58 protein-coding genes and 1 tRNA gene (2 of these 59 running past the window's edge) are annotated in these 55,500 nt (G+C 70.3%); 34 read left to right on the forward strand and 25 right to left on the reverse strand.

Going from position 1 to position 55,500, the window contains the following annotated elements; genetic code table 11:
- Positions 1-484, reverse strand: partial view of a class I SAM-dependent methyltransferase gene (locus tag BOSE127_RS14575; RefSeq protein ID WP_159557765.1) — the 5' portion only. 128 nt of this gene lie to the left of the window's left edge; only the first 484 of its 612 coding nucleotides appear in the window; it begins with the start codon at positions 482-484; the stop codon falls past the left edge of the window.
- 61 nt (positions 485-545) lie between these two features.
- Here BOSE127_RS14575 and hflX point away from each other — a divergent pair, with 61 nt between their 5' ends.
- Positions 546-2,087: a GTPase HflX gene (gene hflX, locus BOSE127_RS14580; protein WP_056071260.1), complete on the forward strand. Its 1,542-nt coding sequence runs from the start codon at positions 546-548 to the stop codon at positions 2,085-2,087.
- Positions 2,088-2,296: 209 nt separating this feature from the next.
- On the opposite strand, the gene lexA is transcribed toward hflX, so the two are convergent.
- Complete coding sequence (gene lexA, locus BOSE127_RS14585; RefSeq protein ID WP_017885907.1) at positions 2,297-2,941, reverse strand: transcriptional repressor LexA; 645 nt, start codon at positions 2,939-2,941, stop codon at positions 2,297-2,299.
- A gap of 236 nt (positions 2,942-3,177) precedes the next feature.
- On the opposite strand from lexA, the gene BOSE127_RS14590 reads away from it, so the two are divergent.
- The 16 genes from BOSE127_RS14590 (at position 3,178) to BOSE127_RS14665 (ending at position 17,655) form a co-directional block, all read left to right on the forward strand.
- Entirely contained in the window at positions 3,178-3,555 is a 378-nt protein-coding gene (locus BOSE127_RS14590; RefSeq protein WP_056071257.1) for a LysM peptidoglycan-binding domain-containing protein, read from the forward strand.
- Positions 3,556-3,619: 64 nt separating this feature from the next.
- Complete coding sequence (locus tag BOSE127_RS14595; RefSeq protein ID WP_159557767.1) at positions 3,620-4,726, forward strand: histidinol-phosphate transaminase; 1,107 nt, start codon at positions 3,620-3,622, stop codon at positions 4,724-4,726.
- Entirely contained in the window at positions 4,723-5,325 is a 603-nt protein-coding gene (gene hisB / locus BOSE127_RS14600; RefSeq protein WP_159557769.1) for an imidazoleglycerol-phosphate dehydratase HisB, read from the forward strand. Before BOSE127_RS14595 ends, hisB begins: the two co-directional genes overlap by 4 nt.
- Complete coding sequence (hisH, locus tag BOSE127_RS14605) at positions 5,322-5,960, forward strand: imidazole glycerol phosphate synthase subunit HisH (protein ID WP_042538434.1); 639 nt, start codon at positions 5,322-5,324, stop codon at positions 5,958-5,960. Before hisB ends, hisH begins: the two co-directional genes overlap by 4 nt.
- Before the next feature lie 97 nt (positions 5,961-6,057).
- Positions 6,058-6,804, forward strand: a complete 747-nt coding sequence (gene priA / locus BOSE127_RS14610) for a bifunctional 1-(5-phosphoribosyl)-5-((5-phosphoribosylamino)methylideneamino)imidazole-4-carboxamide isomerase/phosphoribosylanthranilate isomerase PriA (protein WP_159557771.1) — start codon at positions 6,058-6,060, stop codon at positions 6,802-6,804.
- A gap of 4 nt (positions 6,805-6,808) precedes the next feature.
- Positions 6,809-7,624 carry an SseB family protein gene (locus tag BOSE127_RS14615; protein ID WP_236559563.1) on the forward strand — a complete coding sequence of 272 codons (816 nt, stop codon included), beginning with the start codon at positions 6,809-6,811 and terminating at the stop codon, positions 7,622-7,624.
- Between the two features lie 59 nt (positions 7,625-7,683).
- Positions 7,684-8,559: a ParA family protein gene (locus BOSE127_RS14620; protein ID WP_017885900.1), complete on the forward strand. Its 876-nt coding sequence runs from the start codon at positions 7,684-7,686 to the stop codon at positions 8,557-8,559.
- The gene (locus BOSE127_RS14625; RefSeq protein ID WP_017885899.1) at positions 8,543-9,346 is read left to right on the forward strand and encodes a segregation and condensation protein A; all 804 of its coding nucleotides are present in this window, start codon (positions 8,543-8,545) and stop codon (positions 9,344-9,346) included. Before BOSE127_RS14620 ends, BOSE127_RS14625 begins: the two co-directional genes overlap by 17 nt.
- Positions 9,336-10,004, forward strand: a complete 669-nt coding sequence (gene scpB, locus BOSE127_RS14630; RefSeq protein WP_017885898.1) for an SMC-Scp complex subunit ScpB — start codon at positions 9,336-9,338, stop codon at positions 10,002-10,004. The genes BOSE127_RS14625 and scpB overlap by 11 nt, the downstream gene beginning before the upstream one ends.
- Positions 10,005-11,322: 1,318 nt before the next feature.
- The gene (locus BOSE127_RS17390; RefSeq protein WP_228501111.1) at positions 11,323-12,111 is read left to right on the forward strand and encodes a pseudouridine synthase; all 789 of its coding nucleotides are present in this window, start codon (positions 11,323-11,325) and stop codon (positions 12,109-12,111) included.
- 58 nt (positions 12,112-12,169) lie between these two features.
- Positions 12,170-13,282 carry a prephenate dehydrogenase gene (locus BOSE127_RS14640; protein WP_071252367.1) on the forward strand — a complete coding sequence of 371 codons (1,113 nt, stop codon included), beginning with the start codon at positions 12,170-12,172 and terminating at the stop codon, positions 13,280-13,282.
- Between the two features lie 194 nt (positions 13,283-13,476).
- Positions 13,477-14,172, forward strand: a complete 696-nt coding sequence (gene cmk, locus BOSE127_RS14645) for a (d)CMP kinase (RefSeq protein ID WP_442873465.1) — start codon at positions 13,477-13,479, stop codon at positions 14,170-14,172.
- Between the two features lie 144 nt (positions 14,173-14,316).
- Entirely contained in the window at positions 14,317-15,837 is a 1,521-nt protein-coding gene (der, locus tag BOSE127_RS14650) for a ribosome biogenesis GTPase Der (protein WP_017885894.1), read from the forward strand.
- A gap of 127 nt (positions 15,838-15,964) precedes the next feature.
- Complete coding sequence (locus BOSE127_RS14655) at positions 15,965-16,591, forward strand: hypothetical protein (RefSeq protein WP_159557777.1); 627 nt, start codon at positions 15,965-15,967, stop codon at positions 16,589-16,591.
- A gap of 172 nt (positions 16,592-16,763) precedes the next feature.
- Positions 16,764-17,285 carry a hypothetical protein gene (locus BOSE127_RS14660; RefSeq protein ID WP_017885892.1) on the forward strand — a complete coding sequence of 174 codons (522 nt, stop codon included), beginning with the start codon at positions 16,764-16,766 and terminating at the stop codon, positions 17,283-17,285.
- A gap of 46 nt (positions 17,286-17,331) precedes the next feature.
- The gene (locus BOSE127_RS14665) at positions 17,332-17,655 is read left to right on the forward strand and encodes a hypothetical protein (RefSeq protein ID WP_159557779.1); all 324 of its coding nucleotides are present in this window, start codon (positions 17,332-17,334) and stop codon (positions 17,653-17,655) included.
- Positions 17,656-17,754: 99 nt separating this feature from the next.
- Here BOSE127_RS14665 and BOSE127_RS14670 read toward each other — a convergent pair whose 3' ends face one another.
- A complete protein-coding gene (locus tag BOSE127_RS14670) occupies positions 17,755-19,911 on the reverse strand; it encodes a RecQ family ATP-dependent DNA helicase (RefSeq protein ID WP_236559564.1) in 2,157 nt (718 codons plus the stop codon).
- Between the two features lie 75 nt (positions 19,912-19,986).
- Positions 19,987-21,462 (reverse strand): hypothetical protein, encoded by a 1,476-nt coding sequence (locus BOSE127_RS14675; RefSeq protein ID WP_159557781.1) that lies wholly within the window; start codon positions 21,460-21,462, stop codon positions 19,987-19,989.
- A gap of 70 nt (positions 21,463-21,532) precedes the next feature.
- On the opposite strand from BOSE127_RS14675, the gene BOSE127_RS14680 reads away from it, so the two are divergent.
- The 7 genes from BOSE127_RS14680 to BOSE127_RS14710 all read left to right on the forward strand — a co-directional run bounded on the left by BOSE127_RS14680 (position 21,533) and on the right by BOSE127_RS14710 (position 27,300).
- Positions 21,533-22,363, forward strand: coding sequence for an endonuclease/exonuclease/phosphatase family protein (locus BOSE127_RS14680; protein WP_017885888.1), 831 nt, complete (start codon positions 21,533-21,535; stop codon positions 22,361-22,363).
- A complete protein-coding gene (locus BOSE127_RS14685) occupies positions 22,360-22,941 on the forward strand; it encodes a hypothetical protein (RefSeq protein WP_152427147.1) in 582 nt (193 codons plus the stop codon). The genes BOSE127_RS14680 and BOSE127_RS14685 overlap by 4 nt, the downstream gene beginning before the upstream one ends.
- A gap of 137 nt (positions 22,942-23,078) precedes the next feature.
- Positions 23,079-23,152, forward strand: a tRNA-Pro gene (locus tag BOSE127_RS14690).
- 366 nt (positions 23,153-23,518) lie between these two features.
- The gene (locus tag BOSE127_RS14695; RefSeq protein WP_159557783.1) at positions 23,519-24,625 is read left to right on the forward strand and encodes a FecCD family ABC transporter permease; all 1,107 of its coding nucleotides are present in this window, start codon (positions 23,519-23,521) and stop codon (positions 24,623-24,625) included.
- Positions 24,626-24,668: 43 nt separating this feature from the next.
- Positions 24,669-25,694, forward strand: coding sequence for an ABC transporter substrate-binding protein (locus tag BOSE127_RS14700; RefSeq protein ID WP_017885885.1), 1,026 nt, complete (start codon positions 24,669-24,671; stop codon positions 25,692-25,694).
- Positions 25,691-26,494, forward strand: a complete 804-nt coding sequence (locus BOSE127_RS14705) for an ABC transporter ATP-binding protein (protein ID WP_159557785.1) — start codon at positions 25,691-25,693, stop codon at positions 26,492-26,494. Before BOSE127_RS14700 ends, BOSE127_RS14705 begins: the two co-directional genes overlap by 4 nt.
- Complete coding sequence (locus BOSE127_RS14710; RefSeq protein ID WP_083389440.1) at positions 26,491-27,300, forward strand: class I SAM-dependent methyltransferase; 810 nt, start codon at positions 26,491-26,493, stop codon at positions 27,298-27,300. The genes BOSE127_RS14705 and BOSE127_RS14710 overlap by 4 nt, the downstream gene beginning before the upstream one ends.
- A 241-nt stretch (positions 27,301-27,541) precedes the next feature.
- Here the strand turns inward: BOSE127_RS14710 and BOSE127_RS14715 are convergent, their stop codons facing one another.
- Positions 27,542-27,958, reverse strand: a complete 417-nt coding sequence (locus BOSE127_RS14715) for a hypothetical protein (protein WP_156463854.1) — start codon at positions 27,956-27,958, stop codon at positions 27,542-27,544.
- A 269-nt stretch (positions 27,959-28,227) separates the two neighbouring features.
- Between BOSE127_RS14715 and BOSE127_RS14720 the strand changes: the two genes are divergently transcribed.
- Complete coding sequence (locus BOSE127_RS14720; protein ID WP_042538409.1) at positions 28,228-28,407, forward strand: hypothetical protein; 180 nt, start codon at positions 28,228-28,230, stop codon at positions 28,405-28,407.
- Positions 28,408-28,545: 138 nt separating this feature from the next.
- Here BOSE127_RS14720 and BOSE127_RS14725 read toward each other — a convergent pair whose 3' ends face one another.
- Positions 28,546-29,400 (reverse strand): DUF2510 domain-containing protein, encoded by an 855-nt coding sequence (locus tag BOSE127_RS14725; RefSeq protein ID WP_140449247.1) that lies wholly within the window; start codon positions 29,398-29,400, stop codon positions 28,546-28,548.
- Positions 29,401-30,092: 692 nt separating this feature from the next.
- On the opposite strand from BOSE127_RS14725, the gene BOSE127_RS14730 reads away from it, so the two are divergent.
- Positions 30,093-30,608, forward strand: a complete 516-nt coding sequence (locus tag BOSE127_RS14730; RefSeq protein WP_236559565.1) for a GNAT family N-acetyltransferase — start codon at positions 30,093-30,095, stop codon at positions 30,606-30,608.
- A gap of 363 nt (positions 30,609-30,971) precedes the next feature.
- Here the strand turns inward: BOSE127_RS14730 and BOSE127_RS14735 are convergent, their stop codons facing one another.
- The 4 genes from BOSE127_RS14735 to BOSE127_RS14750 form a co-directional block, all read right to left on the reverse strand.
- The gene (locus BOSE127_RS14735) at positions 30,972-31,634 is read right to left on the reverse strand and encodes an ABC transporter ATP-binding protein (protein WP_159557787.1); all 663 of its coding nucleotides are present in this window, start codon (positions 31,632-31,634) and stop codon (positions 30,972-30,974) included.
- Positions 31,631-32,923 carry a hypothetical protein gene (locus BOSE127_RS14740; RefSeq protein ID WP_159557789.1) on the reverse strand — a complete coding sequence of 431 codons (1,293 nt, stop codon included), beginning with the start codon at positions 32,921-32,923 and terminating at the stop codon, positions 31,631-31,633. The genes BOSE127_RS14735 and BOSE127_RS14740 overlap by 4 nt, the downstream gene beginning before the upstream one ends.
- A complete protein-coding gene (locus BOSE127_RS14745; RefSeq protein WP_140449250.1) occupies positions 32,911-33,768 on the reverse strand; it encodes a hypothetical protein in 858 nt (285 codons plus the stop codon). The genes BOSE127_RS14740 and BOSE127_RS14745 overlap by 13 nt, the downstream gene beginning before the upstream one ends.
- A 105-nt stretch (positions 33,769-33,873) precedes the next feature.
- A complete protein-coding gene (locus BOSE127_RS14750) occupies positions 33,874-34,317 on the reverse strand; it encodes a hypothetical protein (RefSeq protein ID WP_139179885.1) in 444 nt (147 codons plus the stop codon).
- A 448-nt stretch (positions 34,318-34,765) separates the two neighbouring features.
- Here BOSE127_RS14750 and BOSE127_RS14755 point away from each other — a divergent pair, with 448 nt between their 5' ends.
- The gene (locus tag BOSE127_RS14755) at positions 34,766-35,632 is read left to right on the forward strand and encodes a hypothetical protein (RefSeq protein WP_140449251.1); all 867 of its coding nucleotides are present in this window, start codon (positions 34,766-34,768) and stop codon (positions 35,630-35,632) included.
- Positions 35,633-35,694: 62 nt separating this feature from the next.
- Here BOSE127_RS14755 and BOSE127_RS14760 read toward each other — a convergent pair whose 3' ends face one another.
- From BOSE127_RS14760 to BOSE127_RS14795, 8 genes are all read right to left on the reverse strand, one after another.
- Entirely contained in the window at positions 35,695-36,327 is a 633-nt protein-coding gene (locus BOSE127_RS14760) for a response regulator transcription factor (protein WP_159557791.1), read from the reverse strand.
- Complete coding sequence (locus BOSE127_RS14765; protein ID WP_159557793.1) at positions 36,324-37,541, reverse strand: sensor histidine kinase; 1,218 nt, start codon at positions 37,539-37,541, stop codon at positions 36,324-36,326. The genes BOSE127_RS14760 and BOSE127_RS14765 overlap by 4 nt, the downstream gene beginning before the upstream one ends.
- A 23-nt stretch (positions 37,542-37,564) precedes the next feature.
- Positions 37,565-38,335 carry an ABC transporter permease gene (locus BOSE127_RS14770; RefSeq protein WP_017885871.1) on the reverse strand — a complete coding sequence of 257 codons (771 nt, stop codon included), beginning with the start codon at positions 38,333-38,335 and terminating at the stop codon, positions 37,565-37,567.
- The gene (locus BOSE127_RS14775; RefSeq protein ID WP_159557795.1) at positions 38,332-39,261 is read right to left on the reverse strand and encodes an ABC transporter ATP-binding protein; all 930 of its coding nucleotides are present in this window, start codon (positions 39,259-39,261) and stop codon (positions 38,332-38,334) included. The genes BOSE127_RS14770 and BOSE127_RS14775 overlap by 4 nt, the downstream gene beginning before the upstream one ends.
- A gap of 177 nt (positions 39,262-39,438) precedes the next feature.
- Complete coding sequence (locus tag BOSE127_RS14780) at positions 39,439-41,259, reverse strand: histidine-type phosphatase (protein ID WP_159557797.1); 1,821 nt, start codon at positions 41,257-41,259, stop codon at positions 39,439-39,441.
- A 232-nt stretch (positions 41,260-41,491) separates the two neighbouring features.
- Positions 41,492-41,677 (reverse strand): hypothetical protein, encoded by a 186-nt coding sequence (locus tag BOSE127_RS14785; RefSeq protein WP_159557799.1) that lies wholly within the window; start codon positions 41,675-41,677, stop codon positions 41,492-41,494.
- Between the two features lie 90 nt (positions 41,678-41,767).
- Entirely contained in the window at positions 41,768-42,748 is a 981-nt protein-coding gene (locus tag BOSE127_RS14790; protein ID WP_236559566.1) for a zinc-binding alcohol dehydrogenase family protein, read from the reverse strand.
- Entirely contained in the window at positions 42,748-43,242 is a 495-nt protein-coding gene (locus tag BOSE127_RS14795) for a MarR family transcriptional regulator (protein WP_042536897.1), read from the reverse strand. Before BOSE127_RS14795 ends, BOSE127_RS14790 begins: the two co-directional genes overlap by 1 nt.
- 44 nt (positions 43,243-43,286) lie before the next feature.
- On the opposite strand from BOSE127_RS14795, the gene BOSE127_RS14800 reads away from it, so the two are divergent.
- Entirely contained in the window at positions 43,287-43,709 is a 423-nt protein-coding gene (locus BOSE127_RS14800; protein WP_056071192.1) for an ester cyclase, read from the forward strand.
- A gap of 88 nt (positions 43,710-43,797) precedes the next feature.
- Here the strand turns inward: BOSE127_RS14800 and BOSE127_RS14805 are convergent, their stop codons facing one another.
- Positions 43,798-44,361: a TetR/AcrR family transcriptional regulator gene (locus BOSE127_RS14805; RefSeq protein WP_052481587.1), complete on the reverse strand. Its 564-nt coding sequence runs from the start codon at positions 44,359-44,361 to the stop codon at positions 43,798-43,800.
- 117 nt (positions 44,362-44,478) lie between these two features.
- Here BOSE127_RS14805 and BOSE127_RS14810 point away from each other — a divergent pair, with 117 nt between their 5' ends.
- Positions 44,479-45,144 (forward strand): SDR family NAD(P)-dependent oxidoreductase, encoded by a 666-nt coding sequence (locus BOSE127_RS14810; RefSeq protein ID WP_159557803.1) that lies wholly within the window; start codon positions 44,479-44,481, stop codon positions 45,142-45,144.
- Positions 45,145-45,215: 71 nt separating this feature from the next.
- Here BOSE127_RS14810 and BOSE127_RS14815 read toward each other — a convergent pair whose 3' ends face one another.
- Entirely contained in the window at positions 45,216-45,833 is a 618-nt protein-coding gene (locus BOSE127_RS14815; protein WP_159557805.1) for a TetR/AcrR family transcriptional regulator, read from the reverse strand.
- 78 nt (positions 45,834-45,911) lie between these two features.
- Between BOSE127_RS14815 and BOSE127_RS14820 the strand changes: the two genes are divergently transcribed.
- Both BOSE127_RS14820 and BOSE127_RS14825 read left to right on the forward strand, forming a co-directional pair.
- Positions 45,912-47,102: a hypothetical protein gene (locus tag BOSE127_RS14820; RefSeq protein WP_159557807.1), complete on the forward strand. Its 1,191-nt coding sequence runs from the start codon at positions 45,912-45,914 to the stop codon at positions 47,100-47,102.
- 99 nt (positions 47,103-47,201) lie between these two features.
- Complete coding sequence (locus BOSE127_RS14825) at positions 47,202-48,266, forward strand: amidohydrolase family protein (RefSeq protein WP_159557809.1); 1,065 nt, start codon at positions 47,202-47,204, stop codon at positions 48,264-48,266.
- Between the two features lie 150 nt (positions 48,267-48,416).
- On the opposite strand, the gene BOSE127_RS14830 is transcribed toward BOSE127_RS14825, so the two are convergent.
- The gene (locus BOSE127_RS14830; protein ID WP_017885859.1) at positions 48,417-49,664 is read right to left on the reverse strand and encodes an MFS transporter; all 1,248 of its coding nucleotides are present in this window, start codon (positions 49,662-49,664) and stop codon (positions 48,417-48,419) included.
- 118 nt (positions 49,665-49,782) lie between these two features.
- Complete coding sequence (locus tag BOSE127_RS14835) at positions 49,783-50,265, reverse strand: MarR family winged helix-turn-helix transcriptional regulator (protein WP_159557811.1); 483 nt, start codon at positions 50,263-50,265, stop codon at positions 49,783-49,785.
- 55 nt (positions 50,266-50,320) lie between these two features.
- Here BOSE127_RS14835 and BOSE127_RS14840 point away from each other — a divergent pair, with 55 nt between their 5' ends.
- Positions 50,321-51,517, forward strand: coding sequence for an FAD-dependent monooxygenase (locus BOSE127_RS14840; RefSeq protein WP_031259164.1), 1,197 nt, complete (start codon positions 50,321-50,323; stop codon positions 51,515-51,517).
- A 101-nt stretch (positions 51,518-51,618) separates the two neighbouring features.
- Here the strand turns inward: BOSE127_RS14840 and BOSE127_RS14845 are convergent, their stop codons facing one another.
- The gene (locus tag BOSE127_RS14845) at positions 51,619-51,999 is read right to left on the reverse strand and encodes a VOC family protein (protein ID WP_159557813.1); all 381 of its coding nucleotides are present in this window, start codon (positions 51,997-51,999) and stop codon (positions 51,619-51,621) included.
- A 112-nt stretch (positions 52,000-52,111) separates the two neighbouring features.
- The gene (locus BOSE127_RS14850) at positions 52,112-52,807 is read right to left on the reverse strand and encodes a helix-turn-helix transcriptional regulator (RefSeq protein ID WP_159557815.1); all 696 of its coding nucleotides are present in this window, start codon (positions 52,805-52,807) and stop codon (positions 52,112-52,114) included.
- 111 nt (positions 52,808-52,918) lie between these two features.
- On the opposite strand from BOSE127_RS14850, the gene BOSE127_RS14855 reads away from it, so the two are divergent.
- Positions 52,919-53,470, forward strand: coding sequence for a hypothetical protein (locus tag BOSE127_RS14855; protein WP_159557817.1), 552 nt, complete (start codon positions 52,919-52,921; stop codon positions 53,468-53,470).
- Positions 53,471-53,709: 239 nt separating this feature from the next.
- On the forward strand, positions 53,710-54,780 hold the full coding sequence (locus tag BOSE127_RS14860; protein WP_159557819.1) for a magnesium and cobalt transport protein CorA: 1,071 nt from the start codon (positions 53,710-53,712) through the stop codon (positions 54,778-54,780).
- 61 nt (positions 54,781-54,841) lie between these two features.
- Here the strand turns inward: BOSE127_RS14860 and BOSE127_RS14865 are convergent, their stop codons facing one another.
- Positions 54,842-55,500, reverse strand: partial view of a hypothetical protein gene (locus tag BOSE127_RS14865; RefSeq protein ID WP_159557821.1) — the 3' portion only. Its footprint extends 121 nt past the window's final position; 659 of the gene's 780 nt are visible here — the last part of the coding sequence; its start codon lies beyond the right edge, outside the window — the gene reads right to left on this strand; its stop codon occupies positions 54,842-54,844.

A 55,500-nucleotide genomic window follows, 5' to 3' on the forward strand; every position in this document is an offset into this window, starting at 1 on the left:
CGACGAGCCAGGCATCGCCCCCGACCTCGAGCCGGGGCAGCCACGTCAGCAGGATCTGGTGCAGCTCGTCCTTGCCGACCCGGATCGGCGGGTTCGACCAGATCGTCCGGAAGCGCAGGTCTGCCGGCACGTCGTCGGGCAGCGCGATCGTGACGTTCGCAGCTCCGGCCGTCGCTGCGTTGGCCCGGGCGAGTCCCAGCACCCGCTCGTTGACGTCGACGCCCCAGACGTGGGCGTCGGGGGACTGCAGCGCCATGGTGATCGCGATCGGCCCCCAGCCGCAGCCGATGTCGAGCAGCGCTCCGTCAGCAGCGGGTGCCGGCACCGAACCGAGCAGGACCTTCGTGCCGCGGTCGACGCCGTCGGGACTGAAGACCCCCGCCGCGGTCGACAGGGTGAGGGGCTGACCGGCGAGCGTGACGTCCACCTGGCGGGGCCGGACGTCGCTCTCGGGGTTGGCCGAGAAGTAGTGGTCGTTCGCCATGGATGAACCGTACCGGCAACCGAGTGTGTCGACGGGCCTGCGGAGGTAGCCTGTGCACAGGATGACGGATACCCATCAGCAGAACCACCAGACCAACGACGACAGCGCAGACGGTGTCGTCGAGAGGGTGTTGCGCAACGCAGACCACCGCGCAGCATCGTCCATCTTCGCGCCCGCCCAGGCGATCCAGACGCGGTCGACCGACGATCGCAGCTGGACGGGCGACGGCGACCAGTACGACCGTGAGGACCGTGCGGCGCTGCGCCGTGTCGCCGGCCTCTCCACCGAGCTCGAGGACGTCACCGAGGTCGAGTACCGCCAGCTGCGGCTCGAGCAGGTCGTCCTGATCGGCGTGTACCCCCAGGGCGACGCGCAGGACGCCGAGAACTCCCTCCGCGAGCTCGCGGCACTCGCCGAGACCGCGGGTGCCGTGGTGCTCGACGGGCTCCTCCAGCGCCGGCCGAACCCGGACCCGGCCACCTACCTGGGCAAGGGCAAAGCCCAGGAGCTCGCGATGGTCGTCAAGGCCACCGGTGCCGACACCGTCATCGCCGACACCGAACTGGCACCCTCGCAGCGTCGTGCGCTCGAGGACGTCGTGAAGGTGAAGGTCATCGACCGCACGGCCGTGATCCTCGACATCTTCAGCCAGCACGCGAAGACCCGCGAGGGGAAGGCGCAGGTCGAACTCGCCCAGCTGCAGTACCTGCTGCCTCGACTGCGCGGTTGGGGTGACTCGATGTCCCGGCAGGCCGGTGGCCAGGTCTCCGGAGGCGCTGGCATGGGCTCTCGTGGCCCCGGTGAGACGAAGATGGAGCTCGACCGCCGCAAGATCCACACGCGGATGGCGAAGCTCCGCCGGCAGATCGCCGGGTTCACCCCGGCCCGTGAGGCCAAGCGTGCTGAGCGCAACCGCAACGAGGTGCCGAGCGTCGCGATCGCGGGCTACACCAACGCCGGCAAGTCGTCACTGCTCAACCGACTGACGAGCGCGGGTGTGCTCGTGCAGAACCAGCTGTTCGCGACGCTGGACGCGACGGTCCGCAGGACCGAGAGCACCAAGGGCCGCGAGTACACGTTCGCCGACACCGTCGGCTTCGTGCGCAACCTGCCGCACCAGCTGGTCGAGGCCTTCCGCTCCACCCTCGAAGAGGTCGGCGACGCCGACGTCATCGTGCACGTGGTCGACGGCTCGCACCCCGACCCCGGGGCGCAGCTGTCCACCGTTCGCGAGGTCATCGGTGACGTCGGTGCGGGCGACATCCCGGAGGTCGTCGTGTTCAACAAGGCCGACCTGATCGACGACGCGCAGCGCCTCGTGCTCATCGGGCTCGTGCCGGACGCGGTGTTCGTTTCGGCGCGCACCGGTGAGGGCATCCCGGAGCTCCTCAGCGTCATCGAGGACCGCCTGCCCGAGCCCGACGTGGACCTGACGATCGTGGTGCCGTACGACCGCGGTGACCTGGTGTCGTCGCTGCACGACACCGGCTCGGTCGAGTCCGTCGACTACGTCGAGGACGGCACGCGCCTGCGGGTGCGCGTCTTCCAACGGCAGGTCACCGAGCTCGAGCCCTACGTGGTCACGCCCGTCCCGACCGTCTGACCCTCGGCTCCGACTGGCGCTGGCAACTGGCTGGCGCTGGTGAGCGCTGCCGCGCGGCCTGGAGGCCCGTCACAGGTCCGTCAGACGCCGTCGTGTCACCGAGACACCCCGGAACACACGAAACGCCGCCAAATCCGGCGGCGTTTCGTCGTGCAGGGGGCGTCGTACGGTGACGACGGCGTCCCGCGCCGGTGCGGCGCGAGCAGTAATCAGAGGGAGCGGAGGACCGCGACGACCTTGCCGAGCACCGAGGCCGCGTCGCCGAGGATCGGCTCGAAGGCGGAGTTCCGAGGCAGCAGCCACGTGTGGCCGTCGCGCTGGCGGAAGACCTTGACGGTCGCCTCTTCGTCGAGCATGGCCGCGACGATGTCCCCGTTCTCGGCGGTCTGCTGCGACCGGACGACGACCCAGTCGCCGTCGCAGATCGCGGCGTCGATCATCGACTCACCGACGACCTTGAGCATGAAGAGCTCGCCGGTGCCGACGAGCTGGCGGGGGAGCGGGATGATCTCGTCGACGTGCTGCTCGGCGGTGATCGGGACACCGGCGGCGATCCGGCCGACGAGCGGCACGAGCGTCGTGGCGTCGATGTCCGGGCCGCCGACGTCGGAGGTCGGCTCGTCAACCAGGACCTCGAGCGCACGCGGGCGGTTCGGGTCGCGGCGGATCCAGCCACCGAGCTCGAGCTGGCCGAGCTGGTGGGAGACGCTGGAGAGCGAGGAGAGCCCGGCGGCGTCGCCGATCTCGCGCATGCTCGGCGGGTAGCCCCGCGAGGCGATCGACGCACGGATCGCGTCGAAGATCGCCTGCTGCTTCGGCGTCAGCGGCTTCTGGCCCCGCAGTTCGTCCACCACGTCGTCTCGCTTTCGTCGGTGCCGGTCCGGCCGCGGCGGGAATGTCGGTGGTCCCCGTCAGGCTTGTCCCAGTCGATCGAAACAGTATCCGACCAGCCAGGGCCGGACAAACACCTGTTCGAGCGTGTCGCAAGAAAACCCCGCAGAAATCCTCTCCCAGGACTTGTGCGTCATCTGATTCGAAACTATGTTCGGTACAGGACTTCGGTTCCACCGAACGGGAAGGCAAGAACGACATGAGCACCATCGCCATCGCTGACATCCAGCGCACCGCGGCGCCCGCCGTGCGTACCCGCCTGCGTCTGACGCGTCGCGGCCGCATCGTCTTCACGACGCTCGCCGCGATCCCGCTCCTCGTCGTCGTCGCCCTCGGCGTGCTGAACGGTGGACAGGCCTCGGCCGGTGACGCCACCGCCGGCGGCGCCCGCACCCACTTCGAGACCGTGACGATCCAGCCGGGCGAGACGCTCTGGCAGCTCGCCGAGCAGACCGCCCCCGACTCCGACCCGCGCGACTTCGTGCAGGACGTCGTCAGCCTCAACGCGCTCGACGGTTCGGCGCTGCAGGCCGGCGAAGAGCTCTCCATCCCCACCAAGTACACCGACGGCGAGTAGTCACTCGGGCAGCCCCGTCCAGACGGCTGGTCGTCGCACGGTGACAGCGGCCTACGATGGATCGGTGGCATTCACGCTCGAAGACCTCCCGATCCGAGACGACCTGCGCGGGCAGAGCCCCTACGGCGCCCCGCAGAAGCACGTCCGCGTGCAGCTGAACGTCAACGAGAACACGCATCCCGTTCCGGACGACGTCGCCGCCGACATCGTCGAGTCGATCCGGCAGGCCCTGCTGACGGTCAACCGGTACCCGGATCGCGAGTTCACCGAGCTCCGCCAGTCCCTGGCGGACTACCTCGGGCACGACCTGAGCGCCGAGCAGCTCTGGGCGGCGAACGGGTCGAACGAGGTGTTGCAGCAGCTCCTGCAGGCGTTCGGCGGGCCCGGTCGCTCGGTCCTCGGGTTCCCGCCCACCTACCCGATGCACTCGATCCTCGCGTCGGGTACCGGCACCACGTGGATCCCGGCCCAGCGGGACGACGAGTTCCGCATCTCGCCCGAGACCGTCGTCGCAGCCATCCGCGACCACAAGCCCGACATCGTGTTCCTGTGCGGGCCGAACAACCCGACGGGCACCCCGCTCGACATCGAGACGATCGCGGCCGCCTACGACGCGACCGACGGCATCGTGATGGTGGACGAGGCCTACGCCGAGTTCATGCCGTCCGACGCTCCGAGCGCGCTCACGCTGCTGCCCGGACGTGAGCGCCTGGTGGTGTCCCGCACGATGAGCAAGGCGTTCGCGTTCGCCGGTGCCCGAGTCGGGTACATGGCCGCGCACCCCGCCGTCGTCGACGCCGTCCGGTTGGTCCGGCTGCCGTACCACCTGTCCGCGCTGACGCAGGCGGCAGCGATCGCGGCACTCCGGCACGCCCCCGAGATGCTGGCGATGGTCGACGACATCAAGGCGCAGCGCGACCGCATGGTCACCGAGCTGCGGGCCATGGGATACCGGACCTACGAGACCTGGTCGAACTTCGTCCTGTTCGGCGGAGTCGCCGACCCGAACGCTGCGTTCGAGGCGCTGCTCGAGCGCGACGTCATCGTGCGCGACCTCGGGATCCCGAACCACCTGCGGGTGAGTGCGGGGACCGAAGCCGAGACGACCGCGTTCCTCGACGCCATGCGGCAGGTCGCCGCCGAGCAGCCGCCGGTTAGGGTTGACGCATGACCGCCCGCACCGCCTCGATCAGCCGTTCGACGAGCGAATCGAGTGTCGAACTCGAGCTCGACCTGGACGGCACCGGGACCTCGTCGATCTCGACCTCCGTCCCGTTCTTCGACCACTTGCTGACCGCGTTCAGCAAGCACTCCCTGATCGACCTGCGCGTGCGCTCCACGGGTGACACCGACATCGACGTGCACCACACGGTCGAGGACACCGGCATCGTGCTCGGACAGGCGATCAAGCAGGCCCTCGGCGACCGGTCCGGCATCGGCCGGTACGGCGATGCCCTGGTCCCGTTGGACGAAGCGCTGGCCCAGGCCGTCGTCGACGTCTCCGGGCGTCCGTTCCTGGTGCACTCCGGCGAGCCCGCGGGCTTCGAGTTCCACCGCATCGGCGGGCACTTCACCGGCTCGATGGTCCGCCACGTGTTCGAGGCGATCACGTTCAACGCCGGGATCACCGTCCACGTCCGCGTGCTCGAGGGCCGCGACCCCCACCACATCGCCGAAGCCGAGTTCAAGGCGTTCGCCCGGGCCATGCGCAAGGCGGTCGAGCTGGACCCGCGCGTCGACGGCATCCCGTCCACGAAGGGCGCCCTGTGACCGCCACCAAGCCGAACGTCGTCGTCCTCGACTACGGGTCGGGCAACGTCCACTCCGCCGCCAAGGCGCTCGAGCGCGCCGGGGCTGACGTCACCCTGACCTCGGACAAGCAGGCGGCGCTCAAGGCTGACGGCCTGCTCGTCCCCGGTGTCGGGGCGTTCGCGGCTGTCATCGACCAGCTCGAGGGCGTGCAGGGCGGCGAGATCGTCGACCACCGCCTGGCAGGCGGGCGCCCGGTGCTCGGCATCTGCGTCGGCATGCAGGTCCTGTTCTCGCGGGGCATCGAGCGTGGTGCCGACGTCGAAGGGCTCGGCCAGTGGCCCGGCACCGTGCAGGAGATCCAGGCCGAGGTGCTCCCGCACATGGGCTGGAACACCGTGCAGGCGCCCGAGGACTCCGTGCTGTTCGACGGCCTGCACGACGAGCGCTTCTACTTCGTGCACTCCTACGGCGTGACCGACTTCCCGCTCGAGGCGTACGGGCCGTTCCGTGCGCCCCGCCTGACCTGGGCCGAGCACGGGCAGCCGTTCATCGCCGCGGTCGAGAACGGGCCGCTCACCGCCACGCAGTTCCACCCCGAGAAGTCCGGCGAGCCGGGCATCCGCCTGCTCTCCAACTGGGTCCGCTCGCTCTGAACCCGGCGCGCACCGGGCGCGACGGCCGTGCCGGACGCGCCCCGGGCCTCCCGGCTGTCCGCAGCCCCTTCTCCACCGCAACGAAACCGACAGGACCATGACCGACCTCACCGACACCCCGCCCCTCGTCCTGCTGCCGGCCGTCGACGTCGTCGACGGACAGGCCGTGCGACTCACCCAGGGCGAGGCGGGCAGCGAGACCGGCTACGGCGACCCCGTCGCCGCTGCCCGCACCTGGCGTGACCAGGGCGCGGAGTGGATCCACCTCGTCGACCTCGACGCCGCCTTCGGCCGTGGCGACAACCGCCGGGTGATCGCGCACGCGATCCGCGAGGTCGAGGGGGTCTCCGTCGAACTCTCCGGCGGCATCCGCGACGACGCCTCGCTCGAAGCGGCCCTGGCGACCGGTGCGGCGCGCGTGAACCTCGGCACCGCAGCGCTCGAGTACCCCGACTGGGCCGCGCGGGTGATCGGCGAGTACGGCGAGCAGATCGCCGTCGGGCTGGACGTCCGCGGCACCACGCTGTCGAGCCGCGGCTGGACCGAGGATGCCGGTGACCTGTGGGAGGTGCTCGACCGCCTCGAAGCCGCCGGGTGTGCCCGCTACGTGGTGACCGACGTCACGAAGGACGGCACGCTGCAGGGCCCGAACGTCGAACTGCTCCGCCAGGTGTGCGACCGGACCGACCAGCCCGTGGTGGCCTCGGGCGGGATCTCCACCCTCGATGACCTCCGTGCGCTCCGCGAACTCGTGCCGTACGGGCTCGAAGGCGCGATCATCGGCAAGGCGCTGTACTCCGGGGCGTTCACGCTGCCGGCCGCTCTCGACATCGCCTCGGAGTAACGCCGTGGCGGGCATCTCGAACGGTCGTGGCACCGGGCCGGAGACCGACGACGCGCACACCCCGGGTGGGGCGGCGGACTCGGCGGGGTTCTCGTGGGAAGGCCGCACGTTCGACCACCACGACACCGCGTTCGCGGACGACGACGGACTCGCCGACCCCGCGGTGGTCGCGGCCATCGGCTCACTCGCCGACGGTGCGTCCCAGGCCGCGATCGTCGATGCGCTCCGCTCCGCCCGCCTGCTCATCCCGCTCATCGCCGAGGCCGGCGACGTGGGGGAGACCGACGCGGGCAAGCTCGTCGACAAGACCCAGGAACTCTCGATCGTGACGGTCGCCGGCCCCGACGGTCGCAGCGTGATGCCCGCGTTCACCTCGGTCGACGCCGTGCACGCGTGGGACCCGGACGCGCGCCCCGTGCCGGTGGAGTCCCGCCGCGTGGCGATGGCCGCGGCGAGCGAGGACACCCAGCTCGTCGTGCTCGACCCGAAGTCGCCGACCGAGTTCGTGCTGCGTCGTCCGGCGGTGTGGGCACTCGGGCAGGACCTGCCGTGGACCCCGTGCTTCGAGGACCCCGAGGTGGCCCGTGCCTTCGCGGCCTCGGTCGAAGGGGAGCCCAGCGTGTCCCGTGTCGAACTCGCGCCGGGCGACCCGGTCGGCCGGTTCGCCGGACCGGAGCTGACGGTGGGCCTGGCGCTGCACCCGGGGCTCGACCGCGAGCAGGTCGGCGAGCTCGTCGGCCGGCTGCAGCAGCGGTGGTCGGCCGACCCCGTGATCGCGGAGCGGGTCGACAGCATGCGCGTCGCCCTGCGCGCTGCCTGACGAGCAGCAGTGCGGCGGTGCGACCCGGCCCACCCCGACGTCGCCGGTACGATGACGGGGTGAGCCCGAACCCGACGACCAACCCCACCGGCGCGACCACCCACGGTCCGACGGGGCGTCCCGTCCGGGACTTCCCCGTGCCCGAGGAGCTCGACAGCACCGGACCCGCCCGCATCATCGCGCTCTGCAACCAGAAGGGCGGCGTCGGCAAGACCACGACCGCCATCAACCTGGGTGCCGCGCTCGCGGAGTACGGCCGCAAGGTGCTCGCCGTGGACTTCGACCCGCAGGGTGCGCTGTCTGCCGGCCTCGGTGTCCGCACCCACGACATCCACACCGTCTACGACCTGCTGATGGGTGCCGTGAAGGACCCGAACCAGGTCATCCAGCCGACGAACACCCCCGGCCTCGACGTCATCCCGGCGAACATCGACCTGTCCGCGGCCGAGGTGCACCTGGTCAACGAGGTCGCCCGCGAGCAGATCCTGGCGAGCGTGCTGCGCAAGGTCGCGAACGACTACGACGTGATCCTGGTCGACTGCCAGCCGTCGCTCGGCCTGCTCACCGTGAACGCCCTGACCGCTGCACACGGCGTGCTCATCCCGCTCGAGTGCGAGTTCTTCGCGCTGCGCGGTGTCGCGCTGCTCATCGAGACGATCGACAAGGTGCGCGACCGCCTGAACCCGGCGCTCAAGCTCGACGGCATCCTGGCGACCATGTACGACTCGCGCACGCTGCACTCGCGCGAAGTCATGGAGCGGGTCGTCGACACCTTCGACGACCGCGTGCTCGACACCGTCATCGGCCGCACCGTGAAGTTCCCGGACGCCACGGTGTCCGCACGACCGATCACGCAGACCGCGCCGGACCACCCTGCCGCCCACGCCTACCGGCAGCTCGCACGAGAGCTCGTCCAGCGTGGCGCCGTCGCCTGAGCCGGGGTTCCGGGTCCGGCTCACCAACTTCGACGGACCGTTCGACCTCCTGCTGTCGCTCATCACGAAGCACGAGCTCGACATCACCGAGGTCTCGCTCGGTGCCGTGACGGGGGAGTTCATCCAGTACGTCCGGCAGGCCGAGTCCGCCGACGAGCTCGACGAGGCCAGCGAGTTCCTGGTCGTCGCGGCGACCCTGCTCGACCTGAAGATCGTCGGGCTGCTGCCGCAGGGTGAGCTCGTGGACGCCGAGGACGTCGCCCTGCTCGAAGCCCGCGACCTGCTGTTCGCCCGACTGCTGCAGTACCGGGCGTTCAAGCAGGCCGCCGACTGGTTCGGGGAGCGGTGGGGCATCGAGTCGCGCCGGCACGTCCGCAGCGTCCGGCTCGAGGAGCGGTTCCGCGCGCGGACGCCGGAGCTCGTCTGGACCCTGTCCGTGCAGGACTTCGCCGCCCTCGCCACGCTCGCCTTCGCCCCGCGGGAGATCCCGACCGTCGGCCTGGACCACCTGCACGCGCCGCTCATCAGCATCCGAGAGCAGGCCGCGATCGTCGTCTCGATCCTCCGCACCCGTGATGGTGAGGGTGTCTCGTTTCGCGAACTGGTCGCGGGCGTCGACCAGACCGGTATCGTGGTGGCTCGCTTCCTCGCGATCCTCGAGCTGTACCGGAACGCGTCGATCTCGTTCGAGCAGCTCGAGCCGCTCGGGGAGCTGACACTGCGGTGGACCGCCGAGGACTGGTCCGACGAGAGCCTCGCGAACCTGGGAGCCGACTATGACGGATGACGTGCACGACACGTCCAGCGCCGAACCCGGCGGCGCCGACGAGATGGCCGACGCCCGCGCGATCGAGCACGAGATCCACGACCCCGCCATCCCGCTCGACCGCCAGCTCGAGGCCATCCTGATGATCGCGGACGAGCCCCAGTCGCTCGTCGCGCTCGGTGCCGCCGTCGGTTCGCCCGTCCCCGCCGTGCGCCAGGCGATCGAACGCCTGGTCGCGGACTTCGACGGTGTCGACGGCACGATCCGCCGCGGCTTCGAACTGCGCGAGGTCGGGGGCGGCTGGCGCTTCTACGTCCGCGCCGACCTGGACCCCGTGGTCGAGCAGTTCGTCGAGGCCGAGCGCCCCTCGCGGCTGTCGCAGGCCGCACTCGAGACCCTGGCGGTCGTCGCCTACAAGCAGCCGATCACCCGATCGCAGATCGCTGCGATCCGCGCCGTCAACGTCGACGGCGTCGTCCGGACCCTGGTGGCACGCGGCCTCATCGAGGAGTCGTTCACCGACGCCGAGACCGGCGCCATCAACTACGTCACGTCCGACCTGCTCCTGCAGCAGCTCGGCATCAACTCGCTCGACGAGCTGCCGCTCATCTCGCCCCTCCTGGACGACGGTGCGGACGGCTTCGAGCAGAACGAAAGGATCCCCGATGGCAGGGTTTGACGACCGGGGGCGCGGCGCGCCCCGAGACCGAGACGACCGCAACGGACGCTCAGGAGGCCCAGATCGCTCCGGCCGCCCGGCCGGCGGACGCGGCGGGGCCGGCTCCGGTGCCGGTGGCCGCTCCGGCGGGTACGGTCGCGACGACCGTGGGGGCGCACGCCCGCCGCGGGACGACGACCGTCGTGGCGGGTACCCGTCGCGTGACGACCGTGGCGGCGACCGTGGTGGGTATCGCGGGGCTTCGGCTCCGCGTGACGACCGTGGTGGCGACCGTGGTGGGTACCGCGGGGCTTCGGCTCCGCGTGACGACCGTGGTGGCGACCGTGGTGGGTACCGCGGGGCTTCCGCTCCGCGTGACGACCGTGGTGGGTACCGCGGGGCTTCGGCACCGCGCGATGACCGTGGTGGCTACCGGGGCCGCGATGACCGGTCCGGTGGCGGCGACCGCGGCGGGTACCGCGGCAACTCCGCTCCGCGTGACGACCGCGGCGGCTACCGCGGCCGTGACGACCGTGGTGCGTCCGCTCCGCGTGACGACCGCGGCGGCTACCGGGGTCGTGACGACCGTTCCGGTGGCGGCGACCGTGGTGGGTACCGGGGCAACTCGGCTCCGCGTGACGACCGTGGTGGCTACCGGGGCCGTGACGACCGTGGCGCTTCGGCTCCGCGCGATGACCGTGGTGGGTACCGGGGCAACTCGGCTCCGCGTGACGACCGTGGTGGCTACCGGGGTCGCGACGACCGCGGGAGCGCGGCTCCGCGTGACGACCGTGGTGGCTACCGCGGCAACTCGGCTCCGCGTGACGACCGTGGTGGCTACCGCGGCCGTGACGACCGCGGGGCTCCGGCTGCGCGTGAGGACCGTGGCGGGTACCGGGGTCGCGACGACCGATCCGGTGGCGGCGACCGCGGTGGGTACCGCGGCGACTCCGCTCCGCGTGACGACCGTGGTGGGTACCGGGGTCGTGACGACCGTGGGGCTTCGGCACCGCGTGACGACCGTGGTGGCTACCGCGGCCGTGACGACCGCACCAGGTCGGCACCCCGTGACGACCGTCGGGACGACCGCGGCCGCGACGACCGCCGCACCCCCGACGGCCAGCAGAGCCGCGTCTGGCACAACGGCCGCCGCTACGTCGGCGGCACCACGAGCGTCCGCAACAGCGACCGCACCACGCCGAAGCCGAGCGGGCAGCGCGACGACCGGGGCAACCCGGCCGAGGGCACGCCCGAGCGGCCGATCATCGAGGACTGGGACGCGGCGGACGGAACGGCGCCTGCCGGGGCCGAGCCGGGCCTCCAGGCAGAGGGCGAGCGCCTGCAGAAGGTGATCGCCGCTGCCGGCGTGGCATCCCGCCGGGTCGCGGAGAACCTGATCGTCGAGGGTCGCGTGACGGTCAACGGCGAGGTCGTGGACGCCCTCGGGCGTCGCGTCGACCCCGAGAAGGACGCGATCAGCGTCGACGGTGTGCCGGTGCAGATCGACTCGTCTCGGCGCTACATCGTGCTGAACAAGCCGACCGGCGTCGTCTCGAGCCTGCAGGACGAGCGCGGGCGCCGCGACCTGACCGAGTTCGTGGACCGCTACGAGGAGCGCCTGTTCAACGTCGGCCGTCTCGACGCCGAGACCTCCGGGCTGCTCGTCCTGACGAACGACGGCGACCTGGCACACGTGCTGGCACACCCGTCGTTCGGCGTGCAGAAGACGTACATCGCGAAGGTCCACGGCAACGTGAACCCCGCCGTGGTGCAGCGCCTGACCGAGGGCGTCGAGCTCGAGGACGGTCCGATCAAGGCCGACAAGGTGCGGCTGCTCGAGTCCTCGCGGGGTGAGTCGCTCGTCGAGATCACCCTGCACTCCGGCCGCAACCGCATCGTCCGACGCATGCTCGAGGCCGTCGACCACCCGGTCCTCGAACTCGTCCGCCGGTCGTTCGGGCCGCTGCACCTGGGCAGCCTGCCGCCGGGCAAGATGCGCGAGCTCGGCACGGTCGAGGTCGGCAAGCTGCTCAGCACCGTCCGCGACGCGAAGCCGTCCGCTCGTGACGACCGCGACGTCGCACTCGACCAGGACGACGACGAGTACGAGGACGAGTCGGCGGACTGACCGACCCCGACGCTCGGGCATCGACCGATGCCCGAGCCTCGATCGGTAGGCTTGCCCGGTGACCGACGTGACCCCGACCGACATCGACCGCCGTCTACGCGGCCCGGTCCGGGTCGTCGGTGCCGGGTTGCTCGGCGCCTCGATCGGTCTGGCCCTGCGTGAGAAGGGTGTGGACGTCGTCCTCGACGACGTCTCGCCCGCCGCGCTGGCGCTCGCCGTGGACTACGGCGCCGGGCGTCGCCCGGCAGCCGGCGACCAGCCGGAGCTCGTCGTCGTCGCGGTGCCGCCGGACGTCGTCGCGACGGTGGTCGAGCGTGAGCTCGCCGCCCACCCCGACGCCGTCGTGACCGACGTCGCCAGCGTGAAGTCCGGGCCGCTCGCCGCCCTGGTGGCGGCCGGGGCCGACGTCTCCCGCTACATCGGGTCGCACCCGATGGCCGGACGCGAGCGCAGCGGTCCGACCGCCGCCCGCGCCGACCTGTTCGTCGGACGCCCGTGGGTGATCGCGGGACACGACGGCATCACGTACCAGCGAGCTGCGGTGGTCGAGGACCTCGCGCTGGACGTCGGCGCGACCGTGGTGCCGATGGACCCCGAGTCGCACGACCTCGCCGTGGCGTACGTCTCGCACGCGCCGCAGCTCGTGTCGACGCTGATGGCCTCGCGCCTGCGCGATGCCCCCGACGGGTCGCTCGGCCTGGCCGGCGGCGGCGTGCGCGACGTCACCCGGATCGCCGCGAGCGACCCCGGGCTCTGGGTGCAGATCATCGGCGCGAACGCCGGGCACATCCGGCCGGTGCTCACCGACCTGCGCGACGACCTGACCCGCGTGATCGACGCGCTCGACGACCCGGACGGTGCCGGCTCGCCGCGCACCATCGCCGAGACCATCGCCGACGGCAACCGCGGGGTCGAACGGCTGCCGGGCAAGCACGGCACCACCAAGCGCTTCGCCCAGGTGGTCGTCCTGGTCGACGACACCCCCGGGCAGATCGCCGCACTCCTGACGTTCATCGGGGAGATCGGCATCAACCTCGAGGACATGCGCCTCGAGCACTCACCGGGCGCACAGATCGGCATCGTCGAGGTGTCGGTGCTGCCCGAGCAGGAACAGCGACTCGTCGAGGAACTCGAGGGGCGCGGATGGAGGATCGCAGCAGCATGGGCCTGAACGACGACACGAACGCAGCGACGAACGACTCCGGTGTGACCGGCGGACCGGACGGGCCCGACTCCGGCCTCCCGACCCCGGGCCAGGGTGGTGCCGGCGGCCCGCTCAGCGGCAGCGGCGACGGCGGCACACTCGGCGGTCCTGCCGGCGGCCTCGGCGAGCCCGGCGGGGAGCCCGGCTCGACCAGCGCCCCGATACCGTCCGGCCTGGCCGACGGCGCCTACGTGGCGAAGATCGTCATCGCCGTCGACGGCCCCGCCGGCAGCGGCAAGTCGAGCGTCTCCCGTGCGGCCGCCCGTGCCCTGGGCTACGGCTACCAGGACACCGGCGCCGCCTACCGTGCACTCGCGTGGCACGCCCTGCAGCAGCGGGTCGACCTCGACGACGCCGCGGCGGTCCTGGCCAGTTGGGACACCTTCGACTACGCCATCGGCACCGACCCCGACGACTACTACGTCAAGGTGGGGGAGACCGACGTGACCGAGGCCATCCGCACCCCCGACGTCACCGGTGCGGTGGCCCACATCGCGAAGCTCCCGGACGTCCGGAAGCGCCTGGTCCAGCTGTTCCGCACCGTCATGCGGAAGACCGACGCCCCCGGCATCATCACCGAGGGCCGGGACATCACCACGGTCGTCGCACCCGACGCCGAGGTCCGGATCCTGCTGACGGCCGACGAGTCCGTTAGAATGGCCCGACGCTCGGCAGAGGTCACGACCCAGTCGGCCGCCGAGACCTCCGCAGCACTCGCTCGTCGCGACGCGGCGGACGCGAAGGTCGTCGACTTCATGAACGCCGCCGACGGCGTCACGACGCTCGACTCCACCGACCTCGACTTCGACCAGACCGTGCAGGCGGTCGTCGAACTGGCCCGCGCGGCCACGCACTGACGCAGACCGGACCGCCTCGGCGGGCCGCTCACGCACTGACGCAGACCAGAACGCTCCGGCGGGACGGTCAACCACGGCCGGACCCCGGCCCGGCCGGCAACGGCCACCGACACCGCGGCCCCGGCCGCTCGCGAGGAACACAAGATGGCTCAGCTGGACAATCCTGACAACGACGACTTCCCGGAGTACGACGACGCCCTCGGCGAGCGTCTCGCCGGACTCGACGAGGCAGAGGCCGAGCAGCGTGCCACCGCGCTCCGCGCCGGCCTCGAGGAGTACGACCTCGAGGACGAGGACCTCGCCCTGCTCGAAGCGGGCCAGATCGGCGAAGACGGCGTCCACTACCTGCCGGCCTACCCGGTGCTCGCGATCGTCGGTCGCCCGAACGTCGGCAAGTCGGCGCTGGTCAACCGCATCCTCGGTCGCCGTGAAGCCGTCGTGCAGGACGTCCCCGGCGTCACCCGCGACCGCGTCAGTTACAAGGCCGACTGGAACGACAAGCGCTTCACGCTCGTCGACACCGGCGGCTGGGAGCCCGGCGCCGAGGGCATCAACGCCTCCGTCGCCGCCCAGGCCGAGGTCGCGATCGACCTCGCCGACGCCGTGCTGTTCGTGGTGGACGTCACGGTCGGCATCACCGCCACCGACGAGCACGTCGTGAAGATGCTCCGAGGCACCGACCGCCCCGTCATCGTCGTCGCGAACAAGGCCGACGACGAGCGCCGTGAACTCGAAGCCTCCGAGCTCTGGAACCTGGGCCTCGGCGAGCCGCACCCGGTGTCCGCCCTGCACGGCCGCGGCGTCGCGGACCTGCTCGACCTGATCATCAAGACGCTCCCCGACACCTCGGCCGTCGCCAAGCAGGAGGTCGGTGGCCCCCGCCGCGTGGCCATCCTCGGCCGCCCGAACGTCGGCAAGAGCTCGCTGCTCAACAAGGCCGCCGGTGAAGAGCGGGTCGTCGTGAACGACATCGCCGGCACCACCCGCGACCCGGTGGACGAGCAGATCGAGCTCGGCGGCAAGGTGTGGCGCTTCGTCGACACCGCCGGCATCCGCAAGCGCGTGCACATGCAGCAGGGCGCGGACTTCTACGCGTCGCTCCGCACCACCGCCGCGCTCGAGAAGGCCGAGGTCGCCGTCGTCGTCCTCGACGTCACCGAGCCGGTGTCCGTGCAGGACCTGCGCATCATCGACCTCGTCCTCGAGTCCGGCCGTGCCCTCGTGCTGGCCTACAACAAGTGGGACCTGCTCGACGACGAACGCCGCCGCTACCTGGAGCGCGAGATCGAGCAGGACCTGGCGCACGTCGCTTGGGCCCCGCGCGTGAACATCTCGGCCCGCACCGGCCGTCACCTCGAGAAGCTCGTGCCGGCGCTCGAGACCGCCCTCGAGTCGTGGGACACCCGCATCCCGACCGGCAAGGTCAACGCCTTCATCGCCGAGCTCGTGCAGGAGCACCCCCACCCCGTGCGCGGCGGCAAGCAGCCCCGCATCCTGTTCGGCACCCAGGCGTCGAGCCAGCCGCCGACCTTCGTGCTCTTCACGTCGGCGTTCCTCGACCCGCAGTACCGACGCTTCATCACGCGTCGACTCCGCGAGGTCTGGGGCTTCTCCGGCACGCCGATCAACGTCAACATGCGGGTGCGCGAGCGCCGGAAGCGCTGAGCCTCCCCACCCGTCACGCAGAACGCGCCCCGATCCGTCGGGGCGCGTTCTGCGTTCTGCGTTCGCGTCCGCGGTCGGCCTGGAGGCCCGGGGCCGGTCCGGCGCGCCGGTGCGGCATCATGGGGGCGTGGGTACCGGGCGGTGGGCAGCCGACCGACGTCGGCTCGCCCTGGTGGGTGTCCTCGTCGGGGTGGTCGTCGTGGGTTCGGTGTCCCTGTGGACGAGCTCGCACGCACCGGACGACGGCGAACCGGTCACCCGTGCCGACGCAGTGGGCCCCGAACCGGCGCAGTCGCCCGACGTCCGGCTGCCGCCGTCCGACGCCCTCGGGGAGCCGATCGAGCCCGAACCCGTCCGTCCGGTCGACGGCTCACCCATCGACCCGTGGTGGCGGCGCGTCCCGCCGGTCTCCGGTGACATCGTCGGCATCGGGGCGGCTGCCTCCGGGCACGTCCGGATCACCGCGAACACGAGTGACGAGACCCTCGCGGTGGAGATCGACCACCTGGAGACCGGCGGGGACGGCCCGGTCGACGTCGTGCTGTCCGCGGGGACGGTGCGCGGTGGCTCGAAGCCGATGTGGACGCCGGTCGGGGAGTCCTACGACCTGTTCCAGGCCGACGGGGTCGAACAGGGGCTGACCGTCGTGCTCGGCGAGCCGTGGACGCTGCCCGACGAGGTCCGCTCCCTCGTCCTGCTCGACGCCGGGACCGGCACCGTGCTGGGCGGCGCGGCACTCGTCCCGTCTGACTGAGCGGGGCGCAGGCTGAGGCTGCGCGGGGTTGGGGCTGCGCGGGGTTGTGCTGCGCTGGGCCGACGGAGAACGACACCGTCGTGGTCGTCCGACGTCGACAGTGTCGTTCCGCATCGGTGCTCGTGCCGGTGCCGCGTCCGCCGCTACCGCCGGGATGGGGCACGATGTACTGGTGACGCAGCAGAACGACGGACTCGGTGTGCTCGCCGACCGTGTGTGGTGCCGTCTTCGGCTCGACCGGTTGGCCGGAGGCCGGCAGTCCGGGTACGTGATCCGCGAGGACATGCTCGAACACCCGGACACGGTCCGTTCGTTCCGGTGGATCCGGTGGCTGCTCGTCGCGGAGACCGTCGTCGGCCTCACCGCCATCGTGGTCGCGGTGCTGCTGACCCGCGCCGGGGAGTCCCTGTCGTGGGCGGTGTGGTTCCGGTCCACCGTGGTGCTGCTGATCACCTTGACGCTCTACGTGTTCGCCTGGCGGGCGCAGCTCGGGTACTACTGGGCGTACCAGCGGCTGCGGTTGTTCAGCCGGATCTTCCCGATCGTGACGCTGATCGTCGCGGCGATCCCCGGGCTCTACCCGTTCTGGATGGTCATCGAGCAGATCCTGTTCTCGGTGCTGATGGTCGGCATCGGCGACGTGCTGACGAGCGACCACATGCGGGCCACGTTCCCGAAGCCCGCGCGGCGCTGAGGCTGCCGTCGGCCGCCGTGGCGCACCGTCATGGCACGATGGGCTGGTGCGCGAGAACTCGGCTGGTCAGTGGTTGCTCGTGGTGCCATCGGTCGTGGCGCTCGGAGCCGGGCTGTGGAACGTCGGAGCACTGGTCAGCATGTTCACCAGCAGCGGTTCCTTCGCGTGGTGGTTGGTCTCGGGGTTCGTGGCGTTGGTCGCCCTCGTGATGACCCTCGTGGCGCTCATCGTCGGCCGTGCGCAGCGGGCGTTCGTCGTCGGACTGGCCGCCGCCGGACTGTTCGTCGCGGGTGGGGCGCTGCTGCTCGACCTCTTCGTCGGCCTGTTCTCGTCGTGGCTCGCCGCAGGACTGGGGTCGAGCGGGTCCTGACCGCTGCGCGCCGGAGCGGTTTCCGGTGGATGCCGGACCAGGTGTGCGACAACCCACGGGTCGATCGACACGTGGACTGTCGCAAAACAGGTGCGGGGGCTACGCCACCGTGGCCAGGGCGAACGGGAGCACGGCGGAGGCCCCGGCGCGCCGGAGCTCCCGGCCGGCGACGGTCATCGTCCACCGGCTGTCGACCAGGTCGTCCACGAGCAGCACCGGGCCCTCGTGCGACTGCAGGGCGGCGGCGAGCGACGGATCGACCACGAAGGTGTCCCACACGCCGGACAACCGGTAGGCGCTGTTCGTCGCACCGTCGCCGCGAGGGGTCCCGCCGGCACGGCCGAGCGTGCCGAGGAACTGCAGCCGCCCGATCGTGGACAGCGCCTGGGCGAGGGACCCCACCAGCTCGGGCCGTGACCGCGAGGACATCGCCACGACGCCGGTCGGCCGGGTCTCCCACGGCCAGTCCTTGAGCGCCCGGACGCAGCCGTCGACGAGCTCGCGCGAGATCGGTGCATCCGGGGTGGACGGCGAGAACAGGGCACGCAGGGGACCACCCCAGCCGAGGTCGGTCAGACGCGCCACCGCACGGCCGGGCTGCACGAGCTCGTCCGCGCCGATCTTGCCCCGCACCGAGACACCGAGCGACGACATCCCCGAGGGCCACTGGGCACGCGGGGCGATCTCGACGCCGACCTTGTCGAGCGCGGCCGCCGCCCCGGACGAGTCGGTGTCGGACACGGCCGTCGGGAACCACGCCCCGGCGCAGTTGTCGCACCGACCGCAGGGCTCGGCCGAGGGGTCGTCGAGGTCCTGCTGCAGCAGCTGCATGCGGCAGGCCGAGGTGGACTCGTAGTCGAGCATCGACGCGGCCTCGGCAGCACGGGCCGCGGCGACACGTTCGTACCGGGGTGCGTCGTACTCCCACGGCTGCCCGGTCGACACCCAGCCGCCGGTGACGCGTCGGACGGCGCCGTCGACGTCGAGCACCTTGAGCAGGAGTTCGAGGGTGGAGCGCTTGATGTCGACCAGGCCCTCGAGCGCCACGGTGGACATCGCGGTGTCGGTCGACAGGGCGCCCAGCACGGCGGCGGCACGGGCTTCGGTCGGCATCGAGGCACTGGCGAAGTACTGCCAGATCTCGCGGTCCTCGCGCCCGGGCAGGAGCAGGACGTCGGCGTTGTCGGTCGCACGACCCGCGCGACCGATCTGCTGGTAGTAGGCGACGGGCGACGACGGAGCGCCGACGTGCACGACGAACCCCAGGTCGGGCTTGTCGAACCCCATGCCGAGCGCACTCGTGGCGACCAGGGCCTTCAGCTCGTTGCCCTTGAGCTGCTGTTCGAGATGCTCGCGCTCGTCGGTGTCGGTGCGCCCGGTGTACGCGCGGACGGCGTACCCGTTGTCGCGCAGCAGGCGGGCGATGTCCTCGGCCGCCGAGACCGTGAGCGTGTAGATGATGCCGCTGCCGGGCAGGTCGCCGAGGTGGGCGAGGAGCCACCCCAGCCGCTGCCGGGCATCGGGCAGCGTCAGCACGCCGAGGCGCAGGGACTTGCGGGCCAGGGACCCACGGATCGTGAACACCGGGTCGGCCGGGCCGGCGGTCAGCTGCTCGGCGACGTCCTCGACCACGCGCTCGTTCGCCGTCGCGGTGGTGGCCAGGACGGGGACGCCGTGGGGGAGCGACCGGATGAGCTCGGCCAGACGCCGGTAGTCCGGCCGGAAGTCGTGGCCCCAGTCCGAGATGCAGTGCGCTTCGTCGACCACGAGCATGCCCATCCGGGCGATCAGGGTCGGCATCTGCTCGTCGCGGAACTTCGGGTTGTTCAAGCGCTCGGGGGAGACGAGGAGCACGTCGACCTCGTCACGGGCGAGGGCAGCCTGGGTCTCACCCCACTCGTGCGCGTTCGCGGAGTTGATCGACACCGCACGGACCCCGGCCCGCGCAGCAGCGGCGACCTGGTCGCGCATCAGGGCGAGCAGCGGCGACACCAGGACCGTCGGGCCACCCCCGCGTCGGCGCAGCAGCAGCGTCGCCAGGAAGTACACCGCCGACTTGCCCCAGCCGGTGCGCTGGACGACGAGGGCACGCTGCCGGTGCTCCACCAGCGCGGAGATCGCCTCGAGCTGGCCGGGGTGGAACACCGCGTCGGGGCGCCCCGTGAGCGCAGCGAGCGCCTGCTGCGCCTCGGCGGCGATGTCCGCAGAGGGGGAGACAGAAGACGACGCAGTGGACCCGACACCAAGACCAGACATGCCCCCATGCTGTCAGCACCGACCGACGAAACCCGACCCGCGCCTCCTATCTGTGGACAACGCGACGCGGCGCGCTTACTGGTACGTGATCAGCGACGGCGTCGGCCGCACGTCCCGCATGGTCTGCGCGGGCGTCAGCATGGGCGTGTCCTCGTCGGTGAAGTTCTTCCAGCCCCAGTGCAGCCCCTCGGGCGCGCCCTGGTGCAGCGCCTTCCACGTCGCCTGCTTGTCCGGCTGCGACCCCTGCCCGTCGACGTGCACGAGCATGTCGAGCTCCGGGTGGGTCTGCAGTGCTGAGCGGTCCTTGATCATCGACAGCCGGAACTGGTGCAGCACCAGGGCCTTCGGCGGCAGCCCTTCCTGCTTGACCAGCGCAGCCAGCCACGACGAGACCTTGTTCACCTCGGACGCCGACACGCTGCCGATCTGCTGCAGGGGTACCTGGTCCTTCGTGAGCCGCCACTCCGGGTCGAGCGCCAGCCACACACCGGGCTGCTTCAGCAACGACTCGTACTTCTTCGCCTGCGACAAGAAGTCCGACCGCCCGGGCTGCAGGTCGATGATGACCGGCATGTCCGCATCGTGGGCGGCCTCGACGTAGGGCTCGAGCGTCGAGACCGGCAGTTCGGTCGAGTAGTCGCCGTCGGCGCCGGCGTCCCCGGCGGCGACGGTCGCGATGACCTCCATCGCGGGCGTCACCAGCTCGTCGGACTCGGCCCGGTACGGCTTCGCGACCTGCTCGGCCCGCTGCACGGTCTGCTTCGGCCCCTGCTCGCCGAGCACTCCCAGCGCCGGCGCCCCGGGGGCCCCGTACAGCGCGACGTACCGGTGCCCGTCGAACGGCCGCTGGCCGCCGTTCCGCAGCTGGAACCCGCCCTCGGCCGCCCGCACCGTCCAATCCGGGTCCGGCAGGGCGTCGAACGCCGCACCGACCAGGACCGTCGGGTGCTTCGCCCGCTCGTGCAGCGCCGTCACCACGTCGGGTGCGGCAGCCGGGTCGGTCACGCCCTTCGGCATGGTCACGACCCGCGCACCGGCGGCCTTCGCGGTCGCCACGGCAGCAGCGTCCGCACGCGTGTCCGCCACCACCACGGTCGCCTGCCGGGAGGCCCCGGTCGACTCCGGCGCGTCACCGCCGTCCGGCGCCTGCCGCTGTTCGATGTCCGTGTCGAGCGACACGTCGCCCTCGGCCTGGTACCAGCCGGCACCGAGCCGGTCGAGCTCGCGGGCGACGGCAGCGTCCTTGTTCTTGGTCGTCAGCAGCACCGGGACGTGGGCGCTCGCCGCGGTCTTCGCTGCGTCGCGGATCCCGTCGGCGTCGTCGGCCGGGGCGACGACCGCGCCCGGAGCGCTGGCGAACAGCGCCTTGCTGACCCGGACCGACCGCGCTGCGGCGTCCGCAGCGTCGGCCACCGTGACGGTGTCGGCGGAGGCCTTCGCCAGGGTCGGGCGGCTCGTGTCCGGTTCGCTCGACGTGCACCCGGCGGCTCCGAGCAGCAGGCCGGAGACGGCGATCGCGACGAGGACACGAGGGGTGGAACGAGAACGCATCGGGCCACCCTACGAGCCAGGCGGAGAGGTCCCTGAGAATCCGACGGGTGTCGTCTCGTAGAAGGGATGCATGCCCCACCACCCCGACGACCGCCCGCTCATCGGACCGGTCCGGTCGCCCGAGGTGCACTGCATGACGCTCAACGTGCGTCGCCGCGTGCCGCGACGGTCGACCCACCCGGACGCCTGGGAGCGCCGCCGTGACGCCGTCCTCGCGCTCGTCACGTCCGAAGCGCCCACCGTCCTCGCCGTCCAGGAGGCCCTCCCCGCGCAGGCAGACGACCTGACGTCCGGCCTGGGGTCGGGTTGGGAGCCCGTCCTGGCCGGGCGAGGAGCACGCGGCGGTGGTGAACAGGTCGGCCTGTTCCTCGACCGCTCCCGCCTCGACGTCGTCGAGCGCCGCACCTGGGCGCTCTCCCGCAGACCCCACCGCCCCGGCTCGCGGTCGTGGGCCACGTCCTTCCCTCGGCACGCCGTCGGAGCCGTGGTCGACGACCGCGCGACCGGCGTCCGGTTCCTGGCGATCGCCACCCACCTCGACGTCGCCTCGTCGTGGGCCCGACTCCGCTCCGCCGAACTGCTCGGCCGGATCGTCCGGCAGCGCGGCCTGCCCGCCGTGGTCATGGCCGACTGGAACAGCCCCGCCGGTTCCGCACCGTGGCGAGCCCTGGCGGAGGCGGGGGTCGAGGACAGCTGGGGGCGGGCCTCCAGGCAGGTGGGTGAGCCGTACGGGACGTACCCGCACTACGGGAGTCCGCGCGTTGGTGGTCGGCGGATCGACGGGGTGCTCGTGACCACTGGGGCGGCCGTGGACCGCGTCGCGGTCGACGTGCGGCGGCCGGGCGGCGTGTGGCCGTCCGACCACGCCGCCGTGCACGCGGTCGTCCGGTGGGCGTCGTGATCCGGGCGCTCGGGTCGACCTTCCTGCGGCCGCGGTTCCTGGTGGCCGACGTCGTGCGCGCCCTGACGCTCGTGAGCGTCGTCGTGGCGAGTGTCGGGTGGGGTGGGACGGCGTTCCCGGTCATGGCGCTCGCGCTGCTCGGGGTCGTGGTGCCGCGCATGCTCGGGCTGCGACCCGTCTTCGACCTGGCGGTGTGCGTGCTCGTGCTCGTCGCCGGGTGGTCGAGCGTGCTCGAGTGGTACACGACCGTCTTCCTGTGGGACAAGTTCATGCACGTCGTGCTGACCGGGCTGCTCGCGGCCGTGCTGTACGTCATCGGTGCCGACCTGCGTGCTGTGCCGGCCCCGCACGGGGAGCGACGGGTGGTCGTCGCGGTGCTCGCGCTGTGTGCGGGACTCGCGGTCGGGGCGGTCTGGGAGATGGGGGAGTGGCTCGGGCACAACTTCGTCGACGCGAAGATCTTCGTCGGGTACGACGACACGATCGGGGACCTGGCGGCAGACGGGGCCGGTGGGTTGCTCGTGGGGCTCGGGTTGCCGTGGTTGGCGGCGCGGCGTGAGGTGGTGCGGCCGGGCTGAGCGTGTCGTTCGGGTCGCGTTGCTGCGACTCGCCGTGGCACGGAGGGGGGCTGACGTCCGCTATGCTGGACCGGTCGCTCGCGCTCCGGTCGGACGCGGGCGAGGATCCTCCGGGGTCCTGGGTTCTCCGGAACTCGCGGGCTGTGGCGCAGCTTGGTAGCGCACTTGACTGGGGGTCAAGGGGTCGCAGGTTCAAATCCTGTCAGCCCGACCGAAACGTGTCTGACACAACGGAAGAAGCCCACCGAGGATCTCGGTGGGCTTCTTCCGTTGGGATCGACCTCGTCCCGGCGAGCCGGGGCAAGGAACAACGAGACGACCGGACCGTCGGTGCGAGTCGAGCAGTGAGGGATTCTCGCTCAGTCGAGTCGCATTGCGCTGGCCGGAAGACCGCTGTCTCATCCAGGGATCGTTCCGACCCGATCAGTTCTCGGACCCGCCATCACTGTCGGTGCCCGCGTGTGCCCCAGCACGTTGTGCTGGGGGCGGCCGCAGGGCGTCCGTCGGCACCGTCGAGGACTTGGTGAGACCCTGGCCGACCTGCTAGTAATGAGACTCGTTATCACTAAGGAGTCGCATGCCCGATCGGTTCTCGACGGTCCTCCCGGCGCCGTCGCGGTCGGGCAGGATCGATGCGGTCCTGTGCCTGATGCGTCGAGCCCGTCGACGTGCGGCCGTGCGGATCGCGTTGCTCGCCGTGGTGCTCGCCCTGGTCGCCGTCGCAGCGATGATGATCGGTCCGGTGCCGATCGCACCGACGCACGTCATCGGCATCCTGGTCGAGCACGTCAGCGGGGCCCGCGCGGGCCACTGGTCTGCGTCGGCGGATGAGATCGTGTGGGGCACGCGGGCACCCCGCGTCGTGATGGGGATCATCGCCGGCGCCGTGCTGGCTGTGGCCGGAGCTGTCCTGCAGGCGCTCGTCCGGAACAGCCTCGCCGATCCGTACCTGCTCGGCATCAACTCCGGCGCCAGTACCGGCGTCGCCCTCGTGGTGCTCGTCATCGGGTCGGGGAGCGCGTTGGTGTTCTCCGGTGCGGCGCTCGCGGGCGCGATCGGTGCCGTTCTCCTGGTTGTGGCCTTGGCCGGGACCGCGAGCCGTCGGGGGCCGCTTCGGCTCGTGCTCGCCGGTTTGGCGGTCGGGTACGCCCTGAACGCGGCGACGAGCTTCCTCGTCTTCTGGAGCGACTCTCCGGAGGCCGCCCGGTCGGTCTTGTTCTGGCTCCTGGGTTCGCTCACGTCGGTGCAGCCGATCGCCCTGGCCGCCGCGGCGATCACGGGTGGTGTCGGACTGGTCGCGCTCGTGGTGATCGCACCCTTCATCGACGCGCTCGCTTCCGGAGACGATTCCGCCCGGTCAGCGGGCATCGACCCGGAACGCGCGCGACTCGGCCTGATGCTCGCAGTGTCCGCGATGGTCGGCGTCATCGTCGCGGCTGTCGGCGGCGTCGGTTTCATCGGTCTCGTCGTGCCGCACCTGGCACGCCGACTCGTCGGCGGACGACACCGAGCGGTGCTCCCGGTGTCGGCGTTGCTCGGTGGGTCCCTGCTCGTCATCGCTGACACCGTGGCCCGCATCGCGTTCGCGCCCCAGGAGATCCCCGTCGGGGTCGTGACCGGGGTGCTCGGTGCGCCCTTCCTGTTGGTCCTCCTGCGTCGCACCGCCCCCGCAACAGCCCCCTGACCTTCCACCCCACGGTCCATCGCACCCCACCGGAAAGCCCCACATGAGAACCCGAACCCGGTCCACCACGGTCGCAGCAGCGATCGGTCTGCTGGCGACCGTCGCCGTGCTCAGCCTGAGCGCCTGCACGACATCGTCCGGAGCCACCGAGCCGAACCCGCGCACGAGCTCGAGCGGTGGCACGCACTTCCCCGTCACGATCCAGAACTGCGGATCCCAGGTGACGATCACCGCGACCCCGCGACGCATCGTGCTCGTGAACAACGACGAACTCCCGAACCTCGAAGCGCTCCACGCCGTGGACCGGATCGTCGGTGTCACCGCACCGCTGGCTCCGGACCTCTACACGAAGCAGACCTACCGCGAGCTCGCAGACCTCCACGCCCTCTCGACGAAGCAGACGTCGACAGGCGGCTCCGTCGTGTCCCAGGAGAGCTTGCTCGGCGCGAAGCCGGACCTGGTGATCGCACCCGCGAACGCCGTCGACCGGGACGCGCTCCAGGCTGCCGGGATCCCGCTCTACACCCCGTCGGCGTACTGCGCGAACCCCGGTCCCGACCTGAGCCGGACGGCGACGTTCGGCCGTGTCTGGAGCGAACTGCGGACACTCGGCACAGTGCTCGGCGAACCGGCGCTGGCCTCCGATGCGATCGATTCGGGCCGTGCCACGCTCGCGACGCAGTCCCCGAAGGACAGAGGAACAGCCGCTGCCCTCTACGTGTCCTCCGGCGGCAGCGTCCTCTCGCCGTACGGCGGTCCGAGCATGGTGACGCCGGTGTTCCGAGCGGTCGGACTGCGCAACGTGTACGCCGACTCGCACGAGCGCGTCTTCGATGCAGGTGTCGAGGACATAATCTCCCGCGACCCGCAGACGATCGTCCTGCTCTACTCGAGCGGCACGGCGCAGGACACCATCGACAGCTTCCTGACGGCGCCGGGTACATCGGGCCTCTCCGCGGTGCGCCACCACCGGATCGTCGCACTCCGCTTCCCGTTCACCGATCCGCCCTCGACCCTGTCGGTCTCGGGCCCGGCTGAACTAACACGGCAGCTCGACGCACTGCGGTGATCCGCGCACACGCGGTGACGGTGCGCGCCGGACGGCGGCTGCTCCTGGACACCGTCGACCTGGATGCGCCGACGGGCTCCGTGACCGGGATCGTCGGCCCGAACGGCAGTGGCAAGACCACCCTGATCCGCGCGCTCCTCCGAGCCGTCCCCATCCAGGAAGGCCGTGTCGAGATCGACGGACAGGATGTCCGGCACCGGTCACGCCGGTGGATCGCGCAACGCGTCGCGAGCGTGGCGCAGCGACTCGACCCGGACCCGGCGCTCACCGTGGCGGACGAGGTCGCGCTCGGCGGCCTCGCCCAGGTCGGCCCGGGCCGCGGCGACGGTGTCGACCCCGACGAGCGTGTGGCGGCAGCCCTCGACGCGGTCGCACTGACGCACCGAGCCGGCGACTCCCTGGCCGCACTCTCCGGCGGCGAACTCCAGCGGGTCGGCCTCGCCCGCGCGATCGCTCACGGTGCCGACCATGTCCTCCTCGACGAACCCACCAACCACCTCGACCTGCGACACCGGCTCGAAGTCCTCGAACTCCTGCCGCACATCGCACCGACCGTCGTCGTCGTCCTGCACGACCTCGAGGCCGCCGCCCGCGTCTGCGACCACCTGGTGATCCTCGCCGCGGGCCGCGTCGTCGGCTCCGGCCCACCCGCCGATGTCCTCCGCCCCGCGCTCCTGGATTCGGTCTACGACGTCCACACCACCCGTCGCGACGACCCTGACGGTGACATCCACCTCACATTCCGCCTGCCAGCACCACCGGCCGTCCCACTCGCCCCTCTGGAAGGAACCTCCCCATGACCGAGACGACAACCACCACACCGATCGCCACCGAGGCCGACACCGCGCGGGCACGTGACCTGGCGACCCGGTGGGATGCTCAGCAGACCGCGTACATCCGGCACCGGGCTGAGCGGTTCGCCACGATCGCCCGCGTGGTTGCCGACGTCTGTGCCGAGACGACCGCGCCGCGGATCCTCGACCTCGCGGGCGGAACCGGAGCGCTCGCGGAAGCAGTCCTCGCCGCGGTCCCTGGCGCCACGGCAGTGGTGGCGGACAAGGATCCAGCGCTCCTGGCCATCGCCGCGGACCTCGCCGCCGCCGACCGTCGGCTCGTGATCGCGGAGGTCGACCTCGCCGATCGGCGCTGGGCGGAGCACCCTGCGATCGCGGACGCACCGTTCGACGCCGTGGTGAGTTCGACTGCCCTGCACTGGCTCCAGCCGGGCACGCTCGTCGATGTCCACCGACGGACCGCGGACCTCCTCCGCGCCGGTGGCATCCTGCTCAACGGTGACCACCTGTCCTACCAGCGGGACGAGAGCACCCTGGCCGCCATCGCAGCGCGCGATGACGCCGTGACGCAGCGAGATGGTTTCGCGGCCGGCGCGGACACGTGGGACGCGTGGTGGGCAGCGGTGGCGGAGACGCCGCGGTACGCCGAAGCGATCGCGCGACGCGACGTGGTGTGGGGCGCGGAACTCCACGAAGCGCCGCCGAAGGTGACGCTCGGCTTCCACATCGAGTCGCTCCGCAGCGCTGGGTTCGCCGAGGTCGGAACGGTCTGGCAGTACCTCGACGACCACGTCGTGTACGGCGTTCGGTAGGCGGTACTGGCGAGCGCGGGACGCGTCCTCCGGAAGCCGGATCAGTCCGGCCGGGACGGCGGCAGCGTTCCGCGCTCGTGCGGGGAATCACCCAGTAGTTTCGACCGTCCTGCAATCGATCGATGACGAGCAGGCTCTCGCCTCGGACGACGACGGCCGCTGTTGCCAGTCATGACGGCGGCATCGGCGCTGATCGGGTGAGCGACTCGGTTCCGCACCCGAGATCGATCAGCGCGCGTGCTCAGAGCGTCCGCGGGGCGAGGTGGCCGTCCTCGGTGTCGTACGTCGTGACGCGCCACGTCGGCCGGCCGTCGTCGACGACGCGCACCAGCTCGACCAGTCGTGGGCCGGGCCACTCCTCACCCGAGGCCTTCACGGCGTCGTAGTAGCTGGTGTCCGTCCCCGTGGCTTCAGCCTTGGTCAGGGTGACCTCGTGTCGCCGCACGAGGCTCAGGTCCGTGGCGTCGACGAGCGCCTCGACACCGCTGGTCGGTTCTGCGTTGGACTCGCCGAGGGCGTCGGTCTTTCCCGGGTCGGTGCTGCGGATCCGCCAGACCCAGTGCTCCGCTCCGTACTCAAGGCGGAGCCCGACGATCGGACCGCCCACGGCTTCGGACTCACCGGACAGGCTGTCGACCCAGTCGGACGGCCATCGCACGGCGGATGGCACCCCGGTGCTCGGCCAGTCGGAGCCCACCGTGCTCGGAGCTGGAGGGAACGCTGCGCACCCAGCAAGCACGATGGCGCTCGCAGTCGCCAAGCTGGCCAGCATCACAGATCTTCCGAAACCCACTGCATCCCCCTCGTGAGGAGCCCAGCGTAGACGAGCGCTTCAGGTACGAACCCGCGGGAGCTCCCCGATCGCCGATCCTGCAACGGCGTATCGCAGCGCTTGCCCCCGCTGTTGGTCGCACGTACGCTGCCCCCATGTGGTGGTGGATCGGAACCGGCGTGGTCTTGGCTGCGCTCCTCGTGCTGTGGTTCGTCATGCACCGGTCCACCAACTTCGGCTCTCGGGCGGCGGAGTTCGAGGGGACAGACCCCGAAGTCGCGGAGGCTCTTCGGCAGGCCGAGTCGGACATCGCGCGAGGGCGCATGTTCTTCTGACGCTCCCGGGGGGTCGACCAGCCCCACGGCCGTCCGGCAGCCGCTCAGTGAACGGTCGGCTGCGAGTCGTGAGCAGTCGCGCAACGAAAACGCTGCTTGCGCTCGACGCCGTCCTCGGATCGGCCGGTCCGGTCAGGTTCAGCGGCAGGTCGCTTGGGTGAACTTGGCCGTCGAGACGCCGCTGCGGGTGAAGGTGAACTCGAGCGCACCCGTCTCGCCCTCGCCGAGGGCGTAGAGGGTGTCGTTCGACGACGCGACGACCGTGCCTGAACTGTCGAGGCCGTTGACGCCAACATAGACGCCTGACGGGCAGGCGTCGTACGCGTAGACCTTCGCTTTGAAACAGGAGCCGAACGAGTACTCGCAGCCGCCCTCGAAGCCGTCGTCGCCTCGGCTGAGCCACTTCAGCGCGATGCCGGAACCTGCGTCCTGGAACCCGGCCGGCAGGTCTGGAGAGGTCTCCACCAGAGCAGTGTCGTCGGCTGGATCGGAGGCGGTACGGGTCCCTGTGTCGGGAACATCGACGCTCATGGCCACCATCGCCACGATAAGGGCGAGGGTGGGTATGGCGATGATGGTGAACCACCAGCCCACGGGAAGGACCTGACGGGACTTCCTCACCGGGCGGGGCTGCTCGATGGCGTCGAACCCGGTGTCGCCCTCGTTCAACCAGGTGCGGCCGGTCCAGTACCGCCACGTGTTTCGCTTCCACCCGTGCTCGTGCCAGCCGACGCGGCGAACGTTGTTGTTCGCCCCTGTCTTCGCGCCAGGATCAGGGATTGCCGCGGCGGGCTTCGACTGGGCTGCGCAGTCGCGCGGTCCGGCTACCGTTGCTTCTTCTTCAGAAGACATTTCGACGCTGATCGTCTCGACGTCTTCCCGGCTGGCGCGCTCGGCGATCCATTCGGCGCCGTCCCAGTAACGTTCGCGGCCATCAACCACTGAGGGATACCAGCCAGCAGGCGCAGCAGGTGGGGCGTCGTCGTCGCGCACAGGAGCCTTTCACAGAGGGAACCGTCCAAGCCTAAGAGACGCGACAGGCGCTCAATACCCCTGATTCGGGGTGTCGGGCGGCCGCAATGGCTGCCTTTGAATGTGCAGGGTGATGGAGTGCTGAAGGCGATGTCGCTCGCTGTCGCTGCGTTCATCGCCGGGTTCGAGAACCCGCTGCACACGGCGACCGAGGTCGCAGTGCGCGCGGACGGCTGCAGTTCCACGCCCCTGCCCCGGTCGCGGAGATCGACTGGGTCGCGGCGGTCACAACGGCCGGTGCCCTCGCGAAGACCTGACGGCGGCCGCTCGGCGCGACGTACCGCGGGCTGTTGCCGCTGCTGTTGCGTCCCTGGGGCTACGGTCACGTGCAGGGGTTTCACCAGCTCCTGCGCGGGCCGGAGTTGCGACGAAGCTCTTCCGGTCCGTCCACACGGCTCAGAGGGTTCGTGAAGACCCGGGCGGTGAACGATTCTCTGCCGAGCCGATCTCGGTGTATCTGCAGTCAGCTGTCGAGTGCGATGACCCACGGGATCAGCAGGAGACGACAGCAGCGCGCCCGATCAGCCCGAGCCCCGTCAGCGCGATGAGCAGGAGCCCCCACCACGTCCACCATGAGAACTCCACGAGACGAGGATGCCGGATCAGGCCCACTTCCGCTCGTGTCCGCTGAGGTCAGCCCGTAGCGTCGTCTCGTGGATCAAGACGTGTTGGCGGTCGAAGCGGCCACGGCCGCGGACGTTCCTTCGGCTCAGGTGCTCATCGACGGTGCGAGGCTGTGGCTCCGCTCGCGTGGGATCGACCAGTGGCAGGACCGGGTGCCGGACGCGGTTCTGCTGCGCGCCGCAGAGCAGGGGAACCTCTTCGTCGTACGTCAGGACCGGGTGATCGTGGCGATGGTCACGGTGTCCGACTCGGACTCCGAAACGTGGGGCGTGGAGGACGATCCCGCTGTGTACGTGCACCGTCTGGTCGTGGCGCAGACGCATCGTGGCAGCCGGCTGGGGCAGCGACTGCTGGTGTGGGTAGGAGAGCGAGCCGCCGAGCGCGGGGCGGCCCTCGTGCGGCTGGATTGCGCGACGGACAACCCCGGATTGCGGCGATTCTACGAACAGCAGGGGTTCCGGCACGTCCGCGACGTGACGGTCAGCGCCCCCGACGGTGGGCGGAAACTCGCTTCCAGCCTCTACGAACGCGCGCTGGCCCGGTAGCCGATCAGGCACCGGTCAACGTGGAGGGACTCGAGCTCGAGGCTGACTCGCACGCAGCGAAACGGGAGATGTTCGCCGAGTTCTCCAGCCGCGAACGTACTGCGCACGCGTGATCGGGGATTTGGAGCGCAACCGCTGACGGACGGGAGGCCCGGTGCCAGCTGGCACCGTCCCTCCAGGCTCGGCCGTCACCCCGCTGGCGCGGTGCGCCGGTACCGGCGGGTGGGGCCCACCTCCAGGCTCGGCCGTCACCCCGCTGGCGCGGTGCGCCGGTACCGGCTGGTGGGGCCCACCTCCAGGCTCGGCCGTCACCCCGCTGGCGCGGTGCGCCGGTACCGGCTGGTGGGGCCGGCCTCCCGTCCGTCACGCGCCGCGCGCGATGAGTCGTTCGTGGTGCAGCTGGAGTTGCCGTTCGCATCGCTGTGCAACGCGCTCACTGTGGGTGACGATCACGAACTTGGTTCCTGCTTGCTGCAGCCGGTCGAAGAGGGCGAGCACGTCGTCTTCGGTCGTCTCGTCCAGTGCGCCGGTGGGCTCATCGGCGAGGACGACGGCAGGGCGCTTCGCGATGGCTCGAGCGATCGCGACGCGCTGCGCTTCTCCTCCTGACAGTCGTCGTGGGCGCTTGCCAGCGAGGTGGCTGATGCCGACCGCGTCGAGCGCCTCATGTGCTCGGGCGGTGGAGTCAGCGCGAGCAGGAACGCCGAGCCGGACGTTGTCGAGCACGCTGCGGTCGCCGAGGAGGCTGTGGTCCTGGGTGACGATGCCGATGTGTCGGAGTCGGTGCTCCGCCATCCTCCGTACGGTGCGCTCGAGCACGTGGCCGTCGTGCTCGTAGGTCCCGCCGAAGTCGGTGTCGAGTCCGGCGAGGATCCGGAGCAGCGTGCTCTTGCCGGATCCGCTGCGCCCCGTGATGGCCACGGATCGATCGTCGTCGTGAAGGTCGAAGTCGAGCCGGTCGAACAGTGCTCGGATCGATCCGTCGGGCTCGGTGATGGTCTTCGAGACGTCACGCAGAACGATCATCGTGAGGTACCTCTTCGCTGTTGGGCGGTCAGTTCGATGCGGATGGCTCGCCGGCCGAGTGCGCCGTCCGCCACGCACCAGAGGAGCAGGGCGGTGCCGGCACCGAGTCGAGCCATCTCGCTGTCGTTGGGGAGCAGTGCGCTGGTCGCGAGGAACAGCCCGAGCGCCGCGGTGAACTCGGTGAGGCGGCTTGCGCGGAACAGCCGGTTCGTGGCACTCGGGCTCCTCCCGAGGAGATGGTGCACCCGCGCCACTGGCGTTCGACGGTGATGCAGGAGTCGGTTGAGGAACGCCGTGATGATGCCCACGCCAGCGGTGAGGGCGACCAGCAGCGCGGTGACGAGCACCAGGTTGTCCTGGATGAGCTGGCGAACGAGGGAGAGCTGCACGAGGTAGGCCGGTACTCCGAGCAACGTGTACGACCGGAAGCCGGTGTCGTCTCCGATCGCGTCGAGACGCGCGACGACGTCCCCGAAATCGAGGCTGTGATCGACGGCGAGATCGGCGTTGAGCACCTGGAACGCCAGGCGTCCGAACAGCTCGGGATCCAGCCGGTCGAGTGCTGCTCGGTCGAGTCCGGCGAGTGTTGGCGGGTAGGGCACGATGACGGTGTCGTCGAGGTAGTGGTTTGCCTCACCGCGGAAGTACATGGCACTGTCCGGTTCGAGGAAACCGACGACTTCGAGCTCCTGCTCCTGCAGGATGACCGCTCCGGTGAATCGCTCCCCGAGCTCGTACACGCCGCGGTACTCGTTGCCGAGCAGCACCGGGATCCGACCGGATCCCCAGTCGACAACGTTCCACTCGATGGGCTTGCCGTCCTGCACGGAGAGCCCCGCGAACTCGTACGCGGTCTCGTTGAGCTGGATGGACTTGATGTCCTGAACGCTCCGGCCGGACTCGTCCTGGTACTTCCCGTTGAGCGTGTACTCGGTGCCGTAGCCGACGTCGAAGCGGTCGTCGCCGCGGAAGTCCTGAACGGTGACGGGCTGGTCGTACGAGGAGATGAAGTCGAACCCGGGCTCGTCGTCGATACGGTCGACGAACGAGGCGACGTCGTCGAGTGCGTGCTCGTCTCGCCGGATCGCCTCGAAAGCATCCGGGCCGAGATCGTCGACCACCGTGTAGAGGTCGACGTCGGCATCGGCGGACAAGCCCTGGGCCACGGCCTGCGAGGTGGACTGGGTGAAGGACGCCACGTTGTACCAGCAGAGTGCGAGCAGCACGAGCAGGACGATCTTGGCGACGATGATCGTCCAGTTGGACCGGAGGTCGTTCAGCAGTTCCATCGACGGGTTCCCTGCCAGAACGAAGCGACGGACACGGCAAGCACGACGGTTCCGACCGAGACGACCACAGTGGTGACGTCGAGGTCGAGGAGGGTGGCCTGCCTGACCACTGCCGCGCCCGCGAGAGCGGTCGTACAGGCGGCGATGGTGATCACGCTGACTCTGGTGGCCGCGCTGCGGAGGGTGCTCAGCGGTCGGATCCCCGTGGTGAAGCGGACGGCGGCAGTGCGGAGTTCCCATCGCCCAGCTTGCAGGCCTGCGACCACGCCGATGAGCATGACGACGAGCACGCCGAGCGTGACCAGAACCGGAGACACGGCGTCGACGTTCGTCCTGCGGTTCGTGCCGTCGTCGACGATCTCGACACTTCGGCCAGGGAACTCTGCGCTGTAGTGGCGGACACTGCTCGGGCCGTCCAGGAGGAGCCGCTGTGGTGACGCCGAGAACCGCGACGGATCGGCGACGATGACGTCATCGGACAGCAGACTGTCGGCCCGGACGCCGAGACGGCCCACCACGTCGTAGGGCTTGCCATCGACGACGATGTCGTCACCGCGGACGGCAACGTCAGCCCCGGCGAGGGCCTCGCCGGGGCGCCCGGTCAGTGCGTGCCCGTCGTGCAGCGGGACATCTGTCCACCGTCCCGACAACATTGCGACGGCGCGGACATCGCCCTCGAGGCGCACGAACACCTTCGTTCCCGGTTCGAATGCGTTCCGGGCACGCATGAGTTCGTCGAGTGTCGCGTTCACCCACACGCTTTGACCGCTGCGGAGATCGTTGCCTTCAGAAGCGATGACACCTCGGCGAGCGTCGAACACCCCGATCAACACCGTCAGCAGCATGGCCAGCAGGAGCAGGCCCGCGATCGCCGTGGTCTGTTGCTTCGTCACGTCTTCTCCTCACGCAGCAGCGGGTGCGAGCCGTCGGCTCGCACCCGCTGCGATGCGTCACCTGCCGTAGTAGGTCTTCGCTGTACCGACACCGTTGCCGGGCCGGTTCGGCCGGTACGGCTTCCACACGGTCACTGCTTCCGTGCCGGACTTGCCCCACTTCCGGCCAGAGTCAGCGATGATGCTGCTGCCGTGCTCGAGCCGCGCACGCGTGTAGTGCTGCACGCCTGCCCAGGTCGTCCAACCATGCGAACGCTTGTGCGTCGTCCCACTGATGGTCTTCTTCTCCGCTGCACCGCGGTGGTTCACCGCCAACACCGACATTCCGGTTCCTGCGCCGTCGACGGTCCCGGTGCTCTCTGACCATCCACCGATGACCCCCTCGCTCCCGACGCCGTCCTGCGCCTGTGCGGGGATCGCGCCGAGGAACACCGCCCCGCCGACAGCCACAGCGGCGAAGCCAGCGGCAACCCGCCGAGATCGGTGATCGTTCTTGCTCATTTCCCACTCCTTCCCGAGAACTGATATCCAGCCCTTCAGTCGTTAACATGCCAGGAAGGGAGCAGCTTGTCGAACGGACCTCCGCCCGGACACGGCGGGCTCCGTTGGTACAGGGGGGGGGTGGCTGGCAGGACGACAACGGCGTCCCGGTGCTCGAAGCCAGCCACCACATGCGGCGACATTCCGAGGACAGGGCTTCGCAACAGACGCACGGCTGCCTGTCGAGACGATCCCGAGCCCCATCCACACGGTGAGGGCTGCGGTGCTTCTCAGGGCGGCAGGTCACCTTGACTCGTACGATCGTCTGGCCACTGCCTTCGCCACCCGTCCCCACCCGTTCCGACCCGGAGATCCTGATGCGCACTGAACACGGCCCACTCGCCCCCGGCTGGCGCCTGCTGGTCGATGGACGTGCATCAGGTCCGTCGCCCGCGGAAGGCGCACGGGCATGAACGGAGAGCGCCAGCGCCTTCGCGTCCTCTACGTGAGTGACCTCGGGTACGAGGCGAAGGGCCGACGCTACTGCGACGAGGACATCTACCTGTCCGGCGAGCTCAGCGCGGAGTTCGACGTCGCGATCTGCCCACCGCTGGCTGCCGAGCACCTGATGGACGCGTTCGACGTCGTCGTGGTGCGCAACAGTGGACCCGTGCTGCACTACCTGGCTGCGTACGATGCGTTCCGCGAAGCCGCGCGGACTCGTGGGATCCCTGTGTTCACGGACCTGACAGGACGAGCCGACCAGAGGGGGAAGCAGTACCTCCTCGACCTGTTCCGAGCCGGGTACCCGGTCATCCCCACGATCGATGCCGCCTCGGACATCGCGCAGCTCCCGGACACCGCGGACTACATCGCGAAGCCGAAGCTGGGCGCGGACTCGATCGGGCTGAGAGTCGTGGGCCGTGACGAGCTCGCCGGGCTGCACTACGACAACCTGCTCGTGCAACCCCGCATCGACTTCCAGTACGAAGTCTCCTTCTACTACGTGGACCACGTCCCGCAGTACGCGCTCAACGCTCCCGACCCGACGAAACGGTGGGAGTTGCAGCAGTACCGCGCGAGCGATGACGACTGGGCCTTCGCGCAACAGTTCATCGGGTGGAACACGATCGAGCACGGTGTCCAACGCGTCGATGCCTGCCGCACCCGAGACGGAGCACTGCTCCTCGTGGAGCTGGAAGACCTCAACCCGTACCTGTCGCTCGACCTGCTCGACGAGCGCACCCGGACGTCCTTCGTCGCCGCGGTGAAGGAGTCCGTGCGGGCGTCGGCAGGGAAGCGACAGGCGGAGCCGCTCCGTCGATCGGCTGACTGACGCCTGCGACCGCCGCCGAACCGCGAAGGACCGGACCGAGCGCCGATCGTTCCGCGACCGGATCAGGGCCGTCCCGTGCCGAGCAGCCAGCCGTTGTCCGCCGCGATCCGCAGTGCCTCGGTCGCGTTGCGCGCCGCGGTCTTCCCGATCGCGGACGACAGGTGGTTCCGCACGGTGCCCTCGGACAGGTGCAGCGTGCCGGCGACCCCGGCCACGGTCGGCGCCGTGCGGAAGGCGATGAGCACGTCGGTCTCCCGAGGGCTGAGCGGGGAGGGCCCGGCAGCGAGGGACTCGGCGGCGAGCACGGGGTCGACGACACGGAAACCCCCCTCGACACGGCGCACGGCATCGGCGAGGTGTTCGGCGGGGGTGTCCTTCACGACGAACCCGGCTGCCCCGGCTTCGAGCGCTCGCCGGAGGTACCCGGGTCGGCCGAACGTCGTGACGATGAGCGAGCGGCAGGTCGGCAGCTCGCGAGCCAGGATCGACGCCGCCGTGAGGCCGTCCGCCCCCGGCATCTCGACGTCGAGCAGGGCCACCGTGGCGCCGGACGCCCGTGCTGCGTCGAGCACTTCGTCGCCACGGGCCACCTGGGCGACGACCGCGATGTCCCGTTCGAGCGAGAGCAGCGAGGCGAGTGCGCCACGGACGAGCGCCTGGTCGTCGGCGATGAGCACTCGGATCACCTCGGTCATCGTCGACTCCTCTCGACCCGGAGCAGGAATCCGCCCAGGTCGCTCGTGCCGGTGGTCAGGACCGCTCCGACCGCTTCCGCGCGTTCCCTGAGGCCGCGGAGCCCGTTCCCGCCGAGCACGGCCGCGGTCGACGGGGGAGCGAGCACCCCGGTGCCGTCGTCCTCGACCGTCAGCGCAGTCCGGGTCAGCGTCACGCGGACCCGGCTCGCGGCGGCGTGCCGGACGATGTTCGTGACGCCTTCTCGGAGGACCCACGCGAAGAGGCTCCGAACGTCATCGGCTGCTGCGTCGGCGTCCCGGGGGAGTGCTGCGTCGATGGCTGCGGCCTCGAGTGCTGCTCGCGCCGACACGAGTTCGGCGTCGAGGTCGGCCTCGCGGTAGCCGCTGACCGCGCGTCGGAGCCCCTGCAGTGCTTCGCGCGAGAGCCGTTCGACGTCCTGCATCTCGGTCTTCGCCCGGGCCGGGTCGACGTCCACCAACCGCGTGGCGAGCTCGGACTTCATCGCGACGACGGTCAGGGAGTGGCCGAGCACGTCGTGCAGGTCGCGGGAGAACCGGGCGCGTTCCTCGACGACGGCGAGGCGGGTGATCTCGTCCTGCGCGACCCCGAGCCGTTGCTCCGCCTCGCGTTGCCGTCCGAAGAACAGCATCGAGGCCCCGACGGACACGGTGATGACAGGGGCGAAGAGGATGCCGTTGTCCACGGCGTTGTCCCAGCCTGTGCTCACGGCGACGAGGAGTTGCGCGGCGACGATCCCGAGCACCACGACAGCGGCCACCCAGAACCGCTCGGCGACGAACCCGGAGAGTGCAGCGATGAGCAGCCAGGTCCAGACCGCGAGCGGCCCGACCACGAGGAGCAGGAGCCCGGCGAGCAGCGCGACCCCGGCCAGCACGAGCACCCGCTCGCGCAGGTTCCGTCGCCACATCAGCTCCGGTGCGAACAGGTACGCCGCGTACACGACGGCGAGGGCGATGGAGGAGACGACGTGCGCGCGGAGGCTCCGTCCGTCGGTCCAGACGGCGATGATCTCGAGCACCTGCCACAGGAGCGCGAACACCGCGCCGGTGTACCACCGACGGCGTCCGATGCGGATGTCGTCGTCACTCGCCCCCGGCGGGACGGCCCACGGGAACGAGCGTGGGGATGGCCGGGAGGCGCGTGGCGCGTCGTCCGTGCCACTTGCGTCGGTCGTGCTGGTCGCCTCGGACATCGGTGCCAGCGTAGGGCCGTCGGTCACTGCCGTGCAGCGTCGCGGCGGTAGCGCCACACGATCACCGCGGCCAGCACGATCGCCCAGCACGCCAGGACCATCGCGGGTTCGACCATGCCCGAGGAACCGGTGGCCCCGGCCCCCATCTGTCCGATCCGGTTCAACCAGTACGAGGGCAGCAGGTGCGCGACGGTCCCCATCCACTCCGGCATCACCGACAGCGGGACCCACAGACCGCCGAGGATCGCCATGCCCATGAACACCACCATGAAGAGCGGCTGCGCGAAGGACGGCTTCGCGAACTGTCCGATCAGGATCGCGATGAGCGCGAACGGGATCACTCCGCACCAGATGCCGAACCCGGCGGCGAACCAGCGCAGCGGGTCGAGCGAGGCGTGCATGCCGACGGTCGCGACGAGCACCGTGATGACGATCGACACCGCGGCGAAGGCCATCGCGGCGATCACCTTCGACACCATGAAGCCCCACCCGGAGAGCGGCGTCACCCGCAGCTGCCGGTTCCAGCCGATCGATCGCTCGTTGACGATCGCGAACGCCTGGCTGAGCGCGGCCATCATCGCACCGTACGCGGCCATCTGCAGCGTCGTGACGACGAGGTACTGCAGACGGGTCGTCGGGTCGGTCTGGGAGCCGAAGGCCGAACCGAACACGAGCAGCATGATCACCGGGACGGCGAAGGTGAACACCATCGCACGGACGTTGCGGAGCTGCCGCTTCGTCTCGAGGTAGACGTAACGGATCGGCATCCGGCCGGACGCGGTGACGGTGGTCATGCGGGGATCCCTTCGGGAGCGGTGTCGGTGGTGGCGGGGTCGGCAGTGAGCGCGAGGAAGGCGTCGTCCATGGTCGAGGCGACCACCTGGATGTCGTGCGCCTGCGGGAACGACGTGAGCAGGGCCCGGAGGGTGTCGTCGCTGCGGTCCGAACGGAGCGTGACGGAGTCGTGCCGGGCCTCCAGGCTGCGGACACCGGGGAGACCGCGCAACGCGACGTGCGCGTCGGTGCCGACCCCGGAGAACCGGACCGCACGCGTGGCGGTGATCGCCTTGATCTGGACGGGTGTGCCGTCGGCCACGATCCGACCGGCGCGCATGATGACGATGCGGTCGGCGAAGGTGTCGGCCTCGTCGAGGTAGTGGGTGGCGAAGACGACCGTGCGCCCGGCGTCGGTGAACTCGCGCATCGAGGACCAGAACGTGTGCCGCGCCTCGACGTCCATCGCCGCGGTCGGTTCGTCGAGCACCAACAGGTCGGGGTCGGAGACCACGGCGACCGCGAACCTCGCCCGCTGCAGCTGACCGCCGGAGAGCTTGTTCACCCGGCGGCCGGCGATCTCGGTGCAGCGCGCACGGCGGAGGGCCTCGTCGACCGACATCGGACGACGGTGCGCTGCAGCAACCAGGGCGACCGCGTCCCGGACCGTCATGTCCGGCAGGAGCGCGCCGCCCTGGAGCATCGCGCCGACCCGCCCCGTGACCACCGCGGCGCGGGGCTCCTCACCGAAGAGCAGGGCCCCGCCGCTCGTCGGCACGGACAGCCCGAGCGCGAGGTCGACCGTCGTGGTCTTGCCGGCGCCGTTCGGGCCGAGGAGGGCGACGACCTCGCCCGGACGGATCGTCAGGTCGACGCCGTCGACCGCAGCCACCTCGCCGAAGCGTTTACGGAGGTCGCGGAGCTGGATGACCGGTGTGTCGTTCATGGGACCCACCCTCGTGCAGCCGCGCGCGCGGTGCCTCGGCCGGACGTCACGATCCCGGCATGACATCTGTCACTGGTGGCCGAGGTCCGCGGCTCGGTCGAGTCACTGCCCCTCGGCTGCCGACGTGGGGCCCACCTCCAGGCACGGCCGTCACCCCGCTGGCGCGGTGCGCCGGCGTCAGTCGGTGTGACGACGCAGGCGACGACGGCGACGCAGCACCAGGGTCCCGGCACCGGCCAGGAGGAGCAGCGTCGCGAGCAACGCCGGTCCGGCAGGCGACTGTGCGCCGGTCGCGGCCAGCGTGCCCGTCGCGCGGGCCGTCGGTGTGCCGGCACCCTGCGTCGCCGGAGTCACCGCCGGCGTCGTCGTCGGGGTCGGCGTGGGCTCCGCAGTGGGCGTCGCGGTCGGTCGTGGCGTGGCTGCAGCGATCAGCGGGCTCTCCGCCATCGCCGTGCCGGTCAGGCAGTGCTTGAGCTCGGTCTCCTTGACCCAGTGCGACCCTGCAGCGACTGCACGGCACCCGGAAGCGAACGCGATCTCCCGCTCGTTGTAGAGCATGCGCACGAGCGGCGTGTAGGCCGCTCCGGTGGCGGGGTCGATGCCTGCTCGCGAGACGACGTCCCACTGCACGTTCGCAGCCATCGGCGTCACCGCAGAACCTCGCCACGGGTTGGTGGCGTACCCGTAGACGTCGGCGTCGGACGCCGGAGCAGCGTTGTCGGGCGCGGCGACGGTGGATCCCGGCAGCCGCAGCAGCGCCGCGAACGGGATGATCGTCTCCGCGTGCGCGAAACGGAAGGTCGCGACGACGTCGCCGCCGGCGACGCGGGCGTCGATCGTGGCGAAGAAGTCGTCGAGCAGGGGCTCGGCGATCGAGTAGGTCTCGTCGTGCCCGGCGAGGCTCGGGCCCTTCTCGTAGAAGTCCTCGGCGTCGAGCAAGTACGCGAACCACTCGGCATCCGCCGGCCGGCCAGCGAAGTACTGCGCGAAGTCGAACCGGTGCGGAGCGACGTTCTCCACTTGCATGTCGGCCGCGATGATGTACAGGTTGTAGAGCGACATCGCCGCATCGACGGTGCTCTTGATCGACTTCTTCGGGTCGCCGCAGGCATCGGGATCGGCCTTCGTGTCGGCGCCGGGCGCGCACGCCACCGCGCCGCCCTTGGAGCCGTCGGCGGTGTTGTACCAGACGTGTTTCTTGTCGGTGCCGATCTCGGCGATGAACCCGGGCGTGAAGATGCCGGAGAGCAGGTCCTGCGCCGCCTGGACCGATCGCGGCTTCGCCTCGATGTACTGCAAGGCCGCAGCGATCGTGCCGCCGTCACCGGTCTGTGCGGCGATGTAGTCCTCGTACGCCTGGGCGCGCTTGCGCTCGGGTGACCCCTCGGCCTTGTCGGTGCCGTCCGGGTTCTCGACCTCGTGGAAGTAGAGCAGGTCGGGGCGCGGTTCGAGCTTGACACCCGGGGCCCCGAAGCCCCGCAAGAAGTTCTCGCCCGACTCCGTGGCGCGAGACTCACCAGAGGTCTCGGCGACGACACGCCCGCCCGTCTTCGCCGCACGGGCGAACAGCTGCTTGTTGCGCTGCGCGGCTCGCGCTCCGATGCCCTGGTGCTGGGCTGCGCCCTGACCGGTGAGCATGCCGTAGCCGTTCGCGACGTTCGCCGCCGTGATGGCGTCGAGGTTCGCGGAGAACTCCTTCCCGATCGCAGGCGTCAGGAACCCGTTCTCGGCCTGCGCGGTCGCGGCGAGACGGTGCAGCAGCGCGTCGTACTTGTACGCGGAGAGCCCCCGGGAACCGTGCCGGGCGACCGACTCCGTGGCGACGGGGGAGTAGCCCGTCGGGGCAGGTGAGTAGGCGTCGATGTCCGACTGGCTGGGGGCGATGTAGGGCTGCTTGCTGCTGGTGAAGCTGGCCTCGTCGGCGTGCGCCGGTGTCGCGAACACCAGCGAGGCGACAGCAGCGACGGCAACGCAGGACAGTGCGGTGCGGGTGTTCATGGGTCCTCCGGTATCGGGACCCTCGGGCGGCGGTCCGACCAGCAGAGTTAGTGCCAGCGGGTGAACAGCCCTTGACCTGGAGGTGACCGGACGGTGCTGCCGGACACGGCGGCGCGCGTGGGACGCGACGACAGAGGCGCAGGCCCTGGACGCGTGCCGCTGACGGACAGGAGGCCCGGTGCCAGCTGGTACCGGGCCTCCAGTCCGTCAGTTGCGGGCCATCGAGACCTGCCTAGCTGGGCCCGGATCGTCGGGTCAGATTCGAGCTGACGACGCCGTAGAGCAGCCAGGCGACGACAACGACGAGAGCGACCGTGCCGTACATCGCCGGCAGGGCGCCCTGCACCAAGAACGGCACGAGCAAGAGACTGACCAAGCCGAGGACGGCCAAGGTGATCTTGTAGCTGCGAGGAGACATCAGACCTTCCTTCCTTGCACTGGGCTGGCGCCATTGTCGAGGACGAACGGGTTCCAACCCGAGCGCGGGGTTCCGGAGAACCCGTACCCATCATCGGATGGTGACGACGAGCTTGCCTGACCGAGTCCCGTCCTCCATATCGCGGTGGGCTTGAACGATCTCCTCGAGCGCGTACACCTTCGCGATCGGGACCTGCACGGTGCCGGCTGCGACGGTGTCGAGGAACGCCTGCAGTACCGATGCCGGCAGGTCGCTCGCTTCGCCGGAGTACGCGGTGAGGCGCACCCCGTTGGGGATCACCGCCATCGGGTAGAAGTCGGGGATGGTCCAGACGTCGGAGAGCATCCCGCTGAACGAAACGGTGCCGTGGACGGCTGTCGCCCGGAGTGTGTCGGGCAGCGTGTCGGTGCCGATCAGCTCGACCGCTCCGTTGACGCCGTGCGGCACGATTCGACGGACCGTGTCGGCGATCCTGCCCGTGTCCACCACGACGTGGTCCGCACCAGTGGTGTGCAGTCGCTCGGTGCGGTCCGGGTTGCGAGTGGTGGCGAGGACGGTCATGCCCTGCTGCTTCGCCAGCACGATGCACGCCAGGCCGATCGACGACGTGCCACCGCGGATCAGGATCGTGTCGCCCCGGCGGGCACCGACGCCCACGGTGAGCGACCCGTGTGCGGTCTGCAGCATCTCGGGGACGGCGCCGAGCACGGACCAGTCGAGGCTGCTCCGGAACGGCACGACGCTGCTGGCCGGAACGACGGTGTACTCGGCGTAGCCCCCGTCGAAGTCGCGACCCATCCCGCCCATCAGTCCGGCTACTTGGGTACCGGCGGGGAACTCTCCACCCGGGGCTGCCTCCACGGTCCCGACGGCTTCGATCCCGGGCACCCGTGGGAAGGTCCCGGAATGGCCCATGCCGCGGCGGAAGTGCAGCTCGGACCGGTTGAGCCCGAACGCTTCCACACGGATCAGCACCTGGCCCGGGCCTGGGATCGGGACCGGCAGCTCACGGAGGTGCAACACGTCGGGGCCACCGGGTGCGTCGATCACGACGGCCCGCATGGTCGCCATCATCGCCTTGCCTCCAACGTCGACTGCAGGCGCTCGAGTGCCGCGATGCCGTCTGCGATCGCCGCGGCATCGGCATCCGAGAGCACGGCGTCCAGCGCTTGGTCGAACCGCTCGTCCGCGAGGGCGAAGGCGTCTCTCCCCTGGGGTGAGAGCACGCTCCGGACACTGCGCCGATCGTCCGGGTCCGTCGAACGTTCGAGGAAACCATCGGCGGCGAGCCGGTCGAGCAAGCGACTGGCTGCAGCGATCGACGTCCCGACGCCGGTCGCGACGTCCTGCACCCGGGCGCCCGATGGGGCTGCCTGGACGATCCGCAACACCTCCAGTCGGGCCAGGCTCAGCACGCCCTCGCCCCGCATCCGCTTCTCGACCGCGTTCCACACGTCGGTCTCGTGCCGCACCAGCGCGGCGAAGTACTCCCGCAGACGCGCCGCTCGCCCAGCCCGGTCATCCGGGGCGTCGATTCCAGGGAGGGGTGCGAGGTCCGTGCTCATGCTTCGACTCTACGGCATCTACTTGCTATGTAAAGTAGTTGTCCATGACCACAGACACACGCCTCTCCTTCCTGCGATTCGTCGACTTCATCAACAGCGCCGACCCGTCCATCGGTGAGACGGTCATCGCACCCGAAGCGGCATTCTTGACGCCGTTCTCGCCCGAGCCGCTGCGCGGACTGCCGGGGTACATGCAGATCCTGACGATCATGCGGGGCGCGTTCTCCGACATCCAGTGGAGCACCGACCGGATCGTCGTCGAGGGCGACGAAGTCGCAGCACGTTTCGAACTGCGCGGCACGCACGACGGCGAGTTCCTCGGTGTCCCCGCTACGGGGAGGACGGTGGTCGCGAACGCGAGCAACTTCTACCGTTTCGACGAGGGACTGATCGTCGACGAGGTCGGCCAGCCGGACGTGCTCAGCATCCTCGGGCAGATCGGGGCGCTCCCGTCGGCAATCAGGTGAACGGTCAGGGTGCGATCGGCTTCGCGCGACACGGGGCGGCTGCCCGGTGGGTCAGTGGTACTCCGTGACGATCGCCGTGGCATGACCCTCAGGCAAGCCAGGCTGCGGACACGCTCCGGTCCACGACGTGACGCCATCCTTCCGGGGCTGCAGGGTCGTGGCTGGCCATCCCGGCCAGCCACAGGACGGCCATCAGGTCGTCGGCGGTGAAGTCCTCGGCGAGCACTCCGGCGCTGTGTGCGTTGGCGACGAGTTCGGCGCCGAGCGCCATGGATCGTTCGCAAGCGTTGATGAGGAGCACGGCGTCCGGGTAGCGCCGCAGCATTGCGTCGTTCATGGCCGGGTCGCTTCGTTGGAGGTCGATCATCTCGGCGATGAAGGTCTCCAACTGGGAACGGGGACTGTCCTGCGACAGTGTCCGGTCTCGCAGGGTCTTGAGTTTTGCCCCTGCGATGTCGGGCACGACGGCGTCGATGAGTTCTTCGCGCGACCCGACGCGGTTGTAGAGCGTGCCGATGCTCACGCCGGCTTCCCGGGCGATGTCCTCCAGGGGAGCGGACAACCCTCGCTGCGAGAACACGGCGATGGCGGCGGCGCGCAGCTTCTGGAGGTTCGCCTGCGCGTCTCGACGCAGACGGGGTGGGGTGCTCACAGCGACTCCGAAGGATCTTGAGGGTGGTCTCAACATATGCTGCAGTGGATTTGAGGACGTTCTCAACTTACCGCACCAGCTTGCAGGGCCCGGCGGTGGGCCACGAAAGGACACATCATGCCCCTCATCACCATCATCGGCGCGGGACCCGGACTGGGTCTCGAGATCGCTCGCGCCTTCGGGAAGAAGGGCTTCGACGTCGCGCTCGTTGCCCGCAGCCAGGCGAAGGTGGATGCCCTGGCGAGTGCGCTCGTCGCGGAGGGCATCCAGGCTCACGGGTTCACCGCCGACGTCAGCGAGCCCGACACGATCCGAGGCGCACTCCGGTCGATCCGGGAGTCGCTCGGTCCGATCGACGTCCTCGAGTACTCGCCGGCGGATCGGGCACTGGAGTCGGTCGATGCCGTGGATGTGACGATGGACAACCTGCAGCCACAGATCGACTTCTACCTCGGTGGCGCCATCGCGGCCGTCGGTGCGGTGCTGCCCGACATGATCGCCGCGGGCACAGGCACGGTCCTCGTGACGACCGGTGGTGGTGCGCTCGCCCGGACTCCGGTCCGCGGGAACGTCAACATCGCAGCCGCAGGGCTCCGGAACTGGATCCTCAACCTCGGTGCCGCCGTCGCGGAGAAGGGTGTCTACGTCGGTTTCGTCGCGATCACCGCCCTGATCGGAGGTGGGCGACCGGATGCGGAGCCCGCGGTCATCGCGCAGTCGTACGTGAAGCTCCATGACGAGCGGCGGGACGCCGAACTGCACTACGTCGCCTACGACGGCTGACGACACACCCGTCCGGGCCGGCCGGCCTGGACGGTTGGCTGCGCGAACTCTGCATGGTGGCGCTCTGCACGTCAGTCGGTGCGGGCACCGGCTGCCGCGGCTGCGAACGTGCGGAGCGTGGCGACCTGCTGCGCGGTGCTCGGCGGTGCGTCGGCCATCTGCCACGTCGACACCAGCGCGATCATGCCGCCGATCGTGAAGGTGCGGGCGTCCCCGCTGAGTGCGACCACCGGTCGGGGGCCATCGCGATCGGACTCCGTCAGCCACGTCGTCATCGCCGAAGCCAGCACCTCGGTGACCCGCTCGCCGCGCGGGATGGCACGGAGCTTGTCGAAGAACTCCCGATCCGATCGTCCTGCGGTGAGCAGCGGTTCGATCCCGCGTTCGCGAACGGCGTCGGTGAGGGCCTGCGCGAGGTTCGCCGCGCCCTCGTCGAGGGGAAGATGGTCTTCGAGGAGTCGACTGATCCAGACATCTGTCGCGAGGTCACCGACGTTGCTGTAGTGGTTGTGGAGCGCCTGCCTGCTCAAGCCAGCTCGCTGCGCCACTGCACTCATCGAGATCGTCTCGCCCTTCGGCGCCTCGGACACGAGTGCGGTCAACGCCCGGATCAGGGCGGCGCGGGTGCGGGTGATGCGCGGGTCCACCCGCTGGCTCGCGAGTGCCGCCGTGGGCGTTCCCTCCGTCATGCGTCCATCTTGCCAGACTGAGAGCTCTGATGTACGTTCGTCATCTACTGGACAAATGTAAAGGACACCATGACGCACGTGACCGAACCCGCACCGGACCGGCGAGACGGCCCGCAGCACCCGGCCTTCGAAGCGGCGGTCGCGGGCGGAACGCTGAACTCCGAAGGGCCGGGATCGGCTCATCGCTACCGGAACGTGATCCTCGGCGGGATCGCGATCCTGCTCCTCGCGATGGCGATGCTGACGAGCTACTCGAGCGCGTTCGGCGACCCGACGCCGAACAACGTGCATCTCGCGGTCACCGGCGACGCTGACGCGATCGTCGCGCTCGAGCAGCAAGGATCGCTGGACCTCACCGTCGTGGCCTCTGAGCAGCAGGCGCGGACCGCGGTGCTCGACCGCGACGTCGACGGCGCTGTCGTGTTGCCTGCTCCTGGGAAGGGCGCCGGCGTCACCACCTACATCGCCAGCGGCGGCGGCCGTGGCCTCGGACAGGCGATCTCCGGTATCGGTGACTCGATCGCAGCGAAACTGCGGACCACCAACACGGCCGCAGACCTCGCACCCCTGCCGAAGCAGGACCCGGTCGGATCGATCGAGTTCTACGCGATCCTCTTCGCCGGCCTGGGGGCCGCCCTCGGTGCGACGGTGTTCGGACGCATCCTCGGCACTGTCGACACGGCGGCGAAGTTCATCGAGCGCAGCATCGTCCTCGTGCTCTACACCGGTCTCCTCGCCGGACTGATCACCCTGTGGATCGACTCCGCACTCGGAGCGGTGACCGTCGGCCCCTGGGCCGTGTTCGGGAGCCTCTGGCTGACCGGACTCGCCATCGGGGGAGCGGTCACGGGCGTCGCAGCACTCGGCGGAACCATCGCGGCTCTGGTGATGACGCTCGCCCTGGTGATCCTCGGGAACACGTCGTCCGGTGGCCCGCTCGGGATCCACGTCCTCAACGACTTCTTCCAGACGCTCTACTACGTCTTCCCACAGGGCGACGCGCTCGACCTGCTGCGGTCCGTCCAGTACTTCGACGGCGCCGCGGTCGCCGCCCCGATCATCCGGCTGAGCATCTGGGCCGTGGCAGGCATCCTGCTCACGCTGACGGCGATGCTCATCCGGAACCGACGCGAAGCCGCGGCTCGACCGAAGGGCGGCCTCCGCTCCGAGCGCGATCCCCGCCAGACGGCCGGACCCTCGGGCTCCCACCTCGAGGCCGCTGCAGTCACGCCCAACGCGGCCTTGCTGCCGTTGACCCCAACGCCCTGAATGCAACAGGGGTCCTCGACGGGCGGGGATCCCTCGAGGCACCCACTCCTGCACACGACAACCAGCCCTCATTGCTGAGGACGATCGGAGGACTGCACCATGCCAGGAAAGATCGATGTCCACCAGCACCTGCTCCCGCCCCGCTACTTCGAGGCGCTGGCAGCGGCAGGATCGAAAGCGATGGGGGCCGGCGCCCCGGGGGATGCGCCGGCTGCGACCGGAGGGTCCGCGCAGTGGGACCCGTGGGGTGGAAGCGGCGGGACCGCACCGCGACGAGGGCCTCGGGCCATCGGTGGCTGGCTGATGCCGGAGTGGAGCCCCCGAGCGGCGATCGAGATGATGGACGAGGCGGGGATCGAGACCGGAATGCTCTCGATCAGCGCACCCGGCGTGCACTTCGGTGACGACGCCGCGGCGCGGGAACTCGCCCGCGAACTGAACGACTACCAGGCCGAGCTGGTCCGTGAGGCGCCGGACCGGTTCGGGCACTTCGCGGTGCTGCCGTTGCCGGACTTCGATGGTGCCGTCGCCGAGGCTGTGCGAGCACTCGACGAACTCCACGCCGACGGGGTGCTCCTGCTGTCGAACGCGCACGGACGGTACCTCGGCGACCCCGCGTACGAGCCGCTCTGGGCAGAACTCGCCGCGCGCTCGGCCGTGGTCTTCGTGCACCCCACCGCACCACCGATCACCCACCTGCCAGGGATGCCGACTGCATTGCTGGACTTCCCGTTCGACACCACCCGCACCGCCGTGGACCTCGTCGCGCACGGCGTGTTCGACCGGTACCCGAACCTCCGCGTCATCCTCTCCCACGCCGGCGGGTTCCTGCCGTACGCAGCCAGTCGATTCAGCGCCGCCGCGATGTTCAACCCCGACACCACGCCGGAGAGCATCCAGGCGGGCCTCCGGAAGTTCTACTTCGACACCGCACTGTCCGCGTCTCCCGCCTCGCTGCCGTCACTGCTGGCGTTCGCGGAACCCGGCCATGTCCTCTACGGCAGCGACTTCCCCTACGCGCACCCCGATTGGAGCGCCCGCTTCGACCACGACCTGGACACCTACGACGGCCCCGGCGCAGAACGACTGGGCGAGGTACACCGAACAGCCGCCGAGCAGCTCTTCCCCCGCTTGAGCGCCGAGCGCGTTCCGGGGAGCGAGTGAGTGTCGAAGCGGTCCGTGAGCCGCCAGGGTGCACCAGCCTGACCGTTCAGCCGAGTGTCCGCGGGGTCTCACCCGCGGAGCCGATCCGCAGCGTCCGACGCGGCACCGACCATGCGGCGGATGAACGCGGCGTGGTGCTCGAGCTCCCCGTTACCGAACGGCGATCGTCCTGAGTGGTGAGCACATCGCCACGACGACGGCGCCGGCGAACACGAGCGTCACCGCGAGCAGCGCGACGCCATCTCCAGCGACGGTCATGAGCGCGCCGCCGCCCACTGCTCCTGCAGCCGCGACGGTCCTGTTCGCGCTGCGCATCGTGCCGTTCATCCGACCGAGCAGCGCGTCGGGTGTGACGGTCTGGCGGAGACTCATCTCGTTCGCGTTCTCGCAGCCCGCTGCAGCGCCGTGCACGGCGAAGGCGACGAACAACACCGCGACAGTCGCCGGTGTTCCTGCGGTGCCGGTGCCGACCGTCGTGAGCGTGACGGCGGCCCAGGCGACCGGGTACGCGGCTCGAGCGGCGATGATCGTCCGGCCGGCACCGAAGCGGGTACCGAGGCGCGGCGCAGCGGTGGCGCCGAGGAGCATCGCGACACCGCTGACGGCGAGGATGCCCCCGTACACGGCCGCTGGGAGCGCGAAGGTGCGGAGCGCGAGTGTCGCGAACACCGTCAGTCCGGCGGCGTTGGCGAGGAACCAGAGATGTGTCGACAGCGCCAGCGGTGCGAGCGTCGCATGACCGTACGTCCACCGCAGACCGTCGGCGATGTCGCTCCGCAACCGCGCACCCGCCGTGCGCGCTGGCGTCTGCTCGATGACGCGGACGCGCGCGATGAGGACGGCGTCGATGAAGTAGCTCACCGCGTCGAGGGCGATCGCGACCGGCGCGGTCACGATGCTGACCAGGACACCTCCGAGAGCCGGGCCCACCGTCTGCGCTGCCGCATCACTCTGGTCGACCCGCGCATTCGCCGCCAGGAGGAGCGGGCGAGGGACGATTCGAGGGAGGAGGGACTGCGTCGCGGCGAATCCGATGACGGACAGGATGCCGAACACGAACAACGCCGCCGCCGTCACCCAGAGGTTCAAGAGCCCGGTGAACCAGAGCACCGGGATCGCGCCCAGGCACACGCCACGACCGACACTCGCCCAGATCAGGAGTGGCTTGCGCCGGAATCGATCGACGTACGCGCCGACGATCAGCCCGAACAACGCGTACGGGAGGAACTGGGCAGCGTTCACCAGCCCCACCTCGAACGGGCTGGCGTGCAGCACGGTCACCACGAGAACCGGTACGGCGACCGCGCTGACTGCTGATCCGAACGATGAGACGGTCGCGGCGGACCAGTACGAGCGGAACCCGGGTACTCGGCGCAGCGTGGTCACGTCCTCGCCCATGCGCCAACGCTGGCAGACGGCGACGCCGCGAGCAAGACACTTCCCACTCCGCATCGCTGTGGGGTGGTCGATCGGCCGACGAGAAGGCCAGTCCTCGATCGACGGACCTCGACGGCGTCTATCCGCGGAGTCGGTCCGCGGCATACGACGCGGCACCGACCATGCGGCGGATGAACGCGGCGTGGTGCTCGAGCTCTGCTGCAGGCACCTGTTGCAGGGCGGCAGCGATCTCGGCGGTCGACCGCTCCGTGAACGCCCGCGCACGCTCCCGTGCCGCCGGTGTCGGACGGAGGGTCACCCGGCGCCGGTCGGTGTGCTCGCGGCTGCGTGCGAGCAGACCGGCCGCTTCCAAGCGGTTCAGCAGGACGGTCACGGATCCGGAGGTCATCCCGATCCGCTGCCCGAGCCGGGCGGGTGACAGCGGGTCGCCGGACGAGTCTGCCCAGAGCACCTGTCCGAGGGCGTTCGCATCGGTGGTCGGCAGGTCGAGCCAGGAGGACATCAGCTGGTTGAGCTCCGCGAACGCCACCGCCCATGTCTGGAGCGCCTCCATCACCTCGACCTGAGGCGCGTCCCACTCCATCCCGAACACGTCGTCCATCAGACTCCTTTACTGTGTAGTATCTTTATTGTAAAGCTCGCAACGGAGGAACACCATGGCAAACCGCACCGCTGTCATCTCAGGAGCCAGTATCGCTGGCCTCTCGACCGCCTACTGGCTCCGCCGGACCGGATGGGACGTGACGGTCATCGAACGAGCCGCTGCGTTCCGTGACGGCGGACAGAACGTCGACGTCCGGGGCGTCGCGCGCGACGTGCTCCGCAAGATGGGCTTGTTCGACGCCGTGAAGGCACGGAACACCACCGAGACGGGCACCGTCCTCGTCGACGGGCGTGGAACAGTCACCGCTGAGCTGCCCTCCGACGGGGCCGGCGGTGCGACAGCGGAACTCGAGATCCTGCGCGGCGACCTCGCTCGGACGATCCTCGACAACCTGCCGCCCGGCGTCTCGTTCGTCTACGGCGACACCGTTGTCGACGTCGACGACGACGCCGCGGGAGTCGCCGTGACGACCGCGAAGGGCCAGCGCCTGCGTGCCGACCTGTTCGTCATCGCCGAGGGTGTGCGGTCCCGCACCCGTGCGATGGTCTTCGACCAGGACGACGTCGACCAGCGCGACCTCGACGTCACCATGGTGTTCGGGACCATCCCACGGACCGACGGCGACGACGACCGTTGGCGGTGGCACAACGCCGTCCGAGGGCGCCAGGTCCACCTCCGACCTGACCCGTACGGCACCACCCGTGCGATCCTCGCCTACTCTCCCGGGGACGACGTCATCGGTCTGAGTCGTGAGCAGACACTGGCGGCGGTGCGGCGCCGGTACGACGGAGTCGGGTGGGAGGCGCCGCGGGTCCTGGACGCGCTCGACACGTCGCCCGACGTCTACATCGACCAGCTCCAGCAGATCCGGATGCGGACCTGGCACCGCGGCCACGTCGTCATGGCCGGGGATGCCGGATGGTGCGTCACGCCCATGGGTGGCGGCGGCGCCTCGCTCGCGCTCACCGCCGGCTACGTCCTGGCCGCCGAGCTCTCCGACGCGACGCAGGACCAGGAGGCAGCGTTGACCGCCTACGAGACGTGGATGCGCCCACTGGTCGACGATGTGCAGGATCTGCCTCGTGGGCTCAAGGCCCTGGCGTACCCGCAGTCCCGACTCGCTCTCGCACTCCGCGGGCTCCTGAACAAGGTGCTGATGTCACGGCCGCTCCGACCGGTCGCCATGAAGCTCACGCAGGTCGCCGAGACCGACCGCGAGTTGCCGGCCCTGCGGGCCGTCGTCAGCTGAGGAGCCTTCGCCCCGCTCCTCGGACGTGCGCATCTGCCCCGCCGCCGGGTACGGCTTCACTGAGCCTCACCCATCAGCAGGCTCAACAACCTGCCTGGCCATCACACCGAGCTGGCGGCGGGCCTGCTGAACAGGTTGACGACGTTGCCGTCCGGATCACGGACCAGTGCGGAGCGGTTGCCCCACGGCATCGTGGTCGGCTCGAGGACGACGTCGTCGCTCCTCAGCTGCAGTCCGGTGAAGGCACCGTCGACGTCGGCGACCTCGAACTCGATGAGCACGGAACGGTTCGTCGCGGGCACCAGCGCATCGCCGAGCATGGCGACCGTGGCGGTGCTCGCGATCGCGAGGGTCCCACCCGGGCCGCTGAACTGCGCGAAGACCGGTGCGGGGCGCTCGGCCGGCTGGCCGGTGACCCGCTCGTAGAAGGCGACCATGCCCTCGAGGTCGTCGGTGATGATGCGGACGGATGCGAACGACATGGGGTTCCTCACGGTGGTGCTGCTGACTCGGAGCGACCAGCTTCACCGGCCGCCGCGACACCGTCCTGTCGGTGTTTCCGGAAACCGACCGCGTTTCCGGGGACCGACCGCGCTAGTCGTCGAGGACCGGCCGGAGTCGTCCGTACTGGATCGCGAGGTCCTCGGATCGCAGGACGCGCTGCGCCGGCCGCTCGTCGGTGACCTCGACCGACAGCATCCGGTCGCCGCGGAATGCCCGCACCCCGTCGCGGGTCCGGCACCAGGCGATCAGGTACCACTGACCGTCCTTCCCGATCGACCCCAGTGGTTCGACGTCGCGGACGGACTCCGCTCCGCCGGCGTCCCGGTACCGGAGTCGCACGACCCGATCCGCGCGCAGGGCCGCCGCGAACTCGGCCGGGACGGCCGTGTCCTCGTCGTCCTCCAGGAAGTGCACCCGGGATGCCAGTGCGCTGGCTCGTGCGGCGTCCCCGGCGGGCATCACCGCGAGCGTCTTCCTGGCCGCGGTCTGCGCCGCCTGCCGGAACGGACTACGCCCCAGCGAGCCGAGCCCGATCAGCACCGCGAGGGCCTCGTCCGGCGTGAAACCCGCCGGGCCGAGCGTCGCGGACGCGTCGATGACGTACCCGCCGGTCCGGCCGGGCTCCGCCCAGATGGGCAGACCCGACTGCTGCAGCGCGGAGATGTCCCGTTCGATGGTCCGGACCGACACCTCGAACCGCTCCGCGAGACGACGCGCGCTCCGCGGCTGCGGGGCGACGGCGCGCAACTCCTCCACGAGGCCGTAGAGCCGATCGGTGCGATTCACCTCGCCATCTTCGCGGTCGTCCCGATGTTCCGTCAGATCCACGCCGTCTCGTCTGCCACGTGCTCGTGGGGCTCGCGTCCGTCGGCCTAGGCTGCGAGGGTGTCCGCAGCCATGACCGTCGAACTCCTCCGGACGTTCGGTGTTGCTCTCGAACCCGGCTTGACGGAACGGGAACTGGCCCGGGCCGAGCGTCGGTACGGCGTCCGGTTCGGAGCGGACCACCGCGCCCTGCTCTCCCTCGCGTTGCCGAGCGGGGACGGCTGGTTCGACTGGCGCGCGCGGAACGACGAGCGACTGCGGCGAGCGATCCGGTGGCCGGTCGACGGCGCCCTGTTCGACGTCCGTCACGACGCCTTCTGGCCCGGGTCGTGGGGCGAGCGACCCGGCGACGAGTCGCAGCGTCTCGAGGTGGCTGCGCGGCACCTGCGGCAGTGGCCGCAGCTGGTGCCGTTGTACTCGCACCGCTACCTGCCTGCCGCGCCGCTCGGCAGCGGGGCGCCCGTCTTCTCGGTGCACCAGACGGACGTGGTCATCTACGGCGATGATCTCGTCGACTACGTCAAGCGGGAGTTCCGGCCGGATCGTACCGAGTGGGAGACCAGCGTCGGGATGCACGACCTGGAGCCGTGGACGCTGCTCGCCTTCGGCGAGGACGTGCCCTGAACGCACCGAGCGGATCGGACTGCCGGCGGTCCTGAACGCGACGGCTGACGGACTGGAGGCACGGTGCCAGCTGGCACCGTGCCTCCAGTCCGTCCTGGGGTTGCGCCCAGGGCGTGTCAGGACTCCGACAGGAATCCGGCGCGCAGCGTGAGGGGTCCGTCAGGGAAGCGCCCGCGCCGTCGGCGGTCCGGCATGCTCGGCAGGTTGCCCGCATGCACCACGGAACCAGGAGGACACCGGTGGCCCTCATCGACAACGGCATCTACGTCAACGGAACCCGAACGGAGTCGCCGCAGGACCTCAGCTTGACCTACGAGGCGCTCGACGCTGCCGGAAGCGGTGCGATGGCCTGGATCGGGCTGTTCCGACCGACCGCCAACGAACTGGCCTCCGTCGCCGACGAGTTCGGGCTGCACCCGCTCGCCGTCGAGGACGCGCACAAGGGGCACCAGCGGGCGAAGCTCGAGCGGTACGGCGACACGCTCTTCGTGGTGCTGCGACCCGCCTGGTACGACGAGGACGAGGAGACGGTCGAGTTCGGTGAGGTGCACCTGTTCACCGGGCGCGACTTCGTCGTGACCGTCCGGCATGCGGAGCAGCCGAACCTCGCCGACGTGCGGAAACGACTCGAAGCCGATCCGGACGCCCTGGGGCGCGGGTCCGAGGCGGTGCTCTGCGCGGTCCTCGACGAGGTCATCGACAGCTACGCCCCGGTCGTCGCCGGGCTGCAGGACGACATCGACGACATCGAGGACGACCTGTTCGACGGTGACGTCGACTCGGCGTCCTCGCGGCGGATCTACCAGCTGCTCAGTGAGGTCATCGGGTTCCAGCGCGCCATCGGCCCGCTGCCCGGGATGCTCAACGCGTTGCTGCGCGGCGCCGAGAAGTACGGCACTGACATCGAGGTGCAGAACCAGCTGCGGAACGTCCTCGACCACGCGATCCGTGTCACCGAGCGCGTGGACACCTTCCGGACGCTGCTCGAGAACGCGCTCACGCTGCACTCGACCCTGGTGACGCAGGAGCAGAACGACGCGATGCGGAGGATGACCAGCGCGAGCCTGGCGCAGGGGGAGGAGAGCCGGCGGCTGGCGCGGGCGTCGATGGAGCAGGGCGAAGAGGTGAAGAAGATCTCGTCGTGGGCAGCGATCCTGTTCGCGCCCACGTTGGTCGCGTCGATCTACGGCATGAACTTCGAGCACATGCCCGAGCTGCGGTGGGTGTGGGGGTACCCGGCGGCGATCGTCGCGATGGTCCTGTTGGCGGTCGTGCTGTGGGCGGTGTTCAAGCGGCGGCATTGGCTCTGAGCCTGCGTGACGACGGACTGGAGGCGCGGTGCCAGCTGGCGCCGTGCCTCCAGTCCGTCGGTCAGTCCGTCCAGGTCTGCTGGACGAGCGCTTTCAGGAGGCCGTCGGTCGGGACGTTCGACTGCGTGATCGAGATCCAGGTGTCGCCGCGCACGAAGAACGTGTGCGTCGTCTCCACCCGGTCCGAGTAGTACATCGACGTCTCGGTGTGCTGGCACGAACGTCCACCGAGCGTGTCGGTGCAGGTCCAGTCCTTGTCGGCGACGACGCGGAGGCGGGCCTGCAGGACGTCACGATCTGCCGTGCCCATCTCGAGGAACAGCCCCTCGTCGCCCTCGGAGGTACCGCCCGGTGTCCAGGAACAGACCAGCTCCGCGTCCTCCTTGAACGGGATCTCGGGGTCGATGTAGTAGTCGGTCCTGCCGCCCGGTACCTGGGGGCGGAACTGGGTGATCTCCAGCGAACCGAACAAGCGCGGAGCATCGGCGGCCGGCACAGCATCGGTGCACGCCCCGGGGATCGTCGCCGTGGTGTCGGCCGGCGCCGGGGTCGGCGTGATGCGGGCCGCGGACGGTGACGGTGACCCGGTCGGTGCCGGTGTCGGCGGTGCAGAGGACGGCACGGGTGCCGGTGCTGCGGCGAAGGGCGTCGGAACGAGTCCGAGCGCCACCGAACCGCTCGCGGTGCCGATGCCGAGCACCCCGATCAACGCCACGATGA

It is taken from the genome of Curtobacterium sp. 8I-2, assembly GCF_902506155.1.
Classification (GTDB): domain Bacteria; phylum Actinomycetota; class Actinomycetes; order Actinomycetales; family Microbacteriaceae; genus Curtobacterium; species Curtobacterium poinsettiae.

Coding starts and splice junctions, on each gene's coding strand:
- BOSE127_RS14720 (WP_042538409.1), top strand. CDS start 28,228: ATGTGGTGGTGGATCGGAACCGGCGTGGTCTTGGCTGCGCTCCTCGTG.
- priA (WP_159557771.1), top strand. CDS start 6,058: ATGACCGACCTCACCGACACCCCGCCCCTCGTCCTGCTGCCGGCCGTC.
- BOSE127_RS14815 (WP_159557805.1), bottom strand. CDS start 45,833: ATGACGGAGGGAACGCCCACGGCGGCACTCGCGAGCCAGCGGGTGGAC.
- BOSE127_RS14830 (WP_017885859.1), bottom strand. CDS start 49,664: ATGGGCGAGGACGTGACCACGCTGCGCCGAGTACCCGGGTTCCGCTCG.
- BOSE127_RS14770 (WP_017885871.1), bottom strand. CDS start 38,335: ATGACCACCGTCACCGCGTCCGGCCGGATGCCGATCCGTTACGTCTAC.
- BOSE127_RS14825 (WP_159557809.1), top strand. CDS start 47,202: ATGCCAGGAAAGATCGATGTCCACCAGCACCTGCTCCCGCCCCGCTAC.
- BOSE127_RS14745 (WP_140449250.1), bottom strand. CDS start 33,768: ATGCTGCTGACGGTGTTGATCGGGGTGTTCGACGCTCGCCGAGGTGTC.
- BOSE127_RS14680 (WP_017885888.1), top strand. CDS start 21,533: ATGCCCCACCACCCCGACGACCGCCCGCTCATCGGACCGGTCCGGTCG.
- BOSE127_RS14775 (WP_159557795.1), bottom strand. CDS start 39,261: ATGAACGACACACCGGTCATCCAGCTCCGCGACCTCCGTAAACGCTTC.
- hflX (WP_056071260.1), top strand. CDS start 546: ATGACGGATACCCATCAGCAGAACCACCAGACCAACGACGACAGCGCA.
- BOSE127_RS14835 (WP_159557811.1), bottom strand. CDS start 50,265: ATGGACGACGTGTTCGGGATGGAGTGGGACGCGCCTCAGGTCGAGGTG.
- BOSE127_RS14750 (WP_139179885.1), bottom strand. CDS start 34,317: ATGAGCAAGAACGATCACCGATCTCGGCGGGTTGCCGCTGGCTTCGCC.
- scpB (WP_017885898.1), top strand. CDS start 9,336: ATGACGGATGACGTGCACGACACGTCCAGCGCCGAACCCGGCGGCGCC.
- BOSE127_RS14785 (WP_159557799.1), bottom strand. CDS start 41,677: ATGTCTCCTCGCAGCTACAAGATCACCTTGGCCGTCCTCGGCTTGGTC.
- BOSE127_RS14840 (WP_031259164.1), top strand. CDS start 50,321: ATGGCAAACCGCACCGCTGTCATCTCAGGAGCCAGTATCGCTGGCCTC.
- BOSE127_RS14800 (WP_056071192.1), top strand. CDS start 43,287: ATGACCACAGACACACGCCTCTCCTTCCTGCGATTCGTCGACTTCATC.
- BOSE127_RS14695 (WP_159557783.1), top strand. CDS start 23,519: ATGCCCGATCGGTTCTCGACGGTCCTCCCGGCGCCGTCGCGGTCGGGC.
- BOSE127_RS14790 (WP_236559566.1), bottom strand. CDS start 42,748: ATGGCGACCATGCGGGCCGTCGTGATCGACGCACCCGGTGGCCCCGAC.
- BOSE127_RS14710 (WP_083389440.1), top strand. CDS start 26,491: ATGACCGAGACGACAACCACCACACCGATCGCCACCGAGGCCGACACC.
- hisB (WP_159557769.1), top strand. CDS start 4,723: ATGACCGCCCGCACCGCCTCGATCAGCCGTTCGACGAGCGAATCGAGT.
- BOSE127_RS14675 (WP_159557781.1), bottom strand. CDS start 21,462: ATGCGTTCTCGTTCCACCCCTCGTGTCCTCGTCGCGATCGCCGTCTCC.
- BOSE127_RS14845 (WP_159557813.1), bottom strand. CDS start 51,999: ATGTCGTTCGCATCCGTCCGCATCATCACCGACGACCTCGAGGGCATG.
- BOSE127_RS14740 (WP_159557789.1), bottom strand. CDS start 32,923: ATGGAACTGCTGAACGACCTCCGGTCCAACTGGACGATCATCGTCGCC.
- BOSE127_RS14700 (WP_017885885.1), top strand. CDS start 24,669: ATGAGAACCCGAACCCGGTCCACCACGGTCGCAGCAGCGATCGGTCTG.
- BOSE127_RS14755 (WP_140449251.1), top strand. CDS start 34,766: ATGAACGGAGAGCGCCAGCGCCTTCGCGTCCTCTACGTGAGTGACCTC.
- BOSE127_RS14780 (WP_159557797.1), bottom strand. CDS start 41,259: ATGAACACCCGCACCGCACTGTCCTGCGTTGCCGTCGCTGCTGTCGCC.
- BOSE127_RS14735 (WP_159557787.1), bottom strand. CDS start 31,634: ATGATCGTTCTGCGTGACGTCTCGAAGACCATCACCGAGCCCGACGGA.
- BOSE127_RS14760 (WP_159557791.1), bottom strand. CDS start 36,327: ATGACCGAGGTGATCCGAGTGCTCATCGCCGACGACCAGGCGCTCGTC.
- der (WP_017885894.1), top strand. CDS start 14,317: ATGGCTCAGCTGGACAATCCTGACAACGACGACTTCCCGGAGTACGAC.
- BOSE127_RS14765 (WP_159557793.1), bottom strand. CDS start 37,541: ATGTCCGAGGCGACCAGCACGACCGACGCAAGTGGCACGGACGACGCG.
- BOSE127_RS14855 (WP_159557817.1), top strand. CDS start 52,919: ATGACCGTCGAACTCCTCCGGACGTTCGGTGTTGCTCTCGAACCCGGC.
- BOSE127_RS14795 (WP_042536897.1), bottom strand. CDS start 43,242: ATGAGCACGGACCTCGCACCCCTCCCTGGAATCGACGCCCCGGATGAC.
- BOSE127_RS14590 (WP_056071257.1), top strand. CDS start 3,178: ATGAGCACCATCGCCATCGCTGACATCCAGCGCACCGCGGCGCCCGCC.
- BOSE127_RS14810 (WP_159557803.1), top strand. CDS start 44,479: ATGCCCCTCATCACCATCATCGGCGCGGGACCCGGACTGGGTCTCGAG.
- BOSE127_RS14670 (WP_236559564.1), bottom strand. CDS start 19,911: ATGTCTGGTCTTGGTGTCGGGTCCACTGCGTCGTCTTCTGTCTCCCCC.